The sequence below is a fragment of the Streptomyces corallincola genome, from assembly GCF_019104725.1.
Taxonomy (GTDB): domain Bacteria; phylum Actinomycetota; class Actinomycetes; order Streptomycetales; family Streptomycetaceae; genus Streptomyces; species Streptomyces corallincola.
Map to the genome: position 1 here is coordinate 168907 of NZ_JAHRXF010000001.1, position 55665 is coordinate 224571.

At 71.8% G+C, this 55665-nt stretch carries 53 protein-coding genes and 2 pseudogenes (2 of these 55 cut by a window edge); 31 read left to right on the forward strand and 24 right to left on the reverse strand.

Annotation, left to right across the window (positions count from 1 at the left end):
* Together KUM39_RS00765 and KUM39_RS00770 are read left to right on the forward strand one after the other, a co-directional pair.
* On the forward strand, positions 1-478 hold the 3' portion of the coding sequence (locus KUM39_RS00765) for a glutamate racemase (protein WP_217783331.1). 317 nt of this gene lie to the left of the window's left edge; only the last 478 of its 795 coding nucleotides appear in the window; the start codon falls outside the window, past its left edge; its stop codon occupies positions 476-478.
* Positions 479-554: 76 nt separating this feature from the next.
* Entirely contained in the window at positions 555-1100 is a 546-nt protein-coding gene (locus KUM39_RS00770) for a hypothetical protein (RefSeq protein ID WP_217783332.1), read from the forward strand.
* A gap of 278 nt (positions 1101-1378) precedes the next feature.
* Here the strand turns inward: KUM39_RS00770 and KUM39_RS00775 are convergent, their stop codons facing one another.
* Positions 1379-2320, reverse strand: a complete 942-nt coding sequence (locus tag KUM39_RS00775) for an O-antigen ligase family protein (protein ID WP_217783478.1) — start codon at positions 2318-2320, stop codon at positions 1379-1381.
* Between the two features lie 399 nt (positions 2321-2719).
* Between KUM39_RS00775 and lnt the strand changes: the two genes are divergently transcribed.
* From lnt to KUM39_RS00795, 4 genes are all read left to right on the forward strand, one after another.
* The gene (gene lnt, locus KUM39_RS00780) at positions 2720-4345 is read left to right on the forward strand and encodes an apolipoprotein N-acyltransferase (RefSeq protein ID WP_217783333.1); all 1626 of its coding nucleotides are present in this window, start codon (positions 2720-2722) and stop codon (positions 4343-4345) included.
* A gap of 138 nt (positions 4346-4483) precedes the next feature.
* Positions 4484-4963, forward strand: a complete 480-nt coding sequence (locus tag KUM39_RS00785; protein ID WP_217783334.1) for an NUDIX hydrolase — start codon at positions 4484-4486, stop codon at positions 4961-4963.
* A gap of 54 nt (positions 4964-5017) precedes the next feature.
* Complete coding sequence (locus tag KUM39_RS00790; RefSeq protein ID WP_217783335.1) at positions 5018-5839, forward strand: 3-hydroxybutyrate dehydrogenase; 822 nt, start codon at positions 5018-5020, stop codon at positions 5837-5839.
* A 212-nt stretch (positions 5840-6051) separates the two neighbouring features.
* Positions 6052-8133, forward strand: a complete 2082-nt coding sequence (locus KUM39_RS00795; RefSeq protein WP_246619364.1) for a helix-turn-helix domain-containing protein — start codon at positions 6052-6054, stop codon at positions 8131-8133.
* Positions 8134-8274: 141 nt separating this feature from the next.
* On the opposite strand, the gene KUM39_RS00800 is transcribed toward KUM39_RS00795, so the two are convergent.
* Entirely contained in the window at positions 8275-9651 is a 1377-nt protein-coding gene (locus tag KUM39_RS00800) for an MFS transporter (protein WP_217783336.1), read from the reverse strand.
* 297 nt (positions 9652-9948) lie between these two features.
* Here KUM39_RS00800 and KUM39_RS00805 point away from each other — a divergent pair, with 297 nt between their 5' ends.
* Both KUM39_RS00805 and KUM39_RS00810 read left to right on the forward strand, forming a co-directional pair.
* A complete protein-coding gene (locus KUM39_RS00805; protein WP_217783337.1) occupies positions 9949-11403 on the forward strand; it encodes an MFS transporter in 1455 nt (484 codons plus the stop codon).
* Positions 11404-11720: 317 nt separating this feature from the next.
* Complete coding sequence (locus tag KUM39_RS00810; RefSeq protein ID WP_217783338.1) at positions 11721-12227, forward strand: SRPBCC family protein; 507 nt, start codon at positions 11721-11723, stop codon at positions 12225-12227.
* Positions 12228-12257: 30 nt separating this feature from the next.
* Here the strand turns inward: KUM39_RS00810 and KUM39_RS00815 are convergent, their stop codons facing one another.
* The 6 genes from KUM39_RS00815 to KUM39_RS00840 form a co-directional block, all read right to left on the reverse strand.
* The gene (locus tag KUM39_RS00815) at positions 12258-13163 is read right to left on the reverse strand and encodes a YihY/virulence factor BrkB family protein (protein ID WP_217783339.1); all 906 of its coding nucleotides are present in this window, start codon (positions 13161-13163) and stop codon (positions 12258-12260) included.
* Positions 13153-13737, reverse strand: a complete 585-nt coding sequence (locus KUM39_RS00820) for an Asp23/Gls24 family envelope stress response protein (protein WP_217783340.1) — start codon at positions 13735-13737, stop codon at positions 13153-13155. Before KUM39_RS00820 ends, KUM39_RS00815 begins: the two co-directional genes overlap by 11 nt.
* The gene (locus tag KUM39_RS00825; RefSeq protein WP_217783341.1) at positions 13734-14822 is read right to left on the reverse strand and encodes a DUF6286 domain-containing protein; all 1089 of its coding nucleotides are present in this window, start codon (positions 14820-14822) and stop codon (positions 13734-13736) included. The genes KUM39_RS00820 and KUM39_RS00825 overlap by 4 nt, the downstream gene beginning before the upstream one ends.
* Positions 14819-15007, reverse strand: a complete 189-nt coding sequence (locus KUM39_RS00830; RefSeq protein ID WP_217783496.1) for a hypothetical protein — start codon at positions 15005-15007, stop codon at positions 14819-14821. Before KUM39_RS00830 ends, KUM39_RS00825 begins: the two co-directional genes overlap by 4 nt.
* Before the next feature lie 242 nt (positions 15008-15249).
* The gene (locus KUM39_RS00835; RefSeq protein ID WP_217783342.1) at positions 15250-15762 is read right to left on the reverse strand and encodes an Asp23/Gls24 family envelope stress response protein; all 513 of its coding nucleotides are present in this window, start codon (positions 15760-15762) and stop codon (positions 15250-15252) included.
* 562 nt (positions 15763-16324) lie between these two features.
* Positions 16325-16507, reverse strand: coding sequence for a hypothetical protein (locus tag KUM39_RS00840; protein ID WP_217783497.1), 183 nt, complete (start codon positions 16505-16507; stop codon positions 16325-16327).
* Between KUM39_RS00840 and KUM39_RS00845 the strand changes: the two genes are divergently transcribed.
* From KUM39_RS00845 to KUM39_RS00855, 3 genes are read left to right on the forward strand one after another with little or no spacing between them, the layout of a single operon-like run.
* Positions 16433-16969: an RNA polymerase sigma factor gene (locus KUM39_RS00845; protein ID WP_217783480.1), complete on the forward strand. Its 537-nt coding sequence runs from the start codon at positions 16433-16435 to the stop codon at positions 16967-16969. The two genes, KUM39_RS00840 and KUM39_RS00845, sit on opposite strands and share 75 nt — an antisense overlap.
* A complete protein-coding gene (locus KUM39_RS00850; RefSeq protein ID WP_246619365.1) occupies positions 16966-17868 on the forward strand; it encodes an Asp23/Gls24 family envelope stress response protein in 903 nt (300 codons plus the stop codon). Before KUM39_RS00845 ends, KUM39_RS00850 begins: the two co-directional genes overlap by 4 nt.
* A complete protein-coding gene (locus KUM39_RS00855) occupies positions 17865-18209 on the forward strand; it encodes an Asp23/Gls24 family envelope stress response protein (protein WP_217783343.1) in 345 nt (114 codons plus the stop codon). Before KUM39_RS00850 ends, KUM39_RS00855 begins: the two co-directional genes overlap by 4 nt.
* A gap of 64 nt (positions 18210-18273) precedes the next feature.
* Here KUM39_RS00855 and gap read toward each other — a convergent pair whose 3' ends face one another.
* From gap to KUM39_RS00870, 3 genes are all read right to left on the reverse strand, one after another.
* On the reverse strand, positions 18274-19272 hold the full coding sequence (gene gap, locus KUM39_RS00860; protein WP_217783344.1) for a type I glyceraldehyde-3-phosphate dehydrogenase: 999 nt from the start codon (positions 19270-19272) through the stop codon (positions 18274-18276).
* A gap of 283 nt (positions 19273-19555) precedes the next feature.
* On the reverse strand, positions 19556-20512 hold the full coding sequence (locus KUM39_RS00865; RefSeq protein WP_217783345.1) for a GlxA family transcriptional regulator: 957 nt from the start codon (positions 20510-20512) through the stop codon (positions 19556-19558).
* A gap of 201 nt (positions 20513-20713) precedes the next feature.
* Complete coding sequence (locus KUM39_RS00870) at positions 20714-21466, reverse strand: NPP1 family protein (RefSeq protein WP_217783481.1); 753 nt, start codon at positions 21464-21466, stop codon at positions 20714-20716.
* A 512-nt stretch (positions 21467-21978) separates the two neighbouring features.
* Here KUM39_RS00870 and KUM39_RS00875 point away from each other — a divergent pair.
* The 5 genes from KUM39_RS00875 (at position 21979) to KUM39_RS00895 (ending at position 27236) form a co-directional block, all read left to right on the forward strand.
* Complete coding sequence (locus KUM39_RS00875; protein ID WP_217783346.1) at positions 21979-23340, forward strand: beta-1,3-glucanase family protein; 1362 nt, start codon at positions 21979-21981, stop codon at positions 23338-23340.
* 178 nt (positions 23341-23518) lie between these two features.
* Positions 23519-24199 (forward strand): chloramphenicol phosphotransferase CPT family protein, encoded by a 681-nt coding sequence (locus KUM39_RS00880; RefSeq protein WP_217783347.1) that lies wholly within the window; start codon positions 23519-23521, stop codon positions 24197-24199.
* 345 nt (positions 24200-24544) lie between these two features.
* The gene (locus tag KUM39_RS00885; RefSeq protein ID WP_246619366.1) at positions 24545-26050 is read left to right on the forward strand and encodes a purine-cytosine permease family protein; all 1506 of its coding nucleotides are present in this window, start codon (positions 24545-24547) and stop codon (positions 26048-26050) included.
* Positions 26047-26604 carry a cysteine hydrolase family protein gene (locus KUM39_RS00890; protein WP_308288011.1) on the forward strand — a complete coding sequence of 186 codons (558 nt, stop codon included), beginning with the start codon at positions 26047-26049 and terminating at the stop codon, positions 26602-26604. Before KUM39_RS00885 ends, KUM39_RS00890 begins: the two co-directional genes overlap by 4 nt.
* A 233-nt stretch (positions 26605-26837) precedes the next feature.
* Complete coding sequence (locus KUM39_RS00895) at positions 26838-27236, forward strand: SseB family protein (RefSeq protein ID WP_217783348.1); 399 nt, start codon at positions 26838-26840, stop codon at positions 27234-27236.
* Between the two features lie 48 nt (positions 27237-27284).
* Here the strand turns inward: KUM39_RS00895 and KUM39_RS00900 are convergent, their stop codons facing one another.
* Together KUM39_RS00900 and KUM39_RS00905 are read right to left on the reverse strand one after the other, a co-directional pair.
* On the reverse strand, positions 27285-27710 hold the full coding sequence (locus tag KUM39_RS00900) for a MarR family transcriptional regulator (RefSeq protein WP_217783349.1): 426 nt from the start codon (positions 27708-27710) through the stop codon (positions 27285-27287).
* A gap of 266 nt (positions 27711-27976) precedes the next feature.
* Positions 27977-28327: a VOC family protein gene (locus KUM39_RS00905; RefSeq protein WP_217783350.1), complete on the reverse strand. Its 351-nt coding sequence runs from the start codon at positions 28325-28327 to the stop codon at positions 27977-27979.
* Positions 28328-28769: 442 nt separating this feature from the next.
* Here KUM39_RS00905 and KUM39_RS00910 point away from each other — a divergent pair, with 442 nt between their 5' ends.
* From KUM39_RS00910 to KUM39_RS28020, 6 genes and pseudogenes are all read left to right on the forward strand, one after another.
* Complete coding sequence (locus KUM39_RS00910; protein ID WP_217783351.1) at positions 28770-29750, forward strand: SMP-30/gluconolactonase/LRE family protein; 981 nt, start codon at positions 28770-28772, stop codon at positions 29748-29750.
* Between the two features lie 349 nt (positions 29751-30099).
* On the forward strand, positions 30100-30936 hold the full coding sequence (locus tag KUM39_RS00915) for an undecaprenyl-diphosphate phosphatase (RefSeq protein ID WP_217783352.1): 837 nt from the start codon (positions 30100-30102) through the stop codon (positions 30934-30936).
* A gap of 264 nt (positions 30937-31200) precedes the next feature.
* Positions 31201-31962 carry a FadR/GntR family transcriptional regulator gene (locus KUM39_RS00920; protein WP_217783484.1) on the forward strand — a complete coding sequence of 254 codons (762 nt, stop codon included), beginning with the start codon at positions 31201-31203 and terminating at the stop codon, positions 31960-31962.
* An 84-nt stretch (positions 31963-32046) separates the two neighbouring features.
* Positions 32047-33042 (forward strand): asparaginase, encoded by a 996-nt coding sequence (locus KUM39_RS00925; RefSeq protein ID WP_217783353.1) that lies wholly within the window; start codon positions 32047-32049, stop codon positions 33040-33042.
* Positions 33043-33409: 367 nt separating this feature from the next.
* Positions 33410-34816 (forward strand): polyprenol phosphomannose-dependent alpha 1,6 mannosyltransferase MptB, encoded by a 1407-nt coding sequence (gene mptB / locus KUM39_RS00930; protein WP_217783354.1) that lies wholly within the window; start codon positions 33410-33412, stop codon positions 34814-34816.
* 209 nt (positions 34817-35025) lie between these two features.
* Positions 35026-35907, forward strand: a pseudogene (locus KUM39_RS28020) (glycosyltransferase 87 family protein); the annotation flags it as partial.
* Between the two features lie 260 nt (positions 35908-36167).
* Here the strand turns inward: KUM39_RS28020 and KUM39_RS00935 are convergent.
* Positions 36168-37364 (reverse strand): D-alanyl-D-alanine carboxypeptidase family protein, encoded by a 1197-nt coding sequence (locus KUM39_RS00935; protein WP_217783355.1) that lies wholly within the window; start codon positions 37362-37364, stop codon positions 36168-36170.
* Between the two features lie 414 nt (positions 37365-37778).
* Positions 37779-38930: a transcription termination factor Rho gene (gene rho, locus KUM39_RS00940; protein WP_217783356.1), complete on the reverse strand. Its 1152-nt coding sequence runs from the start codon at positions 38928-38930 to the stop codon at positions 37779-37781.
* Positions 38931-39406: 476 nt separating this feature from the next.
* On the opposite strand from rho, the gene KUM39_RS00945 reads away from it, so the two are divergent.
* The gene (locus tag KUM39_RS00945) at positions 39407-40690 is read left to right on the forward strand and encodes a cytochrome P450 family protein (RefSeq protein WP_372455688.1); all 1284 of its coding nucleotides are present in this window, start codon (positions 39407-39409) and stop codon (positions 40688-40690) included.
* 145 nt (positions 40691-40835) lie between these two features.
* Positions 40836-41747: a hypothetical protein gene (locus tag KUM39_RS00950; RefSeq protein WP_246619367.1), complete on the forward strand. Its 912-nt coding sequence runs from the start codon at positions 40836-40838 to the stop codon at positions 41745-41747.
* A gap of 3 nt (positions 41748-41750) precedes the next feature.
* On the opposite strand, the gene KUM39_RS00955 is transcribed toward KUM39_RS00950, so the two are convergent.
* On the reverse strand, positions 41751-42140 hold the full coding sequence (locus KUM39_RS00955; RefSeq protein WP_217783357.1) for a nuclear transport factor 2 family protein: 390 nt from the start codon (positions 42138-42140) through the stop codon (positions 41751-41753).
* A 118-nt stretch (positions 42141-42258) separates the two neighbouring features.
* Here KUM39_RS00955 and KUM39_RS00960 point away from each other — a divergent pair, with 118 nt between their 5' ends.
* A complete protein-coding gene (locus tag KUM39_RS00960; protein ID WP_217783358.1) occupies positions 42259-43020 on the forward strand; it encodes a class I SAM-dependent methyltransferase in 762 nt (253 codons plus the stop codon).
* Here KUM39_RS00960 and KUM39_RS00965 read toward each other — a convergent pair.
* From KUM39_RS00965 to KUM39_RS00985, 5 genes are all read right to left on the reverse strand, one after another.
* The gene (locus KUM39_RS00965; RefSeq protein WP_217783359.1) at positions 42998-43795 is read right to left on the reverse strand and encodes a GntR family transcriptional regulator; all 798 of its coding nucleotides are present in this window, start codon (positions 43793-43795) and stop codon (positions 42998-43000) included. The genes KUM39_RS00960 and KUM39_RS00965 overlap by 23 nt on opposite strands.
* A 135-nt stretch (positions 43796-43930) precedes the next feature.
* The gene (locus tag KUM39_RS00970) at positions 43931-44899 is read right to left on the reverse strand and encodes an acetylxylan esterase (protein ID WP_217783360.1); all 969 of its coding nucleotides are present in this window, start codon (positions 44897-44899) and stop codon (positions 43931-43933) included.
* 156 nt (positions 44900-45055) lie between these two features.
* On the reverse strand, positions 45056-45640 hold the full coding sequence (locus KUM39_RS00975; RefSeq protein WP_217783361.1) for an Rv1733c family protein: 585 nt from the start codon (positions 45638-45640) through the stop codon (positions 45056-45058).
* A 232-nt stretch (positions 45641-45872) separates the two neighbouring features.
* Positions 45873-46592, reverse strand: a complete 720-nt coding sequence (locus tag KUM39_RS00980; protein ID WP_217783487.1) for a ferredoxin reductase — start codon at positions 46590-46592, stop codon at positions 45873-45875.
* Positions 46593-46734: 142 nt separating this feature from the next.
* Positions 46735-47340, reverse strand: a complete 606-nt coding sequence (locus KUM39_RS00985; protein ID WP_217783362.1) for a sulfite oxidase-like oxidoreductase — start codon at positions 47338-47340, stop codon at positions 46735-46737.
* A 166-nt stretch (positions 47341-47506) separates the two neighbouring features.
* Between KUM39_RS00985 and KUM39_RS00990 the strand changes: the two genes are divergently transcribed.
* Positions 47507-48433 carry an NADP-dependent oxidoreductase gene (locus KUM39_RS00990; protein WP_217783363.1) on the forward strand — a complete coding sequence of 309 codons (927 nt, stop codon included), beginning with the start codon at positions 47507-47509 and terminating at the stop codon, positions 48431-48433.
* A gap of 68 nt (positions 48434-48501) precedes the next feature.
* On the forward strand, positions 48502-49347 hold the full coding sequence (locus tag KUM39_RS00995) for a GNAT family N-acetyltransferase (RefSeq protein ID WP_246619413.1): 846 nt from the start codon (positions 48502-48504) through the stop codon (positions 49345-49347).
* A gap of 293 nt (positions 49348-49640) precedes the next feature.
* Here the strand turns inward: KUM39_RS00995 and KUM39_RS01000 are convergent, their stop codons facing one another.
* Positions 49641-49808, reverse strand: coding sequence for a hypothetical protein (locus KUM39_RS01000; protein WP_217783365.1), 168 nt, complete (start codon positions 49806-49808; stop codon positions 49641-49643).
* Between the two features lie 588 nt (positions 49809-50396).
* Between KUM39_RS01000 and KUM39_RS01005 the strand changes: the two genes are divergently transcribed.
* A complete protein-coding gene (locus tag KUM39_RS01005) occupies positions 50397-50627 on the forward strand; it encodes a hypothetical protein (RefSeq protein WP_217783366.1) in 231 nt (76 codons plus the stop codon).
* A gap of 268 nt (positions 50628-50895) precedes the next feature.
* Here KUM39_RS01005 and KUM39_RS01010 read toward each other — a convergent pair whose 3' ends face one another.
* Positions 50896-51285, reverse strand: a complete 390-nt coding sequence (locus KUM39_RS01010; RefSeq protein ID WP_217783488.1) for a MarR family winged helix-turn-helix transcriptional regulator — start codon at positions 51283-51285, stop codon at positions 50896-50898.
* 244 nt (positions 51286-51529) lie between these two features.
* On the opposite strand from KUM39_RS01010, the gene KUM39_RS01015 reads away from it, so the two are divergent.
* Positions 51530-52657, forward strand: a complete 1128-nt coding sequence (locus tag KUM39_RS01015) for a hypothetical protein (RefSeq protein WP_217783367.1) — start codon at positions 51530-51532, stop codon at positions 52655-52657.
* A gap of 395 nt (positions 52658-53052) precedes the next feature.
* Positions 53053-53946, forward strand: coding sequence for a putative protein N(5)-glutamine methyltransferase (locus KUM39_RS01020; protein WP_217783368.1), 894 nt, complete (start codon positions 53053-53055; stop codon positions 53944-53946).
* A gap of 662 nt (positions 53947-54608) precedes the next feature.
* On the opposite strand, the pseudogene istB reads toward KUM39_RS01020, so the two are convergent.
* Positions 54609-55262: pseudogene (gene istB, locus KUM39_RS01025) on the reverse strand (IS21-like element helper ATPase IstB); the annotation flags it as partial.
* 71 nt (positions 55263-55333) lie between these two features.
* Between istB and KUM39_RS01030 the strand changes: the two are divergent.
* A protein-coding gene (locus KUM39_RS01030; RefSeq protein ID WP_246619368.1) for a hypothetical protein crosses the window boundary here: on the forward strand, positions 55334-55665 show its 5' portion. It continues 214 nt past the right edge of the window; 332 of the gene's 546 nt are visible here — the first part of the coding sequence; its start codon is at positions 55334-55336; the stop codon falls past the right edge of the window.

Consider the following 55665-nt stretch of genomic DNA (forward strand, 5'->3'; position numbering starts at 1 on the left):
CCCCGTCGCCATCTGGGCCACGCCCGCCACCACCGGCAGCCCCTACCAGCGCGGACTCATCACCGACTTCGCGGGCGGCGTCACCGTCGCCGAGGTGCCCTGCTGGGGCCTCGCGGAAGCCGTGGAGCACGCCGACGAGGCGGCCATCGACGCGGCGATCACCGCCGCCGCCGCCCTCACCCCGGACGATGTAACGACCGTCGTCCTGGGCTGCACCCATTACGAACTCGTGGCGGAACGTATCCGCGCCGCCGTCCAGCGCCCCGGCGCGGCGCCCCTCGCCCTGCACGGCTCCGCAGGCGCCGTGGCTGCCCAGGCACTCCGCCGACTGGGTGAAGCGGCCCGGCCCGGCGCATCCGCCACCGGCGCCCTCACCGTCCTGCTGAGCGGCCAGGAGGGCACGCTCCCCGCCGCGGCGCTGCATTACGCCGAGGGCCGCCTGCTGCCCGCGCCGGGCCCGTTCGCGGACCGGCACTGAGCCGGGCCGGCCACCGCCCGGCGTCACCCTCAGCGATGGGCTCCCCGCGCAGCGGAATCTGAGTAACCTCGACAGCATGAGGGAGTACCGGCACGGCAAGGACGCCCCGCAGGCCGACATCTGGACCGGCCGGGCCACCAACCGCGCGCAATGGGTCCTGGCACTGGTCGGGGCCGCCTGCCTGGCGCTCGGCATCGAGCTGGCCGTCGATTCCGCCTGGAGCAACGGCATCGCCCCGCTGGTGATGTCCGTCGTCGGCTGCATCGCGGCCGGTCTCCTCGTCATCTTCGGCACCCTCGCGTTCGTCCACGTGGACCTGAGACTCGACCGGGACTGCCTGGAGATCCGCTGCGGCCACATCGGCCTGCCGCGCCGCCGCATCCCCCTCTCCGAAGTGGTCGGCGCCGACTTCTCCCCCCTCGTCACCCCCCGCCACTGGGGCGGCTGGGGCTACCGCTGGCGCCCCGAGATGGGCACCGCCGTCGTCGTACGCCGGGGCGAGGGCGTGGTGCTCAGCCTCTGGGACGGACACACGTTCACGATCACCGTGGACAACGCGGAGTCGGCGGTGCGGATGATCCGGGCCAGGCTGCGGGGGGTCACACCGGGGTCGGCGCGCTGAGGGGCGACGGCTTGGGGGAGCGGTGGGGTGTGGGCAAGGGCTGGTCGCGCGGGCAGGGGGAGCCGCACCGGTAGGAGCGCGGTGCGTGTGTGCGGTGTTCGAGTGGGCGGCGTTCCCGGCCGTAGCTGCTCCGTTCCCGCCCGCAGGTGTTCGGCGTCAGCCTCGGCTGCTGCCGTTGCCTCCGCGGCTGTCTGATGTCGGCCTCAGCCACTGTCGTCGTGTCCGCAGCTGTTCCGTGTCGGCCGTAGCTGCTGCGATGTTCGTCGCGGCTGCTTCCTTCATGGCCTCAACGGGCGGGCCGTGGCCCAGCCCACCAGCAGACCGGCGCCCGCCGTCACCACGGTGAAGCTCAGCGCGTTGCCCAGAGCGGCGATCGCCGCGAGTGCCGTCAGCGTCGCGCCCGCAGTGAGGGCGACCGGAGTGGACCGCTGCGAACGCCACAGCGCGTGCAGCGCCCAGCCGAACGCTGCCGCCAGCAGCAGTACCCCCGTCACTCCCTGCTCCGCCACCTGCTGGAGTGGCGCGGAGTGCGGGCGGGCGTCGGCCCGCGCGCCGAGACCGCTCAGCTCGCCGAGGCGGCCGGGGCCGACACCGAGGGCCCAGTGCTCGCGGGCCAGCCGGAGCGCGTCCCGCCACTCCTCGGCACGCTGCGCGGTGACCCGGCTCCGCACGGCGTCCGCGAGACCGCCCGGCAGGGCTCCGGCCGCGACCGCCCACACCCCCGCGGCCGTCACGGCCACCGCGACGGCCAGCCCCACGACGCCGACGCCCCGCTGCGGCATCGAACCGGCGGCCAGCGAGCACAGCAGGACGACGGCACCGGCCGCGCAGCCCGCCACCGAACCCGCCGACGCGGCCGTCAGGACCACCCCCAGCGCGGCCAGCCGCAGCCCGGCCCGCACCGCCGCGACGGGCGCCGACCAGGCAGCGCAGCACAGCGCCCCGGTGGCCAGGGCGAACAGAGCGGCGGTCGCCCCGGTGTGCCCGAGCGGAATGGCCGTACCGGGACCGAACGGGAAATCGGGCAGCAGCACCGCCGGTACGAGCGCGGCGGCGGCCCCCACGACCGGCGCGGCCACCGGCATCAGCGCCCCCGATATCCGCCCCACCGCGCAGCCCGCCGTCACCGCGAGCACCGCGAGCAGCACCCCCTCGGGCCGCCCGCCGCCCGCCGCGGCCGTGATCAGCGACCAAGCGGCACAGGCGCCGAGCAGCACCATCCCCGCGCCGTCCGAAACGTTTCGCTCCACGTCGTGGTTCTGCGCGCCGTTCGTACCGGCAGCAGCCCTCGACTCGGTCCCCGTTGACCCCACCCGTTGCCCCTCGCACCCGGTCCCCCGACCTGTGGCAGCCCCGGCCACGCGGGGCCGTCTACGGCCGTACCGCCGGGACTGGGGTCACCGTAACGGCTGATGACCGACTTGTGTACGAGTTGTGCGGGAAGCGGGGGGCCGGGCGTACACGTGAGCGAGGACCGCGCTCGGTGCGACCGGGACGGCGGGGCGGGTGCCGGGAGCCCGCGAGGACCGGGGAGACACTCTCCGTGCGGGCCATCGGCGCCGGTCACCCGCGTGGGCCGTCCGCCCGGTGGCACAGCGGGCCGCCGTACACTCACCGGCGTGACCGTCACCGCAAACTCCGTGGACCGCTCCGGCCGGCTCCAGCCCTCCGCGTCCTCGTCGCGGGGCCGCCGCCTGCTGCGTCTGGTCCCGGCAGTCCCCGCCGCCCTGTGCGGGGTGCTGCTCTACGCCAGCTTCCCGCCCCGGCCGTTGTGGTGGCTCGCGCTGCCCGCCTTCGCCGGATTCGGGTGGGTGCTGCGCGGACGGAGCTGGAAGGCGGCGCTCGGGCTCGGTTACCTGTTCGGGCTCGGCTTCCTGCTGCCGCTGCTGGTGTGGACGGGCGTGGAGGTCGGACCGGGTCCCTGGCTCGCCCTGGTGGCCGTCGAGGCGGTCTTCGTTGCCCTGGTCGGCGTGGGGGTCGCAGCCGTCTCCCGGCTGCCCGTGTGGCCGCTGTGGGCCGCCGCCCTGTGGGTCGCGGGTGAGGCGGTGCGCGCCCGCGTGCCGTTCAGCGGGTTCCCGTGGGGCAAGGTCGCCTTCGGCCAGGCGGGCGGGGTCTTCCTGCCGCTCGCGGCCGTGGGCGGCACTCCGGTGCTCGGCTTCGGGGTGGTGCTGTGCGGGTTCGGGCTCTACGAGGCCGTACGGCTGGTGCTGGAACGGCGCCGGGGCGGCGAGCTGCGGCGCGGAGCCGCCGTGGCCGCGCTGCTGAGCGTGGCCGTACCCCTGGTGGGGGCGGTCGCCGCCCGCGCGCTGGTCAGCGACAAGGCCGAGGCGGGGACGGCCACCGTCGCCGTCATCCAGGGCAACGTGCCGCGCGCGGGCCTGGAGTTCAACGCCCAGCGGCAGGCCGTGCTCGACTACCACGTGCGCGAAACCCTGAAGCTGGCCGCCGACGTCAAGGCGGGCAAGGTCGCCAGGCCGGACTTCGTGCTGTGGCCCGAGAACTCCTCCGACGTGGACCCCTTCGAGGACCCCGGCGCGGCCACCGTCATCGACCGGGCGGCCACCGCTGTCGGCGTGCCCATCTCGGTCGGCGGTGTCGTGGAGCGCGACGGCAAGCTGTACAACGAGCAGATCCTGTGGGACCCGAGGAAGGGGCCGACGCAGACCTACGACAAGCGGCAGATCCAGCCGTTCGGCGAGTACCTGCCGCTGCGCTCCCTGATCGGCGCGATCAACAAGAACTGGACCGGCATGATCCGGCAGGACTTCAGCCGGGGCACCGAACCGGGTGTTTTCGACATGGACGGCACCCGCGTCGGCCTCGCCACCTGCTACGAAGCCGCCTTCGACTGGGCCGTGCGCGACACCGTCACCCACGGCGCCGAGATGATCTCCGTACCGAGCAACAACGCGACCTTCGACCGCAGCGAGATGACCTACCAGCAGCTCGCCATGTCCCGCATCCGTGCCGTCGAGCACAGCCGTGCGGTCACCGTGCCGGTCACCAGTGGGGTCAGTGCGATCATCATGCCGGACGGCACGGTCACCCAGAAGACGGGCATGTTCGTCCCCGCCTATCTGGTGCAGCGCATTCCGCTCCGCACGTCCGAGACGCCCGCGACACGGATGGGGATTCTGCCGGAGATGCTGCTCGTCGCCGTGGCGGCGGGCGGGCTCGGCTGGGCTGTCGCCGCCGGGGTACGGGGGCGGCGCCGGGCCGGTGCGGACGAGGTGTCCGGGGACTGAGATCTGGCGGGGGTGCCGGGGTGCGGGGGTGCGCGGCACCGGGATGGGCACGGGCGTTCGGTAACGGGCTTGGGCCGTCCGGCGTACGCGCTCTGAACAGGCACGGGGCTCCGGGCCGCGGCCGTTAGGGTCGAGGGCATGGCTATTCCCGAATACATCAGCGCCCTCCGCGCGTCCGCCGGTCGTCAACTGCTGTGGCTGCCCGGTGTGACCGCCATCGTCTTCGACGACCGGGGACGGGTCCTGCTGAACCGGCGTACCGACACCCGCGAGTGGGCGGTGCTCGGCGGCATCCCCGACCCCGGTGAGCAGCCCGCGGCCTGCGCCGTGCGCGAGGTGTACGAGGAGACCGGCGTCCACTGCGTCCCGGAGCGGGTGGTGCTGGTGCAGGGGCTGGAGCCGGTCACCTACGAGAACGGCGACATCTGCCAGTACATGGACATCACCATGCGCTGCCGTGCAGTGGGCGGGGAGGCCCGCGTCAACGACGACGAGTCGCTGGAGGTGGCCTGGTTCGCGGTGGACGCCCTGCCCGACCTCAACGAGTTCGGGCGGTTCCGGATCAAGCAGGCCCTGGCCGACGCACCCACATGGTTCGACCCCATGAGTTCCGACTGAAGTATGGATGGCGGCCACATGTGGTGACGCATGGGTTCCGCTTAGGGTCGGAATATGACCTCGTCCAGCCCGCCGCCGTCCCTGTCTCCCAGCGCCGTGTCGCATCCGCTCGATCTCGGCGGCCGTGTCGCTCTCGTCACCGGTGCCGCCAGCGGTATCGGCCGCGCCTGTGCCCTGCGGCTCGCCGCCGCCGGGGCCGAGGTACGGGCTGTGGACCGGGACGCGGCGGGCCTCGGTGAACTCGTGGAGCGGGCCGACCGGACCGGGGACCTGGCGGGGCGGATCGTCCCGCGCGTACTGGACCTCACCGACCTCGACGCCGCCGAGGCAGCCGCCGCCGGGACCGATGTCCTTGTGAACAACGCCGGACTGCAACTCGTACGGCCGCTGGAGGAGTTCCCGCCCGACGTCTTCCACACCGTGCTGACGGTGATGCTGGAGGCGCCGTTCCGCCTGATCAGGGGCGCACTGCCGCACATGTACGAGCAGGGGTGGGGCCGGATCGTCAATGTGTCCTCCGTCCACGGTCTGCGCGCCTCGGCCTTCAAGTCCGCGTATGTGGCCGCGAAACATGGCCTCGAAGGTCTGTCGAAGACGGCCGCGCTGGAGGGCGCACCCCACGGTGTGACCTCGAACTGTGTGAACCCCGCCTATGTGCGCACCCCTCTGGTCGAGAAGCAGATCGCTGACCAGGCCGCCGCGCACGGCATCCCGGAGGACCGTGTGGTCTCCGAGGTCTTCCTCAAGGACAGCGCCGTGCGGCGGCTCATCGAGCCGGAGGAGGTCGCGGAGGCGGTCGCCTATCTGTGCGCTCCGCAGGCGTCGTTCGTCACCGGCACCTCGTTGGTGCTGGACGGCGGCTGGACCGCGCACTGAGACCGCGTGCCGAGTGGGGGAGGAGAGGCCGGGTGCGCCGGTGGGAGACGTACGGGCGGGTCGTGACGGCCCACGCCGGGGCGGGTGTCGAAGGGCGGTCGGTGGTGGTCGGCGGTGATTGACGGGCGGTGGAACAGGGCGCCCGAACCGGGTTGCGGGGGAGTTATCCACAGGTCTGACGGGCCGGTCGCCGGATACGCGATCCTGTGGTCATGTCCCTCGACCGCGAAGCTGTGAGCAGCCCCTCCGACGGCTCGTTGAACGGCCTTTCCGGCCCGCACCGGGTGCCCGTCGTGTCCGCCGAGTCCGCCGTACCGGCGGTGCGCGCCGTGCCCGAGCAGGTGCGGCCCGCCGACAGCGGCATAGACGCGCTCCGCGACGGCGAGGGCGCCACCGATGCCGGTGACAGCGGCGTGGAGGCACCGTACCTTCGGCTGCTGGCCCGCAGAGCCTCGGCCGAGGCGTACGACCAGCCGGTGCTGCTGGCCCGCGCCGAGGGGGCACCGGCCGAACGGATCGACGCGCTGGAAAGGGCCAAGCCGCTCGCGCTGCGGGTGCGTGCGGAACTGGAGGGGAGGCGGCGCCGCGAGGCGGAGCTGTCCGCCCTGTTCGAGACCGCCCACGATCTGGCGGGCCTGCGCGACGTGGACGCGGTCCTCCAGGCGATCGTCCAGCGCGCCCGCTCCCTGCTCGGCACGGACGTCGCCTATCTCAGCCTCAACGACCCGGTGCGGGGCGACACCCACATGCGGGTGACCGAGGGCTCGGTCTCCGCCCGCTTCCAGCAGCTCCGCCTCGGTATGGGCGAGGGCCTCGGCGGACTCGTCGCGCAGACCGCCCGCCCCTATGTCACCGACGACTACTTCAAGGACGCCCGCTTCCAGCACACCCTGCCCATCGACGGCGGCGTGCGCGACGAGGGCCTGGTCGCCATCCTGGGCGTACCGCTGATGCTCGGCCCGCACGTCATCGGCGTCCTGTACGCCGCCGACCGGCGCTCCCGCGTCTTCGAGCGCGAACAGATCGCCCTGCTCGGCTCCTTCGCCGCGCTCGCCGCGTCCGCCATCGACACCGCCAACCTGCTGACCGAGACCCGCTCCGCACTCGGCCGCCTGGAACGGGCCAACGAGATCATCCGGGACCGCAGCGGCGTCATCGAACGCGCCTCGGACGTGCACGACCGCCTCGCGGAACTCGTCCTGCGCGGCGGCGGCGTCCACGACGTGGCCGCCGCGGTGTCCGAAGTCCTGGACGGCACGGTCGAGTTCAAGGAGGCGGACCGGGCATCCGCCGCGCCCCTCGAACGCTCCCGCGCCGACGGCCACGCCGTACGGCACGGCAGCGACTGGATCGCCGCCGTCACCGCGGGCGGCGAACTCCTCGGCGCCCTGGAACTACGCGGACAGCCCGCCCTCGACCCGGTGGACCAGCGCACCCTGGAACGCGCGGCGATGGTCACCTCGCTGCTCCTTCTAGCCCGCCGTTCCGCCGCCGAGGCGGAGCAGCGCGTGCGCGGTGAACTCCTGGACGACCTCCTCGACGCCCGCGACCGCGACCCCCGCCTCCTGCGGCACCGGGCCGTCCGGCTGCACGCCGACCCGGACGCCACTTACGTACTCCTCGCCGCCCGCCTGGACGGCCCGGCGGCCGACGCCGAGGAGGAGGCGGCGGCCCGGCGGCGCCTGTGGTCGGCGGCCTCCCACCTCGCCGCCACCCGGCACGGCCTCGCGGCGGCGCGGGACGGCGGTACGGTCCTGCTGCTGCCCCTGGCCGACGGCGACACCGCGACCGGCCTGGCCGGCAGAACGGCGCGCCATCTCGGCACCGCCGTCCACCAGCCGGTCACCGTGGGCGCCTCGGCCCCCGTCACCGCGCTCGTCTCCGCCCCCGACACGGTCGCCGCCGCCTACGCGGAGAGCCGCCGCTGCCTGGACGCGCTCCTCCTGCTGGGCCGGGCCGGGGACGGCGCGGCGGCCGAGGACTTCGGCTTCCTCGGCCTCCTCCTCGCCGGTGAACGCGACATCGGGGCCTTCGTGGACCGCACCATCGGTCCCGTCGTCGCCTACGACGAACGCCGGGGCACCGAACTCCTCAGCACCCTGGACGCCTACTTCGCCTGCGGCGCCAGCCCCGTCCGTACGAGGGAGGCGCTGCACGTCCACGTCAACACGGTCGCCCAGCGCCTCGAACGCGTTGGCCGCCTGCTCGGCGAGGACTGGCAGACCCCGGCCCGCACCCTGGAGATCCAACTGGCCCTGAGACTGCACCGGTTGGCGGCGCCGGGCCAGCGATGATGCGATGACGCGATGGCCGCGTCCGCCGGGCCGTGAGGAGCACGGCCCGGCGGCCCGCGTAGGGCGCACCTGTGTGGCCGGTGCCGGGAAGCGGCACCGGCCACCTCGCCGGACGGCCGTCCCTCGTCGCGGCGGACTCGATCAGGCGCTCGGGGCACCGGCCGTGCTGCTCGCCGGTTTCCGGTCGGTGTCGCCCGGCTCCACCTGGCTGAGGTCGCGGTGGCGGGTCTCCTTGGCGACGCCGACCGCGATCAGGGTGAGGACGACCGCGCCGATGACGTAGAGGGCGATGGGGGTCGCGCTCCCGTAGTCGGCGAGGAGCGCGGTGGCGATGAGCGGAGCGGGGGCGCCCGCCGCGACCGAGGAGAACTGGGCACCGATCGAAGCGCCCGAGTACCGCATCCGGGTGGCGAACATCTCCGCGAAGAACGCCGCCTGCGGTGCGTACATGGCGCCGTGCAGCACGAGTCCCACGGTCACCGCGAGCACCAGATAACCGAAGGAACCGGTGTCGATGAGCGAGAAGAACGGGAAGATCCACAAGCCGATGCCGACGGCACCGAACAGGTAGACCGGCCGCCGCCCGATCCGGTCCGAGAGAGCGCCCCAGGCGGGGATCACCGCGAAGTGCACGGCCGAGGCGATGAGGACGGAGTTCAGCGCGCTCTGCTTGGAGACACCGGCCGAGGTGGTGGCGTAGACGAGGATGAAGGCCGTGATGACGTAGTAGCTGATGTTCTCCGCCATCCGGGCGCCCATCGCCACGAGCACGTCCCGCCAGTGGTCACGGAGTACGGCGACGAGCGGCGGCTTCTCCGGTTCCGCCGCGCGCCGGGACTCGGCGCGGGCCAACGCCTCCTTGAACACCGGGGATTCGTCCACGGAGAGCCGTATCCACAGGCCGACCATCACCAGCAGGCCGGACAGCAGGAAGGGGATGCGCCAGCCCCAGGTGCCGAAGGCGCTGTCGGAGAGGACGGCGGTCAGCAGCGAGAGCACACCGGTGGCCAGGAGTTGCCCGGCCGGGGCGCCGGTCTGCGGCCAGGACGCCCAGAAGCCCCGGCGTCGCGCGTCACCGTGCTCGGAGACGAGCAGCACCGCACCGCCCCACTCGCCACCGAGCGCGAAGCCCTGTACCAGCCGAAGAATGGTCAGCAGCACGGGCGCGGCGGTGCCGACGGTGGCGTGAGTGGGCAGCAGCCCGATGGCGAAGGTCGCGCCGCCCATCAGCAGCAGGCTCAGCACCAGCAGCTTCTTGCGCCCCAGCCGGTCGCCGTAGTGCCCGAACACCAGCGCGCCGAGCGGGCGGGCCGCGAATCCCACGGCATACGTGAGGAACGACAGCAGCGTCCCGACCAGTGGATCGGAGTCCGGGAAGAACAGCTTGTTGAACACCAGCGCGGCCGCGGAACCGTACAGGAAGAAGTCGTACCACTCGATGGTGGTCCCGATGAGGCTGGCGGCGACGATGCGGGGGAGGTTGTTCCGGGGTGGGGGAGCGGTGGTCGGGGATGCCATGTGCGCCACTTCCTCGTGTGCGGTGGGGACGGTGTGTCGGGACACCGTAGGAACACGCAGGTCAGAGGCGTATGTGGTGGGACACCATAGTTCTGGCTCTGGAAGTGCGTGCGGCCACCATGTGGGGCGGGCACAGACGAAGGTCGGACGGTGGCGCCAACAGCCCTTCGCGGGCCCGTGAACCGACCGTCACCGCACCCCGGCATCCTGGCTGTTCGCGGCCAACGGGGTGCGCCGCCGCCGTGTGGCGTGGCTGGTTGATCCGGTGTGCGGGTTCGCGTTCACTCCGGTCATGTGGTGACAAACAGTGAGACGCGTGCGCCCGTGTCGTTGGCCGAGGCGATGGACCGGTCGGCCATCTCGCCGCTGCACCGGCGCTTCTGGCTGGTGGCGGCGCTCGGGGTACTGCTGGACGGGTTCGACTTCTTCATCATCGGTGTGGCCAACCCGCTCATCGCCAAGGACTTCGGCGGCAGTCCGGCGGAACGGGGGCTGTTGTCGGCGGCGGCCATCGTGGGCGCCGTCTTCGGCGCCGCGCTGCTGGGACCGCTGGGCGACCGCGTCGGCCGTAGCCGGATCTTCAAGGTCGATCTCTGGCTGTTCGTGGTGTTCTCGCTGGCCTGCGCGTTCGCCTGGGACCTGTGGTCGCTGATCGCGTTCCGCTTCCTGCTCGGCATCGCGGTCGGTCTGGACTACCCCATCGCCGCCAGCTACCTCGCGGAGATCCTGCCGTCCCGCAATCGGGGCCGCTGGCTCGTCGGTGCGTTCAGCCTCCAGGCGGTCGGCATCATGATCGGCGCCGTCATCGGGGTCGTGATTCTCACGGTGTGGCCCGACTTCAGGTCCTGGCGGATCATGCTCGGTTTCGGACTGATCCCCGCACTGATCATCATCTGGCTGCGCCGCAACGTCCCCGAGAGCCCGCGCTGGCTCGCCCGGCACCACCGGGACGCCGAGGCCGTCGGCATCGCGGAGGTGATGACCCACACGCCGTGCCGGGTCACCGACCAGGACCGCGCCCACATCCTGATCCCGAACGAGGGCTGGAGGACGTTCGTCCAACCGTGGCTGTTCAAGCCGCCGTTGCTGCGGCGCACCCTGTTCACGGCCGTCCCCTGGTTCCTGATGGACATCGCCACCTACGGCGTCGGCATCTTCACCCCGACCCTGCTCGCCGGTCTCGCGCTCGCCGGTCCCGACGCCACGTTCCTCGCCGACGACATCGCCTCCACCGAGGGCACCGCGTTCCTCGACCTCTTCCTCGTCGTCGGTTTCCTGCTGGCGATCCTCTTCGTGGAGCGGGTCGGCCGGGTCCGGCTGCAACTCCTCGGCTTCGCCGTGATGACCGTCGCACTCTGCCTGCTGGCCGTCGCGGACCAGCTGCCCGGCGGGGGCAACGGCCATCTGCCGCTGGTCCTCATCGGGTTCGGACTGTTCAACACGTTCATGAACATGGGGCCGAACGCCACGACGTTCGCGCTGCCCGCCGAGGTCTTCCCGTCCGAGGTGCGCGCCTCGGGACACGGCTTCGCGGCCGGACTCGGCAAGCTCGGCGCCGCCCTCGGCACCTTCCTCTTCCCCATCGTCCTGGACTCCACCGGCCCGGCCCCACTGCTCTACGGCGTCGCCGTCACCAGCGCCCTCGCCTTCCTGGTGACCTGGCTGTTCCGGATCGAGACGCGGGGGCGGTCGCTTGAGGAACTTTCCGGGGCGGAGGCGGCGAGTCTGTCGGCGCGGATCACGCCGCCGTAGGTGCTGGGCGGAGTGCGTGTGGCTGGGGTGCGTTGCGCTGGGGGACGGTGTGGTGCGGTGCGCCGGGGTGGGGTGCGGTGGTTGGAATGCTGGGGATGGGGCCGTGGCGGATGGGACCGTGGCGGATGTGCGCTGGTGATGCGATCGGCGGCTGGTTGTGTGGTGGGCCCACATGTGGCCGGTGCCCATGTTCGCCCCACTTGGAGTGGGGGCGGGGTGGGGGCCTGGGCCGACCGCCGTCCGAGGGGGCGGACGGCGCCCGTGCCATGATGACTACTCGCCAGTAGCCATCAGTCGTGCCTTGGGAGGCCCTCCTCGTGACGCGTGTTCTCTCCGTGACCCGCACCATCATCGTGGATGTTCCGCCGGACGCCGTCTACCGGGCGGTCAGCCGACCCGAGGACATGGGGCGGTGGAGTCCGGAGAACCTCGGCACGGCGGGTGAGGCGCCCGCCGGGGAGATCGAGCGGGGCACGACGTTCTGGGGCCGGAACAAGCGGGGCGCGTTCCGCTGGGTGACGCGATGCACCGTGACCGCCGCCGAGCCGGGCAGTCGGTTCGCCTTCCGCGTGCATGCCATCGGGGTCAAGCGGCCGACGCTGCGCGGGCCGATCGCCACCTGGGAGTACCGTCTCGCACCGGAGGGGACCGGCACGCGGATCTCCGAGACCTGGACCGACGACCGGCGTGCCTGGCCGGACTTCGTCGCCAACGCCTTCGACCGGTTCGCCACCGGCGGCAGGACGTTCGCGCAGTTCCAGGTCCGCAACATCGACGCGACGCTGCGGAACCTCAAGCGGGAACTGGAGGCGGACGCCGCCTGACGCGGGCGGGCGTCCGCGTCCGCCGGGACCTCACGCTTCCCGCGTTTCCTCGCCCGTGTCACTCTTGTGCAGCTCCGCCGTGAACTGGGCGCCCGCCAGCAGCGAGAGGTTCGACAGCCACAGCCAGATCAGGAAGACGACCACACCGGCCAGCGAGCCGTACAGCCGACTGTAGGTGCCCAGAACCGAGGTGTAGAGCGCGAACCCGGCGGAAGCCGCCAGCCACAGGACGGCCGCCAGCGCTCCCCCCGGCAGGCTGTACCGGCGTCGGCGCGCTGGTGCCGGTCCGGTGTGGAAGACGACCACCACCAGCAGCGCCACCAGGAAGCCGAGCAACGGCCAGCGGGCCACGCTCCAGACCAGCGGCACCGCGCGGTCCAGGTGCATCAGACGGCCCAGGTACTCGGCCACCGGCCCGGTGAGCATCAGCATCAGGGCACTGACGACGAGCAGCGCGAGCAGCAGCAGCGCCGTGAGGACGATCCGGTGCGCGCGCCGGAACGGGGAGCGGCTGTCGGGGATGCGGTGCATGCCGTGCAGCGCCCGCCGGAAGACGGCCAGGTAACTGCACGCCGACCACAGGGCGCTCGCCGCACCGGCCGCCAGCAGGGTCCAGGCGGCGGAGTGCCGACTGAGCATCCGGGCGAGCACGTCGTGCAGTTCCGTCCCGGACTGGCCGGGCGCGTAGTGCGTGACGTGCGCGATGAACCCCTCGGCGGTGCCCGGACTGATCAGCTCGAACGCCAGCACGGTGACCAGCAGCGACGGCAGCACCGTGAGGATGGCGTAATACGTGAGGGCCGCCGCGTAGTCGGTGATGTCGTCGTTCCACATGGTCACCGGGGTACGGCGCAGGGCCGGCCACCATGTGCGCAGCGGGGTGGTGAGGACACCGGCGGTCTCGCGCGGTCGGAGCGGCTTCAGATCAGCGGACATGCGGCATCCGATGGGTGCGGTGGCTGAAACGCACATGTGTGTCCAGCACATAGGGAGCGGCGGATCGTTGGGCCTCGGCGGTGATGGCCGTCAGGGCGTCGAGCACGTGACCGGGCGGGGTGTCCGCGTCCAGCCACACGTGCAGACGCAGCAGCAGACGCCGACGGCGCGGATGGATACGGGCGCGGGTCCGGGCGACACCGTCCACGCCCGCCGCGCGGGAGGCGAGCGCCGCTTCCAGGGCCTGGGTGCGCAAGGCGCTGCCCGGTGCGGCCAACCGCAGCCGGGACCGCGACCGTACGTACACCTGGGCGACGAACCACCGCGCCAGGAGCAGCGAGACCACGGCGCCCACGGCGATGACGACCGGCGTCCACCACTCCCGAGCACGCAGATCGCTCAGCACCTCGCGGTCGAACAGCGGATGGTAGAGGGAGGGGGACGGCCACCACGTGGGGCGGCGGACCGCCAGTCCGGGGGCGGTCGTGAACAGCACTACGCCGCCCACGAGCAGGGCGAATCCGGTGAGGGCGAGCACCGCGCGGTTGACGGCGGTGCGGGGCTGGGTCGTCAACGGACGCCTCCGGCCTGCGGGGTGGGTACGGAGTTCGGCTGAGGTGTGTCCGGAACCTCTGGTACGGCAGGCGCAGGTGTGGGCGGGCGCCATGTGGGCTCGGTGACCACCCGGACCCGGAGCCGGGGTACCCGTCGCAGGCGGCACTCGTCCAGCGTCCGCCGTGCGGCCGTGGTCACCTGCTCGCGGGCCCGGTCCCGGTCACCGAAGGCGAGTCCTGCCCGCACCGCGACACCCCGGCGGCCCGCTCGTACCCGTACGGTCTCCACGCCCTCCACGCCGCCGACCGTATCCCGGACCAGCGCGGCCAGCGTGGAGCGGTCCAGCGCGGCGTTCCAGTCGGACGCGGCCACGGTGAGCTGTCCGCGCCGACCGGGCGTCAACGCCAGTACGACAAGCCAGAGCCCCAGCACGGCCAGCACCGCACCCCCGATGACGACCGCCGGGTCACCGGGCCCCTGCTCGTACAGCCGGGCGAGGCCTCCGGTCCGCCAGTCGGCCACCTGGAGGTGCGCCACATGGACGCGGACCACATCGACCGTCACCGCCGTACAGGCCGTGGCGGCGAGCAGGACGAGGACGGCCACAGGGACCCGCCGCGCCGACCACCAGCGCCGGGCGGGGTGGTGAACGGGGGAGGGAACTGCCTCATCGGCGAGCCCGCCTCCCTCCAACTCGGCTGTCCCAGAGGCCCGTTCCGCTGTCGGAGCCAGACGGGACACGGTCAGCCGAGGCGTTGCGACGTCCAGACCGGTCAGGGCGCTTGTACGCTCCGCCGTGTGAGCCTGGACCCGCCGGGCCGTGTCGGACAGCGGCGCCGGATAGGGCAGCGTGACGCGCAGGGCCACATTCGCCCGCCGCCCGTTGACCGTCGCGGAACCACCGGCCGAGCCGCGTACGAACGGACCGCCGCCCGTTTGCCCCCCGCCGGTGCCGGTGCCGGTGTCGGAGTCGGAGTCGGCGGTGATGCTGGTCGGGGTCGGGGTCGGGGTCGCGGTCAGCGCTTCGTCCGCCGCGCGTTCCGCGATCTTCCGTACCGCCTTCGCGCCCACCGTGGTCCGACCCCGCTGGGCGGGGGCCGTCATCGACGGCCCCGGTCGAACATCTCCCGCAGGTCGTGCGTGTCGCCGCCCCGGTCCAGCCAGGCCCCGACGCCGTACCCGACCGCGCCGAGCACGGCCACCAGCAGGAAGGCGACGAACCCACCGAAGTACCCGGCGAACGCCAGCGCCATGCCCGCGAACATCCCGACCGTCGCTCTGCTCAACATTCCTCACTCCGCCTCTCCGGCCGGGCCCCGTCCTCGGGGCTCTCCGCGCCGTGCCGGTCCGGGTCGCACGATCTCCGCGACCCGTTCCGCCGTAATGATCCCGTCGTGCCGATCCGTCGTACCGATCCGGCTGTGCCGGTCCGGGCCCCGCTCTCGTGGTGCCCGGACCGGCCGCTCCGCATCCGCCTCACGCATCCACGTCCCGCATGCCCGCTTCCGCGGACCTCGTACGACGCGGCTGATCACTCCACGCGGGACTCGGCCGGGTTGCCGCCGTCGGTGTCCTCGTCCGGAAGGTGGACGTCGTTGACGGCGATATTGACCTCCACGACCTCCAGCCCGGTGATGCGCTCCACGGCCGAGATGACGTTCTCGCGCACGTCGGAGGCGACGTCGGTGATGGACACGCCGTACTCCACGACGAGGTCCAGGTCGATAGCGGTCTGCCGCTCGCCGACCTCGACCTTGACGCCCCGGCCGACGTTGGGACGGCCGCCGGGCACCCGGTCGCGGACCGCGCCGAAGGTACGGGACAGGCCGCCGCCCATGTCGTACACGCCGGGGATCTCGCGGGCCGCGATACCCGCGATCTTCACGACGACCACGTCCGCGATGGAGGTCCGGCCGCGAGTGTCGGCCGGCTGGTCGGCGCCGGACTTGCCGAGGGCGACGTCCGTGGTGCCGGTGGGCGCCGAGCCGGCCGAACGGGGGCCGGACACGGCCGGGGACACCGGGGTGGTCTGCTGCGTGGTCATGATGCGCGTCCTCTTCTCTGGGGTCGGCGCCTGCCGACGGTTGCCGCGAACTGCTCTCACAGGGATGGACACCGGCGAGCGGCGGCTGTGACGCGCATGCCCGGAAAAACTTCGATCAGTCGGTGGGTGGCCCCGCTGTGGCAGGGTGACCAGCGCCGCTTGCCCACGTCGAGATGGCGGGTCGGACGGATTTCCCCGTTCGGGCGCGTCACAGAACGGTGGGTGGCGTTGTCCAACCCCGTAGGACGACGAAAGGAGCCGCCCCGTGTCGGGGGAGCGCAGACCGACCGGCCCGCCCGAACCAGGCGGCGGCCCGCCGCACGCCGGAACATGGACCACCGCGCCACAGGTGTCCGGAACCCCGGTGCCGGGGCCACATGGATTCGGAGCACATGTGGCCGGGCCACATGGAGCTGAGCCACATGGATCCGAGGCACCTGTGCCCGGACCACAGGCGTCCGGGTCGGAGCCCGGTGGCCGGCCACATGGAGCCTCACCTCCGCCACGCAGTGCGCCGCCACATGGCACGTCGCCACGCGGTACGGCCCCCCACAGCGCCCCGTCACATGGTGGGCCCCCACATGGTGCCGCCCCCCACACCGGCCAGCCCTCCACCCCGCCCCATCCGTCCGAGCCGACACCCGACGACACCGGTCTCCGCGACGCCGACCTGGACGACACCCTGCTGACCGTCCGCGCGGCCGAGGGCGACGAGGAGGCGTTCGCCGTCCTGGTGCGTCGGCACGCCCCCGCGCTCGTGCGGATGGCGACCCGCCTGGTCGGCAACCGCAGCGAGGCGGAGGACGCCGTCCAGGACGCCTTCATCAGCGCCTGGCGGAAGTTGCCCGAGTTCCGCGGTGGGTCCGCCTTCGGCACCTGGCTGTACCGCATCGTCACCAACCGGTGCCTGAACCTCCTGCGCGCCCGCAAATCCGAGGCGCCCCTCGAAGCGGCCCGATACCTGGCCGCACCCGAACACTCCGTAGGCCCCGAGCGCATCACCGAGTCCCGCGCCGCCATGCGCGACCTGCAACGGGCGCTCGCCGTGCTCTCCGCCGAGCAGCGCGCCTGCTGGGTGCTGCGGGAACTGGACGGCCAGTCCTACGAGTTCATCGCGGACGCCGTCGGCATCACCCAACAGGCCGTACGCGCACGTGTGTTCCGCGCCCGACGCCATCTGACCGCAACCCTGGGAGCCTGGCGATGACGACCCGCATCCACCCGCCCGAATCCCCGCACCCCGACGACGAGCAACTACCGTGCGGGCGGCTGCTGTCAGTGGTGTGGACGGAGTGGGAAGAGGGCACCGCCGACGGCCACACCGCCACCTGCGCCCACTGCCTGCGGGCCACGGCGGAACTGGAGGACCTGGAAGCAGCGGTACGACAGGTCCGCGACGAAACCGACGACCTCGCCGCCTACGACGCCACCCCGCTCACCCGGCGTGTCATGGACGTGGTCGGCCTGGAACTGCGCCCCGGCCGCCCGCTGCCGCTGGGGGAACCGGACGAGGACCTGTGGGTCATGGAGTCGGTGGCCGCCCGCACTCTGCGTGCCGCCGCCGACCAGATGCCCGGTGTCCGCGCGGGCTCCTGCCGCATCAGCCCCGCCGAGCCGACCGGCCCGGACCGTTCCGCACTCCCGCTCGCGGCGCCGCAGGCGGTACCCCGTGTCGTGCGGGACAGCGACCGCATCGCCGTTCAGCTCGACATCCGTGCTCCGCTCACCACTCCCGATCTGCCCGCACTGGCCGACGAGGTCCGGGAACGCGTGCGACTGGCCGCCGACGGCCGACTCGGCCTGAACGTCGTGTCGATCGACATCCGCATCACGGATCTGACCGACCCGCCCGACGACATGGACCCCCAGCACATGGACCCCCAGCACATGGACCCCCAGCACATGGGCGCCCAGCACACGGACCCCCAGCACATGGGTCCCGACCACATGGGTCCCGACCATATGGGCCCGCACCACATCGGCCCTCCCGGCATCGGCGACCACCACATGGGCTCCCAGCACATGGACCCCCACCCCACAGAGCCCCCCAGCGGCCCCGCCCCCACGAACACCCCCCACGGCAGCGGAGAAGGAACAGGTCCATGACCCAGCCCGCCCCCCTCGACCACACCCCTATTCTGGGCGAAGCCATCGCCACCGCCGTACGCGGCGTACCCGGTGTCGCCTTTCTCAGCCCGGGTCTGACCGGGCGGCTGAGGTCGGTGCTGCCCGGTGCCACCCCCGACCGGGCGTCGTCCGCCGGGCTGCGGATCAACCGTCCGACAGATGACGGGCCGTGGCGTATCGACGTACGGATCGTCGCCCGAGCCGACGCCCGTGTGCTCGACGTCGGCCGGGCCACCCGCAGCGCCGTCACGGAGTGCGTAGCGGTCGCCGACCCGGCCAGGAGCGCGGAGGTGAGCGTGACAGTCACCGGGATCGTGTGACCCGCTCGCGCGGCACGCGATACCCAGCCGCCCCGGTGACCCCGTAAGTACCGTGCCCGGCGGCTCAGTTGGCCGCCAGCAGCTCCAGCGTGTCGATCACCCGGTGCGAGAACCCCCACTCGTTGTCGTACCAGGCGACGACCTTGACATGGCGGCCGTCCACACGGGTCAGGGCCGAGTCGAAGACGGCGGAAGCCGGGTTGCCCGTGATGTCGGAGGACACCAGCGGGTCCTCCGAGAACTCCAGGATGCCGACCAGAGGTCCTTCCGCCGCCGTGCGGTAGGCCGCCAGCACCTCGTCGCGGGTCACGTCACGCCCGACCGTCGTGTTCAGCTCCACGAGGGAACCGACCGGTACGGGCACCCGGATCGAGTCGCCGGACAACTTGCCGTCCAGGTTCGGCAGTACGAGGCCGATGGCCTTCGCGGCGCCGGTGGTGGTCGGCACGATGTTGACGGCGGCGGCGCGGGCACGGCGGGGGTCGCGGTGCGGGCCGTCCTGGAGGTTCTGCTCCTGGGTGTAGGCGTGCACGGTGGTCATGAACCCGTGCTCGATCCCGGCCAGGTCGTCCAGCACCGAGGCCAGCGGGGCGAGCGCGTTGGTGGTGCAGGAGGCGTTGGAGACGACGGTGTGGACGCCGGGGTCGTAGGCGTCGGTGTTGACGCCGAACGCGAGGGTGACATCGGCACCGTCCGACGGGGCGCTGACCAGCACCTTCCGTGCCCCTGCCGTCAGATGGGCCCCGGCGGCCCCGGCCGAGGTGAAGCGGCCGGTGGACTCCAGGGCGATGTCCACGCCCAGTTCGGCCCAGGGCAGCCGCGCCGGTTCGCGCTCGGCGAGGACGCGGACACGACGGCCGTCCACGACGAGGGTGTCCCCGTCCACGGTCACGGGGCGGCCGAGTCGGCCCGCCGTCGTGTCGTAGGCGAGCAGCCGCGCGAGCGTCGCGGGCTCGGTCAGGTCGTTGACGGCGACTACCTCCAGGTCGCTGTCCCGCTCCAGCAGCGCGCGGAGCACATTGCGTCCGATGCGGCCGAATCCGTTGATGGCGATGCGCGTCATGGTGATGGCTGTCCTCTCGATCCGTCATCCGGTGCGTGACCAGCGTCGCCGCCGGTACGCATCCCGGACAGCGGCGGGATCGCCAGGCATCGCAAGGATCGTGCCAGCCGTGTGCGGTGTGGTGTGCCGTGTGCCGCATGGCGCGTCTGCGATATGCCTTGTGCCGCGCGCAAACAGCAACCGAGCACTGAGCACCGCGAACCGGGCGCCGAACACCAGGCCGCGCCCAGCACCGGCCACCGAGCACCAGACACCCAGCACCCGCCGCCCCCCGCCCCGCTCCCTACTCCCCCCGCGTGAACGTCCGCCGATACTCACTCGGCGTCGTCCCCAGAATCCGCTGGAAATGCAGCCGCAGGTTGGCCCCCGTGCCGAGCCCGACCTCGGTGGCGATCCGCTCGATACCGTGATCGGAGCGTTCCAGCAGCTCACGAGCCAGGTCGATACGTGCCCGCATGATCCACTGCATCGGCGTGCAGCCGGTGTCCTCGGCGAAGCGGCGCGAGAAGGTGCGCGGGGACACCGCCGCGTGCCGGGCCAGGCTCTCCAGGGTGAGTGGCCGGTCCAGCCGCCGTACCGCCCACTCCCGCGTCGCGGCGAACCGTTCGCCCAGTGGCTCGGGCAGGCTGCGCGGCACGTACTGCGCCTGGCCCCCGCTGCGATAGGGGGCTGCTACCAGGCGCCGGGCGGCATGGTTGGAGGCGGACACCCCGAGGTCGCCGCGCAGGATGTGCAGGCACAGGTCGATGCCGGAGGCGGCGCCTGCCGAGGTGAGTACGGTGCCCTCGTCCACGAACAGCACGTTCTCGTCCACCCGTACAGCGGGGTGTTTGGTGGCGAGGGCGCGTGTGTAGTGCCAGTGGGTGGTGGCCCGGCGGCCGTCCAGCAGGCCGGTGGCGGCGAGCGCGAACGCGCCGGTGGAGATCGCGGCGAGCCGCGCACCCCGCTCGTGCGCCCCGGTCAGCGCGTCGAGCACCGGCTTCGCGGGCGCCTCCCGGTCCGGGAAGCGATAGCCCGGTACGAACACGATGTCCGCCCAGACCAGCGCCTCCAGACCGTGCGCCGCGTGGTACGACAACCCGTCGCCGCCGGTCACCAGACCCGGGCGCGCGGCACACACCCGCACCTCGTACGGCATGCTCGCGCGTGTCGTGAACACCTGCGCCGGGATACCCACGTCGAGCGGCTTGGCCCCGTCCAGGACGAGAACGGCGACACGGCGCAGCGGGGTGACGGACACGGGAGGCAGCGTACGTGCCCGCCCCCTCGCGCAGGCGAACGGCGCCCCCGGCGTGGGAGCCGAACTGTCGGCATGGGAGTCGAACTCCCGGATTCGGAGCGGAACCCGCTCCGGCCGGAGCGGGAGCTGAGCAGATGACCGATGCAAGTCGGCCTGCTTCACACCCACTTCAGCCCGACCGGAACGGATGCCCCCGACCGATCAGCCGTTCGGGTTGAACGGAATGCCCGAGGGCATCGAGTGCGCCAGCGCGTACTCGAAGTCGCCGTCCTTGATCTTGATGGTGGCGGAGCCGAAGTTCGCGCTCATCAACTTGTCCCGGAAGCCGTCCGGGTAGCCGTTCCAGCCGACCAGGCGCGGGTAGAACCAGCCGCCGGTGGAGTTCTCCGGGGGGTCGTCGTTGTTGTTGGCGAAGCGGAAGCAGTGCGTCGAGACGCCGTCCTTGTGGTAGACGATCTTGGGGTGCGAGCCCTCGAAGCGGACCGAGGAACGCGCGGCCACCTGGTAGCCGCTGTGCTGCGACACCGAGACGTACTGCACCTCGTTGTCGTGGATCCACACCACGACGTGCTCCCAGTCGTGGGTGTGCCCGATGGCCAGCGGACCCAGCGTCGCCTGGTCCTTCTCGAAGTAGCTGGCGTACATCACGGCGCACCAGTCGTTGTTGCACTTCTCGCGCGAGTAGGTGTTGGCGTTGGCGAGCTGCGCCGGGTCGTGGCAGTGCCCGTTGACGTCGCCGCCGAGCTTCAGGCCGGGGTTGAGGGTGCCGTCCGCGCCGATGGCGGCCGTGGCGTAGCAGCCGTCGCCGTCGTAGTCGTAGGCGGGGGAGAAGGACTGTTCCAGACCGTCCGCGTTCTGCGGGAGCAGTTGCAGCACGGAGGCGTCGGCCTGGGCGGGCAGGCCGACGACGAGTGCCAGCGCGCCGAGGGCCGCGACGAGGGCGGAGCGGCGGATTCGGCGCGGGCGGCGTGTGCGGCCCGGCGTGGGGGCCGGGGTGTCCTGAAGTCCGGTGGGGGAGGGCGAGTTGAGCACGTGTGCTCCAGAGGGCCGCAGGGGTGGGGGGTGCCCGGACCGCACGCGGTGCGCGGCCCCGGCATGCTCTCGGGTGGTGCTGCCTAGCGGGATCTACGCCGTACGATCCGCGAAACTAAAGGTCCGGACCACCCCCGTCAAGAACGCGAACGGGCTGTGAAAAGGCGAGTTGATGAACGCTCGGCTCTCCCGCCGTGCCTCTTCACGGGTCAAGAGGTGAACGCGCCGATCCGGCCCGGCCGGGTGCCGTCTCTCGGAGCCGAAGCGACGGATCGGTCAACGTGGCTCCAGGAAAGCCGAGTTGTTCAACTCACGCTGTTCTGTGTTCAGTTGTTGACCGCAATGCCTTCGGGGAGTACAACCCCGGATAGAGCGCTCTCAAGCACCCGCAGTCCTCACCCCCCGCCCGGCCGCCACGGCTTTGGAGACCCCCCATGCGGACTCACCCCAGCGCAGCCATACCCAGACCACCTGCCTCAACGGCACGTTCCCGTACGGCACTTCTGCTCATCCTCGCTCTGCTCGCCACCTGCTTCGTCGCCATGTCGCAGTCCCCGGCGCGGGCCGCCGACAGTCTGCTGTCGCGTGGACGTCCCGCCACCGCGTCCTCCTCGGAGAACGCGACCTTCGCGGCGGGTGCCGCCGTGGACGGCAACACCGGCACCCGCTGGTCGTCGGCATTCTCCGACCCGCAGTGGCTCCAGGTGGATCTGGGCTCGGTCAGGCAGATCACCAGCGTGACCCTCAACTGGGAGGCCGCGTACGCGCGTTCCTTCCAGATCCAGACGTCCACCGACGGCTCCCGCTGGACCAACGTCTACTCCACCACCAACGGCACCGGCGGCGTCCAGAACCTCAACGTCTCCGGCAGCGGACGCTATGTGCGGATGAATGGCACGGTCCGCGCGACTTCGTACGGCTACTCCCTCTGGGAGTTCGAGGTGTACGGCCCCGGCGGCGGCACCTCCAACCCCGGTGACGACTTCTGGGGCAGCACGAGCGACATCCCGCCCGCGCGCAACGCCGTCGAGGTGAAGATCCTCAACCGCACTAACGGCAAGTACCCGGACAGCCAGGTCTACTGGAGCTTCAACGGCCAGACGCACTCCATCGCGGAGCAGCCGTACCTCGACATGCCGGCCAACTCGGCGGGCCGCATGTACTTCTACCTCGGCTCCCCGAACGGCCAGTACTTCGACTTCATCGAGTTCACCGTCGGCAACAACGTCTTCAACGGGAACACCACCCGCGTGGACGCGTTCGGGCTGAAGCTCGCCATGCGCCTGCACAGCAAGGACGGTTACGACACCGAGGTCGGCGAGAACCGGCAGACCTTCGCCGAGGACCGCGCGACCACCTTCCAGCGGTTCACCGACGCCGTACCCGGCCCGTTCAAGGTGCTGGCCCAGACCCAGGGCCCGTTCCGTATCATCGCGCCCGGCAGCGACCCCAGTTTCCGCGCGGGCGGCGCCAACGCCAACTACTTCACCTCGTACGCCCAGTCGGTCGGCGTCAACGCGGCCACCTCGGACATCTTCGGCTGCGCCGGTTCGCTCGCCGCCAACCCCGACATGTGCGCGGGGCTCAACCGCCATGTGGCGACGCTCCCCGCGTCCCAGCAGTCGGACCCGGCCCAGTACTACAAGGCCGCGCCCGGCAACTACTACGCCAAGTTCTGGCACGACAACGCGATCAACAACCTGGCCTACGGCTTCCCCTACGACGACGTCGCCGGTCAGTCCTCCTTCATCTCCCACGGTGACCCCCAGTGGCTCCTGGTGGCGGTGGGCTGGTGACACCACCCCCTCCTCCGGCCACGCATCCGTCCGTCTGAACCGGGCCGGACCTCGGGAGTGACCGCGCCGCCGGGCCGGGTCCACAGGAAGTGGGCCAGGCCCGGCGGCTCTCGCCTTCCGTACGATGATCGAGTACGGCCGGTCCGGCCGTCGTCGCCGTGGACGCGAGGAGTGGACGATGAAGCCCCGGAACCCTTCGCGGGAAACGGAGTCGGCCGCGGAGCGCATCCCCGAGACCTCGGCCCGCGGCGCAGTCGTCCTGCTCAACGGGACGTCGTCCTCGGGCAAGTCGAGCATCGCGCGGGCGCTGCTCCCGATGCTGCCGGGGAGTTGGTTCCACCTGCCGGTGGACGCCTTCCACCGGATGCGCGGCGGTTCACCCGTCGCGGCGGACGACCTCCCCGCCGAGATCGACCGCACGGTCAAGGGGTTCCACCGAGCCGTCGCCGGGATGGCCGCGGCAGGCAACAACGTCCTCGTGGACCACCCGCTCAGCCGCAGGTGGCGCCTGCTGGATCTGCTCGGCCTGCTCGTGCCCGAGGACACGGTCCTGGTCGCGGTGCGGTGCCCGCTGCCGGAGCTGGAACGCCGCGAACGCGAGCGGGGCGACCGGCAACCCGGTCTGGCCGCGCTCCAGTACACGCAGGTGCACGCCCACGGCGTCCACGACCTCGATGTGGACACCGGTGTGCTCGACGCCGACGAGTGCGCCCGCCGTATCCGCGATCTCCTCGCCGTACGCCCCCGTCCCCGGCCCACGGCCTTCGAACGGCTGCTGGCGAGCGAGGCACGCGTGGGGGCGCCGCACGTAGGGCCGCCGCACATGGACGCGCAACACATGGACGCGCCCCGTTCGTAGGCGCTCCACACATAGGCGTTCCGTACACGGGTGGGGCGGGCACGGGCGGCCCGCACTCGGGTGGCCTGCACGTGGAGGCGGAGGCGTCACACCTGGACGCATCGCACATGTGCGCGCCGCCTATGTGCGCGCCCCACATAGGCGTGTGCCCCACGAAGGCGTGCGCGCCTCATATGGGCAAGTCACATGGGAGCGAGCCACACATGAGCCGGCCCCCCTCAACGCCCCGCCTTCTCCTCGCCCCGACCTCCCGGCGCGACAACAACGCGTGATCTTCTTCGTTGACGGTGTTCCAGCACGCGCCTAGCCTCGGACGCACACGTCCGGACAGGTGGTAGGTCGAGGATGACGCATTCGCAGGACGCAGGGTCCGGCAGATCCGACGCGCGGCCGATGCAGGTCGAGACGCACGGTCTGGACGTGATCGGGGACGCGGAGCGCAAGGGCACTCCACGCACGCTGTTCTGGCCGTGGTTCGGGGCGAACGTCTCCGTTCTCGGGCTCAGCTACGGCGCCTTCGCGCTGGGCTTCGGCGTCTCCTTCTGGCAGGCGCTCACCGCCGGGATCGTCGGCATCATCGCCTCCTTCCTCCTCTGCGGCTTCATCGCCGTCGCCGGAAAACGCGGCTCCGCGCCCACGATGGTGCTCAGCCGCGCCGCCTACGGGGTGCGGGGCAACCGGCTGCCATCAGCCATTTCCTGGGTGCTCACGGTGGGCTGGGAGACCGTCCTCATCTCACTGGCCACCCTCGCCACCGCGACCGTCTTCGACCGGCTCGGCTGGGGCGGCGGCACCGAGACCAAGGTCGTCGGTCTCATGGTCGTGGCGGCGCTGACCGTCGTCGGCGGGGTCATGGGCTTCGACCTGATCATGCGGCTGCAGACCGCCATCACCGTGATCACCGGCGTCCTGACCCTGGTCTACATCGGTCTGGTCGCCGACCACATCCACTGGAGCACGGTCGCCGCCATCCCGGCCGGGTCGCCCGAGGAGTTCATCGGCGCCCTCGTCTTCGTCATCACCGGTTTCGGGCTCGGCTGGGTCAACGCCGCCGCCGACTACTCCCGCTATCTGCCCCGCACCTCCTCCAGCCGGGGTGTCATCGGCTGGACCACGGCGGGCGGCTCGGTCGCCCCGTTGCTCCTGCTGGTGTTCGGCCTTCTGCTGGCGGGTTCGTCCGAGGACCTGAGCAAGGCCATCGCCGCCGACCCCATCGGCGCCCTCACCACCATCCTGCCGACGTGGTTCCTCGTACCGTTCGCCGTCGTCGCCGTCCTCGGACTGGTCGGCGGCGCCATCCTCGACATCTACTCCTCCGGCCTCGCCCTGCTCTCGGCCGGGCTGCGCGTACCGCGCTACCTCGCCGCCCTCCTCGACGGCGTCCTGATGATCGCCGGGTCCGTGTACATCGTGTTCTTCGCCGACAACTTCCTCGGCCAGTTCATGGGCTTCCTCACCACCCTCGGCGTCCCCATCGCCGCCTGGTGCGGCATCATGCTCGCCGACCTCGCGCGCCGCCGCCGCGACTACGACGACGGCGACCTCTTCCGGCCGCACGGCCGCTACGGCGACGTGCAGCCCGCACCGCTGCTGCTCACCCTCGGCGCCACCGCCGTCGGCTGGGGCCTGGTGACCAACACCGCCGCCGACTGGCTGACCTGGCAGGGCTACCTCCTCGGCCCGGTCGGGCTCGGCGGCCGTACCGGCGACTGGGCATACGCGAACCTCGGCGTCCTCGTCGCCCTCGCGCTCGCCTTCCTCGGCACCTGGCTGCTGAACAAGGGCCGCGTCCGCGCACAGGAGAGCCTCGCCCCCAGCCCCGTACCGAACGACGGGGCGTACACCGCGTGACCGCCGGGCCCGCGCCCGGCGACCTGCTCGCCGTGATCGACATGCAGCGCGTGTTCGCGGACCCCGGGAGCCCCTGGCGCACGCCCCGGTACGCCGAGGCCGCCGCCGGGATCGTACGACTGCTGCCCGCCTTCGGAGACCGTGTCGTCTACACCCGCTTCGTCGCCCCGGCGGAACCGGCCGGGGCCTGGCGCGCCTACTACGACGCCTGGCCCTTCGCGCTCCGGCCGCCGGACGCCCCGCTCTGGGACCTGACCGACCAGTTCGCCGATCGCCCCGGACACATGGTGGACGCCACCACCTTCGGGAAGTGGACCCCTCGGCTCGCCACACTCCTCGGCGGCCCGGACGCCCGCCTCGTTCTCACCGGCGTCAGCACCGACTGCTGCGTCCTGTCCACCGCGCTCGCCGCCGCCGACGCGGGAGTTGAGGTCGTCGTGGTCGCGGACGCCTGCGCGGGCGCGGACGATGCGGCGCATGAACGGGCCCTGCGGGTGATGGAGCCGTACGGCCCGCTGATCCGCGTGATCACCGTGGACGAGCTGCTCGCGTAGCGGCTGGGGGCACGCCCTCGACCGATCCGGCGGGCGGGTGCTGTGCCCCGTAGGACTGCCGAGCGGTGCGCCGACCGGTCCGGCGGTCGCTGTCGCGGGCCCTGCGGAAGCTCACGCTCCGGTCTGACGGCCGCTGACGCATGGCCCCCGCTGCACCGGGTACGCGTGCCGAAAGCACGCCCGGGTGTCAGCCCGTGCGTGACCGTAATGCCGCCGCTACCTGGGGATCTGTGATGGAAACTCCCGCACACGACGACCTTCCGACGCCCGCCCAGCAGGCGCTCGACGCGCTGGCCGTGAACGCCGAGGACCAGGGAGCCCTGGACACCCTCGCCCACAGCGATGTGCTCGTGCCCGTCCCGGACGACGCCGTGGACAGCGAGGGCGCGGGGTCCGCGACGATCGCTCTGCCGGTGCTGGAACAGGCCGAGGGCGATTCGGTCGTGCCCGTGTTCACCTCCGAAGGAACGATGGCCGAGCTGCTGCCGTTCGTCTCCCGCTACCGCCTGGTGCCGCTTGGCGCCCTCGCCTCCCAGTGGCCCGCCGACGATCTGTCGCTCGCCATCGACGGCAACTCCGAGCACGGCCTCACCCTGACCTCCCAGGGCGTACGCACCCTGCTCGTCAGGTAATCCGTCCGGCGAGAGGGTGCCCGTCTCGCGCGGGACCGCCGACGGGCCTCAACCGGCCCCGGCGGTCCCGCGCAGCATGCGGGCAAGTACACGCCGTTGGAGCGGCAGCACCTCGGCGTGCAGCTCACGGCCCCGGCGGGTCAGTACGACCGCGACGCCCCGGCGGTCCTCCGTGCAGGCCGACCGCTCCACCAGTCCGTCCCGCTCCAGCCTGCTGATCAGACGGGACAACGCACTCTGGCTGAGATGCACCCGGCCGACCAGGTCCTGCACCCGATATATCCGGCAGGTATCGGCAGAGGTGGCGGTGGGCGGCGGGTCCGAGGCGAGTACGTCCAGCACCTCGAAGTCGCTCGCCCCGAGGCCGTGCGGACGCAGAACGCGGTCCACTTCGCACATTGTCCGCGCGTGCACGGCGAGGATGCCCCGCCAGCGCTCCTCCAGCCGGTCGTCAGCCGGCGTGTCGGCTGCCATACGGGCACGGTAGCACTGGCCCGGTCAGTGGTTGAGCGTGCAACTGGTTTGGTGTTGTGGCTGTTGGGGCTGCTGGGTGAGTGTGTGCGGGGCATGGGCGCTGCGTCTGTGTGTCCCGCGCCTGTGTGGTGCGCCGGGACGTGTGTGCCGAGCACATGTGTGCCCGGCACATGTGCTGTGCTCGTGTGCTGTGTTGTTCGACGGCGGCCGGGTGATACGCCGGTACGAGACGGCCGTACGAGGCGGCCGAGCGAGGGCTACGAGGCTCAGGCCTCTGGGTCCTGGAGCAGGCCGACGAGGTTGCCGTCGGCGTCCTTCACCGAGGCGATGATCCGACCGCCGCCCACGTCCTGGGCGTCCTGAAGCAGCTCCGCACCCGCCTCACGCAGTGCCGCGAGCCGTTCCTTCAGGTTCGTCACATGCCAGTACGGCACTGGGCCGGTCATGCCCTTCGCGTGGCCGTTCGGGTCGAGCCCGATGTCCTGCCCGGCGGCCTTGAAACCGACGTAGTACGGCTCGTCCACGTACGGCTCGACGCCGAGCAGCGCTGTGAACAGGGACTTCGCGCTGTCCTTGTCGTGGACGGGGTAGATGATCGTCTGTACTCCGGCGGTCATGGGACCACTCCTCTCGGGATGTCCGGTCCGGCGGAGGCGGGGTGCTCGGCGCCGGTGCTTCTGCGTTCCACGCTAGGGCGGGGGGCGGGGTGGGCGCTTCTCCGATCCTGACCGGTGTCAGTGTCAGTGTCAGTGTCAGTGCGGGTGCGGGTGCGGGTGCGGGTGCGGGTGCTGGTGCTGGTGCTGGTGTGGCCGTTCGCCTTCCGTCCCCGTACCGCCGCCCGTGTAGCTCCGGCGCCTGTGTCGCTATGGGGGCCGACGCCACTGCGGGCCCGGTGTTGGTGGGGTGCCGACCTATGTGGCCTCGGAGGTGCTTCCGGAGTGCCTGTTGGTCCGTACGACGCGGAATCCCCGGCCCCGTGAGGATTTCGCCGGGGTGTATCCGGCAAGACATCCCGCACCGGCCGGTACCGGTCCGGCGGGGTCCGTGAAGGAGGCACGCATGACCAGGGCGCTTGTTCCGCTCCACAATCTGCGCCTTGGTGGTGTGGGCCCCGAGGATGTGGTCGTGGACGCCGAGGGGCGGGTTCTCGCCGGACTCGCGGACGGCCGTGTCGTGCGTGTCCACAACGTGGAGGACCCCGATCTCGCCCGTGTCGAGGACTTCGCCTCCACCGGGGGCCGTCCCCTCGGCCTCGAACCCCTCCCGGACGGCGATCTGTTGGTGTGCGACGCCGAACGCGGTCTGCTGCGTGTGTCGCCCGGCGGTGCGGTGAAGGTGCTCGCGGACTCGGCGGCGGGGGAGCCGCTGCGGTTCTGCAGCAACGTCGTCTCCCTGCGCGACGGCACCGTCTACTTCACCGTCTCCAGTCGCCGCTACCCCCTGCACTCCTGGCTGGGCGACATCGTGGAGCACATCGGCACCGGACGCCTGCTGCGGCTCGCACCCGGCAGTTCCGTACCCGAAGTCGTGCTGGAGGGGCTTCAGTTCGCCAACGGGCTCGCGGCGAGCGCCGACGAGTCCTTCCTCGTTCTCGCCGAGACCAACGCCTGCCGCCTGCTCAGGTTCCCGCTCACCGGCCCGCGCGCGGGTCACGTCGAACACTTCGCCGACCTGCCCGGCATGCCGGACAACCTGTGGCGGGACGGCGCCGACGGTCCGATCTGGGTTGCGCTCCCGCTGCCGCGCCTACGGGTGCTGGACGGGCTGCACCGGACTCCGTTCGCCGTGCGCCGCGCCGTCGCGGGGGCCGCGCTGCGGGTGCCGTTCCGCCCCAGCGGCTCGGTCGGGGTGGCCGCGGTGGACGACCGAGGTGCCGTCGTGCACCATCTCGCCCGCCACCACTCCGGGTTCCGCATGGTCACCAGTGTGTGCAGGGTCGGGCGGCGACTGGTCCTCGGGAGCGTCTCGGAGCCGGGGCTCGCGGTGTGCGCCCTGCCGCAGAGCGTCGGAGTGCCGGTCGGCGTGATGACCGGCCGTTAAGAACTCGTTGTGAAGGGGCGGCTTCCCGGCCGGTGCGTCCCGGTGGAGGCGGGGCCCCGATACCGGCCGCCCAGCGGTCTCCTGCGGGTGCGCACACTCGTGCTCGTACGGTAAGCGCCGCACGTCACCGCCCGTGGGGTCGCTAGCGTGTCGCCGTACTCGCCGCGGTCCTGCCGTGCTGCTTCATGGTGCCCCGCACCATGTGGTCCTGCGCCATGCCCAGTCCCGGCCGCACAGGGGGGAGCGCCATGTGGGCCACAGAGGGTGGGGCGCTTGGCGTGGGACCGGGCTCCGTGAGTAGTGTCTACAGCACTGTCGTCGCCCGATACTCTCCCCAGAACTGGAATCCATGAGCGCCATCTCCGTCGGTCAAGCCGTCGTCCTCGGAGTCGTCGAGGGGGTGACCGAGTTCCTCCCCGTGTCCTCCACGGGCCATCTGAAGATCGCCGAGGGGCTCATGCACATCCCCGTCGATGACGCGTCCGTCGTCGGTTTCTCGGCCGTCATCCAGGTCGGCGCCATCGCCGCCGTGCTCGTGTACTTCTTCAAGGACATCAAGCGGATCGTCTCCGCCTGGTTCCGAGGTCTCGGCAACCGTGAGGAGCGGTACCACCACGACTACAAGTTCGCCTGGTGGGTCATCGCCTCCACCATCCCGATCGTGATCGTGGGCCTGGCCGCCAAGCCGCTGATCGACGGCCCGCTCGCCTCGCTCTGGGTGGTGGCCGGTTCGCTCATCGTCGGGTCCGGTGTGATGTGGGTCGCGGACCAGATGGGCCGCCACAAGCGCGGTGAGGACGACACCTCGTTCAAGGACGCCATGCTGGTCGGCTGCTCCCAGATCCTCGCCCTGCTCTTCCCCGGGTTCTCGCGTTCCGGTGCCACCATGTCCACCGCGCTCATCCTCGACCTGGACCGCGTCGCCGCCACCCGGCTGTCCTTCTTCCTCGGCATCCCCGCTCTCACCGGCGCCGGTATCTACGAGCTGAAGGACGCCCTCGGCGCGGGTGTGGGCGCTGCCCCGCTCGCGGTCGGCACCCTCGTGTCGTTCATCGTGGCCTACGCCTCCATCGCCTGGCTGCTGAAGTTCGTCGCCAAGCACTCCTTCAACGCCTTCGTGATCTACCGGCTCGTCATCGGCGCCGCCCTCCTGGGGCTCCTCGCCACCGGCACCCTGGCCGGCTGAACCGGACCCGACACGCCCACGGGGCGCGGCACCCACACCGGGACGCCGCGCCCCGTAGTCGTAGCCGCCCCTATGTGTGCTTCGCCCATGTGGGCCTCACCCATGCGGGTCCAGGTGGCGGCCCACCTGTCCACATGTGCGCTCACCGCGCGGCCTTGACACCCGCCTTGACACGGACGCCCCGGCCGCCGCACCATCGCACCCGTGAACCCCGACCTGTCAGACAGCCTGACAGGTGGCTCGGCACCCCGGCGCGTGAGCGCGATGGAGGCCGTTCTCGGCCACCTGCGCGGCGCCATCGAACGCGGCGAGTACGCCGTGGGCGACAAGCTCCCTTCCGAGGCCGAGCTGTGCCGCACCCTCGAAGTGTCCCGTCCCGTGCTCCGCGAGGCGTTGCGCGCGCTCCAGACCGTCGGCCTCACCGTGTCCCGCACCGGCAGCGGCACGTTCGTCGTCGCCAACGCCGTCCAGGACCCCACCTTCGGTGACTACGCGGCCGGTGACCTGCTCGAAGTCCGGCGCCATGTGGAGATCCCGGTCGCCGGATACGCGGCCGTCCGCCGTACCCCGGAGGATCTCGACCGCCTCGTCGGCCTCCTGGAGCGGATGGAACGCGAGACCGACACCACCGTGTGGGTCGCCCTGGACACCTTGTTCCACCTGACCGTGGCCGAGGCCGCTCACAACCCCGTCTTCCGCCGGGTCATCGAGGAGATCCGCGACGCGCTGGCCCGCCAGTCCGCCTTCCTCAACGAACTGGGCGGCCGACGCGAGCAGTCCGAGCGCGAACACCGGGCCGTCGTCGATGCCCTCACCGCCGGGTCCGCGCCCGACGCGACGCGGGCCATGAGCCATCATCTCGACCGCGTCGGCAGCAGCCTCAGCGACATCGTCCGGGCGGGCACGAGCAGCGTCCCGGCCCGGCCCGGCACCGTACCGGCGGCCGGTTTACTCCCCGTGGCAGATCCGGACGCGGCGCCCGGCCATGTCCCGGCAGCCGCGCCCGCCGCCACGGCCGACGCATGACTCCCGTACCCGCCGCCACGGCCGACGCGTGACCCGCGTACCGGCCGCATCCCCATCCACCCTCCCCGGCAGTCTCAGGCAGTGATGAACACCAAGCTCCGCGCGGACGCCCCCGCGATCCGCGAACCCCAGCACGCCCCCGTCGCCCGCCTAATACGGGACGGCATGACCGAGGGCGTCCACTACGGCTCCGTCGTCGTGCTCGACCCCGACGGCCGGGTGTCCTTCCGGCTGGGCGACATCGACGCCGCGTTCTACCCGCGCTCCGCAGTCAAGCCGCTGCAGGCCGTCGCCATGCTCCGCGCCGGGCTCCCGCTCGACGGCGAACTCCTCTCCCTGGCCGCCGCCAGCCACTCCGGCGAGGAACGCCACCTCGACGGCACCCGCCGCATCCTGGCCCGCGCCGGACTCACGGAACAGGACCTGCGCAACGTCCCCGACCTGCCCTTCGACCCTGCCGTCCGGGACGAATGGGTGCGCACCGGCCGACTGCCCTCGCGGCTCGCGCAGAACTGCTCCGGCAAGCACGCGGCCATGCTGTGGACCGCCCGTCTCAACGGCTGGACCCTCCCCGACTACCTCGACCCCGCCCACCCCCTCCAGCGGGCCATCGCGGACACCGTCGAGGAACTGACCGGGCAGCACATCGCGCGGGTCAGCACCGACGGCTGCGGTGCCTCCCTGTTCGCCGTCTCCCTGCTCGGGCTCGCCCGTGCCGCCGCCCGCCTCACCACCGCCGCACCCGGCACCCCCGAGGCCCGCGTGGCCGACGCGATGCGCGAGCACGCCGAGATGGCCTCGGGTGCCAAACGGGATGTCGCCGCGCTGATGCGGGCGGTCCCCGGACTGCTCGCCAAGGACGGCTTCGAGGGCGTCCAGGTGGCCGCGCTCCCGGACGGCCGCGCCGTCGCCGTCAAGATCTCCGACGGTGCCGACCGCGCCCGCGTCCCGGTCACCGCGGCGGCTCTCGCCCACGCGGGCGTGGACCCCACCCTGCTCACCGACTTCGCCGGGCAGGCGCTGCTCGGCGGCGGGCGCCCGGTGGGGAGCGTACGGCCGGTGGAGGCGCTGAGCCGCTGAAAGGCTGAGCCGGGGAGCGCGCCCGGAGTCCGAGACACGGCGGCTGCCACATGGGCGGAGCACACATGGTTGCCTCCGCGCACATGGTGATCGACCACATGGGTGCCCCGCACATCAACAGGCAGGCCGCCGCCCGCACAGGGTGGCCGCGTGCAAACCCACATGTGGCCTCCGCACACGCACCCCGGCCAACCATGTTCGCCCCCCACATACACACCCGCCGATCATGTTCAGCCCCCACATAGCCCGGCCCCACGCAACCCAGCCCCTCACCCCCAACCCCCTCGCACGTTCCGGTCATGTGGGAGTCGTCCGGCAGGGGAGACCGCGTCGCCTTCCGGCCACTCGCCGTTGACACGCTGCCCCAGTGTTGGCCACGGCTTTTCCCTTCGATCTGCGCCGCTGCCAGGTGCTCGGCCTGACCGGTACCGCCTTCCTCGCCCTGGGCGGCGAGACAGCGGGCGCGCTGCCCGTCCGGGGCCTCTTCGCCCCGGCCTCCGCGCAGGCGGCGCTGGGCCTGGTCGGCGTCTACTTCGGCATCGTCCTGCTGATGGCGGCCTGGCTGCTGCTGGGCCGCCTGGTACACGGCCCCCGGCCACCCTCGCCACGCCAACTCGTGCTGGTCCTCGCCGTATGGGCGACCCCGCTGCTGCTCGCACCACCGCTGTTCAGCCGCGACGTCTACAGCTACCTCGCCCAGGGCGCGATGGTAGACGCCCACATGGACGTCTACACCTACGGCCCCGCCCACCTCGGCGGCCCGCTCGCCGACGAGGTCGCCCCCATGTGGCAGCACACCGCCGCCCCGTACGGCCCCGCCTTCCTCACCGTGGCCTCCGCGCTGTCCGCACTCACCCGCGGCGAACTCCCCGCCGGACTGCTCGGCATGCGCCTGGTCGCCCTGCTCGGGGTGGCCCTGATGGCGGCGGCCCTGCCCCGCCTCGCCCGTCACAGCGGTGCCGAGCCGTCCGCCGCGCTCTGGCTCGGCGCTCTCAACCCACTGGTCCTGCTCCACCTGATCGCCGGTGCCCACAACGACGCGATCATGCTCGGACTGCTCGGCCTCGGCCTGGCCGCCGCCTTCGGCCGCCGCCACCTGCTCGGCGCGGTACTGATCACCCTGGCCGCGCTGGTCAAGGCACCGGCGGCCCTCGGCCTGCTCGCCGTCGTCACCCTCCGGAGCAGATCCGGCCGTCACCCGGTCGCCGCCGTGGTCGCCACGGGCGCCGCAGCCGTGGCGACCACGGCCGCCGCGACCGCCGTCGCCGGGACCGGATACGGCTGGCTGCGCGTCCTCGACACCCCCGTCTCCGCCCGCAACTGGGCGCTCACCACCCTCCTCGGCCGCGCGACCGGTGCCCTCCTCGACCGGCTCGGCAGCGGCCTCGCACCGCTCGCCCTGCCCGCCTGGCACCTGCTCGGCCTCGCCGCCACCGTCCTTGCCACCGCCCTGATATGGCACCGCCTGCGCCCACGCCCCGTCTACGCCCTCGGCCTGAGCCTGCTCGCGGTGGCCGTACTCGGCCCGGCGATCCGCCCCTGGTATGTGCTGTGGGGGCTGTTCCTGGTCGCCGCTGCCGCGCCGAGCACGCCGGTACGGCACCGGGTGACCGTCCTCGCCGGGGTGGCGGCCCTCGCCGTACTGCCCAGCGGAGACCCCGCCGACCCCGGACAACTCGTCCTCGCCCTCTGCGGCGGCGTCCTCGGCGTGGTCGTGCTCTGGCAGGCCCACCTCAGCGCCGCGCAGGCACCGGCCACCGGACACACCGTATGACCGGCGCCCCGGGCCTCGGAGGCCCAGGTCACACGGCCGCGTCCGCCACCACACCCGAAACCGCCCACACCCCGGCGCCCGACACATGTGCCGCCGACCCACACCAACCCCGCGACTCACGTGCGTCCCACCCATGTACGACCAGCTTCGCCCCCGGCACCGGGACCGCAGATGGCCCGTACCCCGTCCGCACCCACCCACTGAGGGCCATGACACCGACACCGCCACGCACCGACCGCGGGCGCGTGCCGCGCGTACTCGCCCTGGCCGCCGCCGTCACCGTGTTCACCGCGACCGTGCCCCTGCTGCGGGACTTCTTCGACCTGCGCGTCTACTACGGCACCGTCCACACCTGGATCGGCCACGGCGCCCGGATCTACGACTACCGGGTGCCGGGAACCCCGTACGGCTTCACGTACCCGCCGTTCGCCGCGCTGCTGATGCTGCCGCTCGTGACGGTCGGCCGGGGCACGGCCGTCGTCGGCTCCGTGCTCGTCAACCTGGCCGCGCTCGCGTTCGTGCTGAGGGTGCTGGCCGGACCCCGGTGGCGGCGGATCGGCTGGTACCGCTGGTCGCTGGCACTATGTGCGCTCGCCCTGTTCGAACCGCTGCGGGACACCGTCAGCTTCGGGCAGGTGAACCTCGTCCTGCTCGCCCTCGTCCTCGCGGACTGCCTGCTGCTGCGGAGCGGCCGGGGCCGCTGGGCGGGCGCGGGCATCGGGATCGCGGCGGCGGTGAAACTGACTCCCGCGCTGTTCGTCGTCCTGCTGCTGCTCGCGGGCAGGCGCCGCGCCGCCGCGCTGGCCACCGCCGTCATGCTCGCCGCGACCGCGCTCGCCGCCCTCGTGGACCCGGCCGCGTCCCGCTACTACTGGACGCGCGCCCTGTGGGACACCGACCGCGTCGGCCGCCTCGCCTACGTCTCCAACCAGTCGCTGCAAGGGGTCCTCGCCCGTCTCGGCACCCAGGACCGCGTCCTGTGGGCGGTCGCCACACTGCTGGTGCTGTCCCTGTGGGCGTGGCGCACACGGCGTGCGGTGGCCGCCGGTGACTGGACCGCGGCCTTCGCGCTCACCGGGGCGGCGGCCTGCCTGGTCAGCCCGGTCACCTGGGTGCACCATCTGGTGTGGCTGCTGCCGTGCTTCGCGGTCCTGCTGCGCGCCGGGCACCCGCGCGTGGCGGGCGCCCTGTACGGCGTGCTGTGCACCAGTGTGGTGTGGCTCTGGTCGGACGACGCCTCGGGTGTCGGCGGCTTCCTCGGCTCCAACATCTATACGTGGATCACGCTCGGCCTGCTGTTCGGGTTGCCGGTGGGACGGCCGGTCGCACTGCCGTTGGAGTTGCGGCCGGGTCAGGCCGGATCGCTCCGGTCGGCCCGCTCCCCGCGTTCGGCCCGGTTGCCCTTGGCCCGCAGTGTGAGCGCGACCGCCCCGGCACCGAGTACGGCGAACCCGGCGACGGCGGCGGGGGACCAGCCTGAGTCCTCCGGCGGCGAGGTGGCGGCGGCGACCGGCGCGGCCGACGCGGTCGGCTTCGGCGCGGCCGGTCGCAGCGCGTCCAGCGAGCCCACCGGATCGACCTGACCCGCTGCGGCGAACCCCCAGTCCAGCAGCGCCCGCGCCTCCTCGTACACGGCGAGCCCGCCGCCCTCCTGAGGGTTCATCACGGTGGCGACGAGGGTACGGCCGCCCCGGTGCGCGGCCACGACGAGGGTGTTGCCCGCGTTGCTGGTGTAGCCGTTCTTGATGCCGATGAGGCCCGGATACCTGGCCACCCCGTCCTCACCGGTGAGCAGCCGGTTGGTGTTCTCGATGGCGAACGGCCAGCCGTCGCCGGGAAACTCCGCCTGCGCGGTGGCGCAGTACCGCGCGAAGTCCGCGTTATGCAGTCCGGCCCGGCCGAACACGGCCAGGTCGAACGCGGAGGACACCTGGCCCGGCGTGTCGTACCCGTCGGGGGAGACGACATGGGTGTCGAAGGCGCCGAGCGAACGCGCCTCGGTCTGCATCCGGGAGGCGGTCGCGTCCCAGCCGCCGTTGAGTGAGGCGAGCACATGGACCGCGTCGTTGCCGGAGCTGAGGAACACCCCGCGCCACAGGTCGGAGACGCTGTAGGTGTGGCCTTCCTCCACCCCGACCAGGCTGCTGCCCTCGGGTACGTCCGCCAGCTCCTCGTAGCGCACGGTGTGCTGCTGGGTGGCGGCGAGCTTCGGGAGCACGGTCAGCGCGAACAAGGTCTTCAGGGTGCTGGCGGGGGCCAGTCTGCGGTGGGCCTCGCTGGCGGCGAGCACGTTGCCGCTGGAGGCGTCGGCCACCAGCCAGGACAGCGCCGTCAGCGACGGGACCTCGGGCGCGCCGGGGTGCGGTCGGACCTGGGTGCCCTCGCCGTACAGCAGAGCGGGCTGGGGGACGGCCGCCCTCGGTGCGGGGGGCGCGGGTTCCCCCGCGCGGTGGGTGGCGGCGCCTGCGGCCGGCGCCAGGGCCAGCGTCCCCGCGACACACAGGGCGCAGGCCGTGGACACCGTCCGTCTGGAGAATCCGGTGATCATACGATCAACCTAGGAAGGTGTTCGCCGTGCTGCGCGGTGTCCGGGCCGGACGGTCTACGGGAGCAACCCGGATGACGCACCGGGGGAGCGGCGGCGAGGGTATGTGGCGTCAGCCTGTGTGGGGTGAACCGCAGTAAGGGGCTGCATGTCCCGATGTGATGTGGTGGCGGGCCATGTGCTGGAGCGCTGTGTGCGGGGCTGCTGTGCGCGAGGTGGCCTGCGTGCCCAGCTTTCGTGTGCGAGGTCATCATGTGCTGGGCGCCCATGTGCCGGGCCGCTATATGTCAGGACTCCAGACACCACGACCTCACACAGCGGCACCCCACATAGCGGTCCCTCACACAGCGGCCCCTCACATGGCGCCACCCCACACAGCGCCACCTCACATAGGCGCACCCCACATACCCCACCCCCTCACCCCACCGGCAAAGTAGGCCGCACCCGCCGCAGGAACGCCGCGTTGTCAGGGGTCTCCCGCATCCGCTCCAGCAGGGTCTCCAGTGCGGCCGGACCCCCGTCCCGAGAGCGGAGAACTCGCCGCAGCCCACGGCTGACCGCCAACTCCGCGGTGTCGAGCAGGAGTTCCTCGCGCCGGGTGCCGGAGCCGTCGAGATCGACGGCCGGGAAGATGCGGCGACCTGCGAGTTCGCGGTCCAGGCGGAGTTCCATGTTGCCGGTGCTCTTGAGTTCCTCGAAGAAGTAGCCGTCGGCGCGGGAGCCGGTGCCCACCAGCACGGTGGCGAGGATGGTCAGCGAGCCGCCCTCCTCCGCCTGCCGGGCGGCGCCGAAGAACCGCTTCGGGCCGATCAGCGCACCCGCGTCCACACCACCGCTCAGCGTGCGGCCACCCGAGGCCGAGGCGTTGTTGTGCGCCCTGCACAGCCGGGTCAGCGAGTCCAGCAGTATCACGACGTCCTCACCGGCCTCGACCAGCCGTTTCGCCCGCTCCACCACCAGTTCGGCGAGTGCGATGTGGTCCGTGGCCGGGCGGTCGAAGGTGGAGGCGTACACCTCGCCGCGCACCGACCGGCGCATCTCGGTGACCTCCTCGGGGCGTTCGTCCAGCAGCACGACCATCAGTCGGCTCTCCGGATGGTTCCCGGCGACGGCGGCGGCCAACTGCTGGAGCAGTACGGTCTTGCCGGTCTTCGGCGGTGCGACGATGAGCCCGCGCTGCCCCTTGCCGACCGGGGCGAGGAGGTCGGTGACCCGGCCCGCGAGACCGGACGCGGGGTGCTCCAGGCGGAGCCTGCGGTGGGGGTGGAGCGGGGTGAGATCGCGGAAGTGGCGACGGCCGCGAGTGGCGCCCGGCTCGCGGCCCTCGATCAGGGTGATGTCCGCCAGCGCGCGCTGGGCACCGCGTACGCCCTCGATCAGATCGCCCCCACGCAGGCCGTACCGGCGGATGAGCGCGGGCGGAACCTCCAGGTCACCGGGGGTGGGCAGGCAGTCGGGGCGTCGCAGACGTCCCTTCCCCCGCGCGTCGATGTCCAGCACGCCGACGAGGGTTCGGACTGCTTCGGGCCTCTGCTCGCGGAGATGGGGTGGTTCGAGTGTGGTGGTCATGGTGGTGGTCCTTTCGCGGACGGTCGCGCGGAAGCGGACGGTCGTACGGACGAGAGAGGAGAGGGGGAGGGAGCCGCGGACCGGGAGGGCCTGTATGCCTCGGCGCGGCGGGAACGACGGCACCTCGACACAAGGAGGTGGCGCGGGGAGACCGACGGGTCCGGGTCACGGGAGGACACGGGCGTCACGCGTCGGTTCGGAGGGGATCAGCACCGGCGCCCGAACGAAGGGGCGTACACAAGTGCTGCTCGCACCGTACCACTCATCGGTGCGGCGCGGCCACGGACGTGTCGAACGCGGCCACCGACCTGTCAACGGAACACGGCCGCCCGCTATTCCCACCAGCCCGGCGGCTCCCGTCACGTCACCTCCGCACCGGATTGCGTGCCGATTCCGTCGAGTACGGTGCCGCACGGTGGTCGGGCCCCTACGCTCGGGCTCGTCCTCCTCGTCCCACGGCCGTCAGGGAGAGCCCGGTGGAGTCCACCCCCGCCAGCGCGACGCACCGCACGGCACACCCCGGCGGCTGCCCGTACATCCCGCCCGTCAAGGGTGCCCCGACCGTCCCGGATGCCGCCGACGCCCGCCTGGAGACGCACGGCAGCGTCACGCCCGTCCTCCTGCCCGGCGGGATCGAGGGGATGGCCGTACTCGGGTACGAGGCGTTGCGAGAGTTTCTCCAGCATCCCGAAGTCGCCAAGAACGCACGCCACTTCGCCGCATTACGAGAAGGCCGGGTGCCCTCCGGGTGGCCCCTGCTGACCTTCGCCACGGTGCCGGGCATGACGACCGCCGACGGCGCTGACCACCGACGGCTGCGGTCGCTGGTCAGCCGGACGTTCACGCCTCGCCGTGTCGAGGAACTACGTCCGCGCATCGAGGAGTTGACGACAACTCTCCTCGACGGACTGGCGGACGCCGCCGAGGCGGGAGGTGGCACGGTGGATCTGCGGGCCCACTACGCGCTCCCTCTGCCGATGGCCGTCATCTGTGAACTCCTGGGCGTGGACGAGGAGTTCAGGAGCCGTCTGCACCAGCTGTCGAATCAGGTCGTCGCCACCGGTATCCCGCCGGAGCAGGTGATCGCCGCCAACCGTGAACTCGTCGCCGTTCTCGCCGAGGTGACCGCCCGGCGTGTCGAGCGCCCCGGCGACGACCTCACGAGTGCCCTGATCGCCGCGCGGGACGAGGGCGGCGACCGGCTCGGCGCCGAGGAGCTGACCGGCACCCTGACCCTGATGATCATCGCCGGGCACGAGACCACGCTGAACCTCGTCACCAACGCCGTACGCGCCCTGTGCGGCCACCCCGACCAGCTCGAACTGGTACGCGACGGCCGGGCCGACTGGGGTGATGTGGTCGAGGAGACCCTGCGCCTGCACTCCCCGGTGCGCCTCTTCCCGTTCCGCTACCCAGTGCGCGACCTCACCGTGGACGGCACCCGGATACCGGCCGGGACGCCCGTCCTCGCCGGATACCTGGCCGCCGGACGCGACCCGGCCGCACACGGCCCGGACGCCGACCGCTTCGACGTCACCCGGCCCGCACGCCCCGGCGCCGTACGGCATCTCTCCCTGGGGCACGGCTCCCACTACTGTCCGGGCGGACCGCTCGCCCGGCTGGAGGCCACCGTCGCCCTGGAACGGCTGTTCGCCCGCTTCCCCGATCTGGAGCTCGCCGTACCCGACGCCCAACTCCCCTGGCACGAAGGGTTCGTGGGAAACAGCGTGGACAAACTCCCCGTTCGGCTCGGCGGCTGAACATGCCCGGCCGCCCGGCTCGCTGATTCCTCAACGTCGTTGGGAACCGGAGCGGAAGGACACCCTCCTGTCCCCGGCGTCCCCACCCCGTAACGATGCCGGATCTGGGGGGACTTGACCCGTCGGGGTGCACTATCGTCCCCTCATGGCCACGCCTCCCCAGCCCCCGCAGCCGGCCGACCGGCCCGCACCGCCGCCCGGACAGCCCGCACCGCAGGCGGGGATTCCGCCGCAGCCCTCGGCCTACCCCTATCCGCACCCGCAGTCCCCGCCGCCGGGGAACATCCACGCCACCCCCACCCTGGTGGGCCGGCCGGGTCCGCCGCCGCCCGGATTCCCCGGCAACCCCTACGCGCAGCAGCCCCCGTACGGCGCCTATCCCGGTGGCCCGCAGCCCGGTGCGGGCGGCGGAGCAGGAGCGGCGGGGCGCGCGGTGCTGTGGGTGGCTCTCGGCGCCGTCGTGGCCTCCGCCGCCTGGGCCGCCGGTGTCTTCCTGTTCGGCGCGGGCCCAGGCACCGCCGCCGAACTGCGCGGCTACGCGGCCCCGTCCGACATGTGCACCCGTTCGGACTACGCCTCCTTCAAGGACGAGTACCCGCAGGCCGACTCCTCCCCGACGCACACCACCCTCAAGGACCCGGCGCTGGACGAGAGTTACTGCAGCATGGGCATGAAGAAATCAGGCTCCACCTACAGCGACGCCTATCTGTCCCTCCAGCTCGATCTTCACCGGAAGACCGACCCCGGACCGGAGTTCACCGCCACCTGGAAGAACTACGGTGACAGCCATGACGGTTACGACGTCAGCCCGGTGAGCGGCATCGGCGACGAGGCGTACCTCGTCAGCCAGGACACCACCGCTGGTTCCAGCGGCGGTTCGACCAGCGGTTCCCGCTACGCCACCCTCGCCGTGCGCGACGGCTGGGTGACGTACACGATGAGCTACAGCGCGTACCTCAGCACGTACTCGCAGGACAAGGCCCCGCCCGCGCTCGCGGACGTGTCCGACTGGCTGAAGGCGGACAGCAGGGCGACCCTGGCCCGGCTCAGGGACTGACGCTCAGGCTCCGGCGTGGCGCGCGATGTTCTCGAACCGCGCGCCCATCGCCCGGGCGAGCGCCTGCGCGGCCGACAGCGGGCGGACCATGACCATGAAGTCCTCGATCAGTCCGTCCTCGTTCAGCCGCAGGAAGTCGCAGCCGGTCAGCTCGCGGCCGTCCACCCGCGCGGTGAACACCAGTGCGTGGTCGCGGCCGTCCGGGGAGCCGATCTCGCGTACGTACCTGAAGTCCTCGAAGACCTGCGCCACTTCACGCAGGACGGCACCGGTGACGGCCTTGCCCGCGTAGGGCTTGAAGGCCACCGGACTGGTGAAGACCACGTCCTCGGCCAGCAGCGCCACGGCGGCGTCCATGTCTCCCGCTTCCACCGCGTCGCGGAACGCGCGCACCGGATCACCTCGTCTGTTCTGGTCAGGGGGCCGACCGTCCGGCCCGGACTCGGACGCCGACGAGCGTAGTGAGCCATGATCCGCCTGTCCACGGCCACCCAGCGCCTACGCTGGCCGAATGTTCAGCCCCGAAGGCCCCACGTTGCGCGAACTCGCCGTGCAGGCACTGTCGTCCGTCGAACGCGGCTACGACCTGCTCGCCCCGAAGTTCGACCACACCCCCTTCCGCACCCCCGACGCGGTACTGGACGCGGTCGCCGGGGCACTGGCGCCGCTCGGTCCCTTCGAGGACGGCCTCGACCTGTGCTGCGGCACCGGCGCCGGTACCCGCGTACTCGCCGGACTGTGCCAACGGAGCGTCACCGGCGTGGACTTCAGCGCCGGGATGCTCGACGTGGCCGCCGCCCGGAGCCGGGACGCGGTGGTGGCCGCCGGGCCACGTCTCTCCTGGGTGCGGGCCGACGCGCGGGCGCTGCCGTTCCGCGACGCCTTCGATCTCGTGGCCAGCTTCGGCGCGCTCGGACACTTCCTGCCCGGCGAACTCCCCGGCCTATTCGCGGGGTTGCACACCGCGCTGCGCCCCGGTGGCCGGTTCGTCCTCCCCGTCCTCGCACCGCCGCGCCCGACGAGCCCCGCGTTCTGGACGCTGCTCGGCTTCGACGCCGTCATGCGGGTGCGCAACGCCCTGTGGCGTCCGTCGTTCGTCATGTACTACCGCGCCTTCCGGCTCGGTGACGTGCTCGCGGATCTGCGCGGCGCGGGCTTCGACGTGGAGTTGACGGCCCTGCCCGGCTTCGGGAACCGGGACGACGGCAGCCCGCGCGCCCGGCTGGTCACGGCCGTGCGTCCCGGTACGCCTACACCGCCGCCGGGAGTGTGAACTCGTAGACCAGCGCGTCCCGTTCGGCGTTGACCACCAGATCGGTGATCTCCAGCGGACGCGCGTGCTGGTCGTGCACCCGCCGGGTCACGCGGACCGAGGAGGCCGCGCCGATCTGGGTGATCGCGTCCCGGTGGTGCAGGGTCAGTCCGGCCCGCCGCATCCAGTCGTAGGCGCGGCGCAGTTGGGCGGGCGTCGCCCCGTCGGCACGGTCCCGGTAGCGGCCCAGCTCGGCCACCTCCGCCAGCGCCACTGCCGAGAACGACGTCACCGCCGTACGCAGCGACCGGCCGTCCGGCGTGGCCGACCGGTAGCGGTGCACCAGCGTCGGGCTGCGCGGGGCGAGATCGAGGGCCGCCGCGTGCTCGGGCGGTGGCTCCTCCCAGGCGACCGTGGCCCGGTCCACCGCGCCCAGCTCCGCGGATCGCGCGCCCACCGGGAACGTCAGCGACACCGGGTCCTCCAATGGGGCGCCGGACAGCGTGACATGGCTGCCCCGCCGGTCGGTGGCGACCAGCCCGCCGCGCCGCAGGACGTCCAGCGCCTGCCGGACGGTCTCCCGGCTCACCGCGTAGCGCCGTGCCAAGTCCCGCTCTCCGGGCAGGCGTTCACCGGGTGGGACGGCACCGGCCCGTACCTCGTCCAGGAGGAGCGAGGCGACGCGCCGGTACAGCGGCGTCTCCAGCGGACCGTGCGGATCGTACGGCACGGGGTGGGCGGGGAGGTGGTGCGGGGTGGTGCGGGCCGGACTGTTTCGCGGGGTGGTGCGGGCCATGCCGCCCTCTCTTCGATGACGAGGTGTAGCCGCGCGGGCTCGGTGCGCCACCAGATCTACACTGGTCTACACCACGTGGGAAGAGTGGCCCGACGGTTCGGCCGAAACCGGCCCGCACCTCGCCGGGGGACGTGCTCAGAGATACGACCGCAGCCAGCGCAGCTGACGCTCCTGCTGGTAAGGGCCGCCGCCCTCATGGTCGTTGAAGTCGTACACCTCGATCTCCTTCTCCGGGCCCGCCCACGCGTTGAACGCCGCGAACACCGTCGAGGGCGGGCACACCTCGTCCTCCAGGGCCGTCGAGAACAGCGCCGGTGCCCGGCCGCGGGCTGCGAAATGGACGCCGTCGAAGTACGACAGTGTGCGCAGGACGTCGGCCGTGCGACCCCGGTGCGTCTTGAGGAACAGGCCGATCTCACGGTACGGATGACGGTTCGTCAGAGAGATCGCGCGCGGGAAGTCGCACAGGAACGGTACGTCCGGTGCCACCGCCACCAGGTCCGGAACCAGCGCCCCGACCGCGACGGAGATGCCGCCGCCCTGGCTCGCCCCGAGCACCGCCGTGCGCGACGCGTCCGTCAGCGGGTGCGAACGGGCTGCCTCGACCGCGCGCACCGCGTCCGTGAACACCCGCCGGTAGTAGTAGTTCTCCGGAGCGTCGATGCCTCGCGTCATGTATCCGGGATGCGCGGGCCCCGCACCCACGGGGTCGGCCGTCGCGCCCCCGCCGCCCCACACGCTGCCCTGCCCGCGCGTGTCCATCACGAAGTGCGCACGGCCCGTTGACGCCCACAGCAGGTTCTCGTGTGCCAGGCCGCGCCCGCCGCCGTAGCCGATGAACTCCACGACCAGCGGCAGAGGTTCGGTCGCGCCCGCCGGTACGCGCAGCCAGCCCCGCACCGGGTGACCGCCGTACCCCGCGAACGTCACGTCGTACACGTCGATCGTGGCCAGCCCCGCGTCCACCGGTGCGAATCGTGCGTCCAGCGGCAACGCCCTCGCGTCCTTGAGTGTGGTGTCCCAGAACTCCTCGAAGTCGTCCGGGGCGCTGGAGTCGCTGCGGTACGTGCGCAGTTGGGCGAGGGGCAGATCGAACAGGGCCATCGGGGACCGCCTTCGGGGTGGTGAGCTGTGTGTCTGTCCGCGGGTGCTCACCGTATGCGAGGGGCCGATCGTGGCCGGAAAGGTGATGCGGAGTGGTTGCGGGTGGTGCGTGCACCGCCGGTCGCGGTGCCGTCGCGGAGGCCGTGCGCGGCGTGTTCACGTCTTCGGGCGGGTCCACTCCGGGCCGGTGCGGGCCCACTCCTGCTCCCATTCGGCGAGCCGGTGGCGGAGGGCCACCCGGCGCCGGAGAGCGTGGCCGAGGAGAACGACGCCCGCGGTGGCGGCGGACGCGCACACGCCGAGGGTGAGGGTGTGCTGCCACACCGCGGTGTCGCTCGGCGGCGGCGCGACGGCGCGGCCCAGGCGGTCGCGCCACACGGTGACCGTGTCACCGGGACCGGTTCCCACAGGGACCGCCACGGTGGCGGTGCGTACCGCACCACGCGGTTCGGTCCAGCGGACCTCTGCGCGGGACGGGCGGCGCTGCTCGCCTTCGACGTGGGTGGGTCGGCCGGGCGGGTCGGCCACCACCACGGCCCGCGTCGGGTGCAGGTCGGCGCGCTGCCGCTCCGCGAGCGCCCGCGCGCTGTCATGGGCGAGCAGCCCGGCGATCACCCCGGCCAGCGGGACGGCCACGGTCAGCAGGACGGCGACGACCAGCACGGCCCAGGCGTCGATGACATCGGAACGGCGCCGCAGGGGATTGCGCCGCCAGCGCCAGCCGTGGATACGGGTGCGCATACCCCACCTCCTCGCCGTGGGGACGCCGGAGGCGGGGCGGGGGAGAGAACCGGTGTGGTCGCGGCACACATCCGTCCGTCCGCCGTGCGGGGCGTCCACCACCTCTCGTACCCCGTACGAAGCGCCTCGCGCACGGCCGACGGTCCTCACTTCCGGCCCGTTCTACGGCGGAGCTACGAGGCGGAACGCCAGGTGGGGCGGGAGATACGGTGGTGGCGGGTGTTGCTGGTGATCAGCCGAAGCGTTCGATGCGGATGCGATCAACCGGCTGTCCGGCGGCGACCAAGAGTCGGGAGGCGTGTTCGGCGAACCCGTTGGAGCCGCACACATAGGCTTCCCACCCACCCGCGGGCTGTTCCGCCAGGAGGGGCGCCACATGTGCGGCCGTCATACGGCCCACCGGCACACCGTGTGGTGCTCCACGGGTGTAGACGACCGTCGTCTCGTCGCCCAGCTCGTCCGCGTAGATCAGCTCCTCGGGACGGCGCGCCGACACCACCATGCGCAGCGGCACGTCCAGGCGCCGTGCGCGGTGGTGGCGGACCATCGACATCAGCGGGACGACGCCCGAACCGGCCCCGAGCAGCAGGGCGGGCCGGTCGCCCGGCCAGGCGAAGAAGCCGCTCAGCGGGCCGCGTACCTCGATCGTGTCACCGGGCCGCGCCACCGTGTGGAACCAGCCCGAGACCTCGCCGTCCGGCACCGCGTCCAGGGTGAGCTCGATGTGCCCCGAGTCGTCCGGCGGGGACGCGATCGAATAGTGGCGCTGGGCCACATAGCCGTCCTCGGCGGTCAGCCGGAGCATCAGATGCTGTCCCGGCAGATGCCCGGCCCACTCCGGCACCGCGAGCCGGAAGGTGGCCGCGTGCGGCGTCTCCCGCCGTACCCCGGCCAGCGTGGCGGTCTGCCAGGTGGACGCCGTGTCCTCGCCCACCGCGATACGGCCGGGCACGGCGAAACGGGTACGGGGCACGGCGGAGACGGCGGCACGGGTGCTGCCCGGCCCGGCCGGTCCGGTACCGCCGGTGTCCGTCCCGGCGGCCGATCGGCTCTCGGCCGGGGTCGTCCCGGCCTCTCTCACGGACGTCGTGCTGTCAGTCACCGGAGTACCGCTGTTCCTTCCACGGGTTGCCCCGCGCGTGATAGCCGTTCTGCTCCCAGAAACCCGGCTCGTCGTGGTCGAGGAGGGTGATGCCCGCGATCCACTTGGTGCTCTTCCAGAAGTACAGGTGGGGCACCACCAGCCGGGCCGGACCGCCGTGTTCGGCGGGCAGTGGCTTGCCGCCGTACTCCCAGACGATCCAGGCCCGGCCGCCGGTGAGGTCCGCGAGCGGCAGGCTGGAGGTGTAGCCGGTGTGCGAGTAGGCAACGGCATGGGTGGCGGACCCATGTGGCCGGACCACACTGAAGAACGCGTCCAGGGAGACCCCGCCGAACTCCACCCCGAACTTCGACCAGCCCGTCACACAGTGGATGTCGCCCGCGTAGGCGGAGGCGGGCAGCGCCCGTGCCTCGTCCCAGTCCCAGGTGCGGGTCCGCTCCACCAGACCGTCCACGCGGAAGGTCCAGTCGGCCGGTGACAGGTCCGGCGTGACCTCGGCGGACAGCACGGGCCACTCGTCGCGCGCGTCGTACTGACCCGGCGGCAGCCCCGGATCCGCCGCGCGCGGGCGGCCCGCGAAACCTCGGGTGACGTTCATGCCTCCACGGTACGTGGTCGGAACACATGCTCCGGCCCAGGTCGGGCCGCAGGTCGTCGCGGCCGTACGAACTCCGCGGGCGCCGGGAATAGTGGCCCGCCCCATGTGCTTGCCGCACAGTGTCGGCGGCCGAGCGGCGCCGGTACGACGGAAGCGAGGAACGAGGATGCCCAAGGCGTACGTCTACACGCGCCACGGCGGTCCGGAGACCGAGGCGCTGACCGAGGTGGACCGTCCGGTGCCGGGACCCGGCCAACTCCTGATCGCCGTGCGGGCGGCGGGAGTGAACCCCATCGACTGGAAACTGCGCTCCGGTTACCGCCGTCCCGGCGAGGACGAGCGGACCTTCCCGGCGGGCATCGGCAGCGAGGCCGCCGGTGTGGTGGTGGAGACCGGCGAGGGGGTGACCGGCTTCGGGCCCGGCGACGAGGTGTTCGGCAACACCGTGGACGGCGGGTACGCCGAGTTCGCCCTGCTCCCGGTGACCGTGGCCGCCCACAAGCCCGCCGCGCTGTCCTTCACGGACGCCGCCACCCTCCCGGTCGCCGCGGCCACCGCCTACGACGGAGTGCACCAGCTCGCCCTGCCCGCCGGGGCGACTCTGCTGGTCACGGGCGCGGGCGGCGGAGTCGGCGCGGCCGCCGCGCAGATCGCGCACGCCCTCGGCATCCGGGTGGTGGGCGTGGCGAGCGAGCCCAAGAAGGACTTCGTCGAGTCGCTGGGCGCCGTGCACGTCCCCTCGGGACCCGACCTCGCCACACGGGTGCGCGCCGCCGTGCCGGGTGGAGTGGACGGCGTGTTCGATCTGGTGGGCGGTGACACGCTCACCGAGGCCGCCGGACTGCTCGCGGACCCCGCCCGCCTGATCACCGCGGCGGCCTCGCCGGACACCGTCGCCGCGCTGGGCGGCGCGCGGGTGGCGCGCGCCAGGACCGCCGCCGTCCTGGACGCGGTGGCCGACCTCGTCGTGCGGGGCGTACTGAACCCGTACGTCACCGAAACCGTCCCACTGGACCGCGCGGGCGAGGCACTGCGCGCCGTCGAGAACGGGCACACGCGGGGCAAGATCGTGATCGAGGTGACCTCCGCATGACCGCGACGGACACGCCGACGGGCATGCCGCCCACCACTGATGCCTGCGCCGGTGTGGGTGCCGAGCACATGTGGCCCGACCACACACACGTGCTCGACCGACCGGCCCTCGCCGCACTGACCGGCCCGCACGCCCGCTTCGCCGAGCGGCGCGGCCGGGTGCTGCGCTATCCGCCGGACGTCACGCCCTGGCAGGCGCTGCCCGAGCAGCCGGACGCGGACGACTGGGCCGATGCCGTCGTGCTCGCCGGACCAGGCGCCGAGGTACCGCTGCTCGGCTTCCACGGGGAGGTGCCGGACGGCTGGGACATCACCTTCCGGGTCGAGGGCGTCCAGCTCGTGGACGACGGACTCGTCACCGCGCCCGACCCTGAGGCGGTGCCGCTCGGCCCGGCCGACGTGCCCGAGATCCTGGACCTCGTGGCTCGCACCCAGCCGGGTCCGTTCTTGCCGCGCACGATCGAACTCGGCACCTACCTGGGCATCCGCCGTGACGGCGCCCTCATCGCGATGGCGGGGGAGCGGCTCCACCCGCCGGGCTGGACCGAGATCAGCGCCGTCTGCACCGATCCGGCCCACCGGGGCGAGGGCCTCGCCTCCCGGCTCGTCCTTGCTGTCGCCCACGGCATCCGGGAACGCGGCGAGACCCCGTTCCTGCACACCGGTGCCGGTAATACCCACGCCATCCGGCTCTACGAGGCGCTCGGTTTCCGGTTGCGCCGAAAGACGGTGTTCATGGGCGCACGACCCTCTGCGGCATATGTGCGCCGGGCACATGTGCCCGGGGCACATGGGGGAGCCGCTATCGGTGGTGCGGGTGCGGGTGCGGGTGCGGATGTGGGTGCGACGGACGCCGGACCGGTCGGTGATTCGGCCGCTCCGCCGCACGACGGGGAGCCGTTGCCGGTGACCTGACCTGACCTGACCTGACCTGACCAGCGGCGTCCGGCCGACGATCACCGGGTCACGCCATGCGGTCCTGTCGCTCTGCGGGACACCGACGAATCGGTGTTCTGAGCAGTGACGGAACGGTCCTCATCGTGATCGCGGTGGGGGCCGTTCCTCTTTGCTGCCGTGGTTGGGGCAGGGACGGTGTCCCGGGTGCGTGCTTGATCGGCCCGAGGGGCTCTGGGGCGCCGGGTGGACTGGACTGTCGGCTGTGTAATTTCTCTACCGGTTACCGGTGAGAGGTCTATCCCACTGGCTGGTCAGGTGGCCTGCGGGATTCCAGATGCCGATGGGTCTGATCGGTCGGTGGTGGGTTGGGTGTCCGTGGGGTTGGTGACCACCGGGCGGATGGCCGCGAGCCGGCGGTCGATCTTGCGTCGGTTGGCGTGGGTGAGTTCGAAGGCCAGCAGGAGGGTCTGGGCTGCCATACCGCCGTTTGCGGAGGGTGCCGGGCTGTTCGATCGCTTCCTGAAGTGGGCCTTTGGCGAAGCCGTTGAAGCCTTCGACGCTATTGCTGAGGCGGAACCAGACGCGCTGCCAGTCTTCGCTGCCACAGGGTAGGGCTTGGTGGGGTTGGTCTCCAGCCTCGGGCAGGATGGTGATCGACCGCTGGGCGGGGACCTTCGCTGGTCCGGCGGGGCTCGGCTCCGGGTCGGTCAGGGGCAGGAAATCTCTGGTCACTGGCCTCCATCGGTTCCTCATCCCGAACGAATAGCAAGGACATCCCGAACGAATAGCAAGGAAAGGTAATGGCACCCTGTCAATGGTCTGAAGGGTGTCCCGGTCGCGGCCCGGCATTCCGATTGTGTGAGGCTGCGCCGCCTGTGCAGGTCCGGTGACAGAGAGCCGGAAGGCCTCGACCGATCCAGGACCCGAGCCGCATATTGCTCATCATGCAGCCTTCGAACACGGCCTCACAGAAGCGGAAGCCGCCTCCTCCGGTCATCGTCATGATCGCCTGGGTGGGGCTGTTCGCCATTGGCCTAGGCATAACCGGAATTGTGCTCGCGATCGGCATGGGCGACCCGCGCGCACTGTTACTAGTGCTCTGCGCTCTTTTCCCTGGTGCCACGGTCCTCGGGCTTTGGCAGGGCAACAGCGGGGCCCGCTTCGTGGCGACCGCCTTCTTCGGGGTGATACCCGGCCTGCTGCTCCTCGCCCTCCCCAGGTCGTCCCGAGCCTGGTTCAACCCCCTCTTCTACGACGTCCCGGACGACCTCGACGACCTCGATGACAAGGTCACATAGCGCTCAGGACAAACCGGAACGAAGCACAGGTGACGGAGGCCGCCTACCTCCTCGCCGTGTTCTGCCTGCTCCGTTTCCCGGCATGGAGACCGATGGACGCAGCAGGGCTCGGGCACCGGAAAATGATCACAGCAAGCGTGGGAACACCCTTGCCAGCCCGGACATCACGACTGCTCGGCGAGTTCCGTCGGCGCCGTTCTGCCGTCCTGCCGGAGCCGATTCGGTTCGGGCAGTGCGGCAGGAGGGCTCGGGTGGGCTCCGGCAGGGCTCAGGAGCTGGAGGCCCCCGCGTTGTACCGCTCCAGGTACGCGGCGAAGCGGACCAGATCCGCTTCGGGCCAGTCCGCGAGGCGCTCACGGAAGGCGGACCGGCGGCTTCGGGTGACCTGGGCGAGGATCTCGTCGCCCGCCGGGGTGAGGTGCAGTAGCTGCACCCGGTGGTCGTCCGGTGCGAGCCGACGTTCGATCAGGCCCGACCGTTCCAGCGCGCTCACCTGGCGGCTCACGGTGGACTTGTCCAGCCCGTAGTGCGACGCCAGGTCCGTGGCACGGCAACCGCCGCTCTCCTCCAGATGCCCGAGCAGCGTGTACGACACCAGGGACAGCTCGGGATGCATCCGCCCCGCAGTGGACCGCGCCCGGCGGGCGAAGGCCGTCATCTCCCGCTGGATCGTTTCCACCGCGTTCTCGGCCACCGTCTCGGCCACGGCTTCCGTCTCCGCGGCTTCCTTCGTCTCCGCGGTTCGCGCCGCCGCGCGTGTCGTCACCTTTGCGGCGGACCTCTCCGCGCTCACCGGACCACCCTCATCGACCCCATCGGAATACCTCCTCGCACCACTTGGTTGTATAGTACAACTTGTGTATGGAGTTGTATAAGCCAACCATTGGAGGTTCGAGCACGCGATGAGGTCACCCGCACTGCGCCATGTGCTGACGCACCTGATCACCCCGCTGTTGATGTGCCTCGGTATGGGGCTGGCGTACATGGGGGCTTTCGTGACCCCGGAGCCGCACCACATGCCGGTGGCCGTCGTGGGCGAGGCGCCCCAAGCCAAGGTGTTCGCGCAGACCGTCAAGGACCAGGCCGGGGACAAGCTCGACGTCCGGACCGTGGACACCCGCGCCGAGGCCGTCCACCTGCTGAAGTCGCGGGATGTGACCGGCGCCTATGTGCCGAACGCGAAGGCGCCCGAACTGCTCGTTGCCACGGCCGCCTCCGACATGGGGGCCACCGCCGTGGAGAAGGTCTTCACCCCGGTCGCGGCGCAGGAAGGCGTGCCGCTCAAGGTCACCGACGTGGCCGCGCCCGTGGCCGACGACCCCACCGGGCAGGGCCTGTTCTTCCTGCTGATCGCGGTCAGCATCGGCTCGTACGCCTCCGTCGCCGCTCTCGGTACGGCCGGTGCGGCGCTCGCCCTGCGGATACGAGCCCTGCTCGCGGTCGGCGTGGCGGCCGTGGTCGGCGGCATCGGCGTCCTGCTCGCCGGACCGGTGTTCCATCTCGCGCACCACGGCCTCGCCGCCGTCTGGGGCATGGCCTGGCTGTACTCGGCGGGCATCCTGCTCATCGGCGTCGGCCTGCACACCTTCCTGAAGCGCTGGACCACGCTGGCCATGATGGTGCTGTTCGTGATGCTGAACTTCACCAGCTCCGGCGGACTGTTCCGGCCGGAACTGCAGAACGGTTTCTTCGGCACCCTGCACGCCTTCTGGAACGGCGCCGGGTTCGTCGAGGGCGTCCGTAGCCTGCTGTACTTCGGCAGCGACGGTCTTGGCCGTCAGATGTGGACGCTCGCCGTATGGCTGCTCGTCGGCCTCGCCATGACCGCGCTCGCCGGTGCCTGGGAACGGACCCGGAAGACGGACGACACCGGCGCGGGCGACCCGCAGACCGATCTGGCGCCGAACTTCCCGCACCGTTCCCACCAGGCCAGGCACGCTCGCCCGGAAGCCCGCACCGAGGAGGCCAGGGACGAGGAAGTCAGGGTGGCCGAAGAGGAGGAAGAGGCCGAGGAAGCGGTCGGAGTCTGACACCAAGCTCCCGCCAGCCCGCCAGCCCGCCAGCCCGCCAGCCCGCCAGCCCGCCAGCCCGCCAGCCCGGCACCGGCCACCATCCACCGGCACCGGCGCGTCACACGTGGTGCGTGCCCACATGTGGTGAGCCCACACCCCAGCACCCGTCACGGCCCCGAGCCTCGGCGGGTGCTGCGATAGGGTGGCGTCCGCCCGCGTGAGGTGCGCGGGCGGTGCGACCGAGGAGGTGAGACCCATTACCGCTGTGTCGGCCGGGGTGCTCTCTCCTCGTGACGGGTCCAGGTGACCCTGCCCGGACACGCGCGCCGGACTCTGTGAGAACACGGAGGCCCGGTGTCGGTGGCCGCGAGAGCGCCCTGTGGCTCCCGTCCACCGAAAGGCATACGCCTCCCATGTCCTCTTCGTCCGAGTCCCGTTTCTCCGCTCCCGTTTCCGCTTCCACCTCTGCTGCGCGACCTCCGTCTTCCGAGGCCCCGCTCACCCCGTCCGCCGTCGTCTCCGTACTGCGGGCCGCGGGCTGCGTCTTCGCGGAGGACGAGGCCCGTCTCATCCTCGCCGCCGCGCACGACGAGCAGGATCTCGCTGCCAAGGTCGCGCGACGCGTCGCCGGGCATCCGCTCGAACAGGTCGTCGGCTGGGCCGAGTTCCACGGGCTGCGCATCAGCGTCGAGCCCGGAGTCTTCGTCCCCCGCAGACGCACCGAGTTCCTGATCGACCAGGCCCTGGCCCACGCATCGCTCGCAGCGCACTCTCCCAGCGCCCCGGGCACCCCGGTGGTGGTCGATCTCTGCTGCGGCTCCGGCGCCCTCGGCGCGGCCCTCGCCGCCGAACTCGGCACCGCCGAGGTCCATGTCGAAGTCCACGCCGCCGACATCGACCCCGTCGCCGTCCGCTGCGCCCGCCGCAATCTCGCGCCCTATGGCGGGCACGCCCACGAGGGCGACCTGTTCGCCGCACTCCCCGCCGACCTGCGGGGCCGTATCGGCATCCTCACCGCCAACGTGCCGTATGTGCCCACCCGCGAGGTGCCGTTGCTTCCCACCGAGGCCCGCGACCACGAACCGGCCACCGCGCTGGACGGCGGCGCCGACGGCCTCGACGTCCTGCGCCGTGTCGCGGCCGAAGCGCCCGCCTGGCTGGCCCCCGGTGGCTGCCTCCTCTCCGAGACCAGCGAACGCCAGGCCCGCGCGGCAGCCGACGCGTTCGCGGCGGCCGGCCTCACCGCGCACGTCGCCGTGGCCGAGGAGGAGTACGCACATGTGGTGATCGGGGTCCAGGAGCGCTGAGTCGCGGGACGACCATGTGGGCCGACCCCATAGGCGCGGACACCGGGTCGGCCCATCACCACCCGTCCCCAGTCCCAGCCCCAGCCCCAGCCGCATCCCCGCCGCATCCGCAGCGCATCCGCGGCCGTCCCAGTCGCAGCCGGAACGAGGACCCCGACCCCCTATGGCTTCGTTCACTTCAAGCGGCAGCGTTTGTCTGCCGGTTTGAGCAGCAGTTGGCGATCTTGAGGCTCGTGGGTGTTCACGAGAAATGACGTCACTGCCGGAGCGCGTGGTGACCGACAGAGTTGCCCGGCCGCGATCGGAGACTGCTCGATGCGCTGCCCTATCCTTCTGCCGTGGCGAACAGGCTACGGAATTGGGCAGGAGGGGGTTGGGATGTCACGAGACCCGAGGGGCGGTTTCCTTGACGGCCCGGCTTGGATGCTTTTGAGCATTCTGTTCTTCGGTTGGACGGCGGCTAGTAGTGGTACCGCGCCCTGGGTGAGGATCGCCGCGACGCTGATGCTGGTGACCTGGGTGGTGTGGCTGGCGAGGTATCTTCTGCGACGTGCCCGCGACCGTGGGTCTTCGGAGTCGGATGGATCGGCATCCTGAAAGACGCCGAGGTCGGGGCCGGTCGGCCGTGAGGCGGCCGACCGGCGGGTTGCGACCGGCAGAGATCAGCTGGCCTTGGCGGGTTCCTCGGCTCGGGCTCGGGTGCCGGCGAGGCGGTAGGAGTCGGTGCCGGTTTCGATGATGGTGCCGTTGAAGGTGAGGCAGGCGACGATGGCCGCGCAGAGTCGGGGGTCGGTGAGGGTCTTGGTCCAGCCGCCGAAGGACTCGTTGGAGGCGATGGCGACGCTGTGCTTCTCCTCGCGCTCGGTCAGGATCTGGAAGAGAAGTTCGGCGCCGTGGCGGTTGAGTTCCATGTAGCCGAGTTCGTCGATGCAGAGCAGGTTGACGCGGCCGTGGCGGGCGATGGTCTTGTTCAGCTCTTCTCGTCCGCGGCCTCGACCAGCTCGTTCACGAGCTTGGTGGCGAGGGTGTAGCGGACGCGGTAGCCCTTCATCGCAGTCTCGGTTCCCAGAGCGATGAGCATGTGGGACTTGCCGGTGCCGGAGTCGCCGATCAGGCAGAGGGGCTGGCTCTTCAATCCATTCGCAGCTGGCGAGGGTGTGGATGGTGGCCGGGTCGATGTTCGGGTTGGCGTCGGAGTCGAATGCCTGCAGGGACTTCTCCCGGGGGAAACCTGCTGCCTTGATCCGCCTCTCCGAGCGGCGCCGTGCGCGGTCGTCGCACTCGGCCATCAGCAGCTCGGCGAGGAAGCCGCGGTAGACACCTCAGGTACATAAGTCGTCAAGCCAGGCCGGTCATCATTCGAATGGACGTCGATAGCATCATGGACATGCCTGACGTATGGATTGGCTTCAACTCTGATGACCGCCAGAGAGCTTGGTGGCAGAACGGTCTCGTGACGCTGGCCCTCACTGCTGCGATGGTGGTGATGATCCTGACCAACGAATCGAACAAATGGTGGTTCGTGAGTGGCCTTGGAGTCGTCGCTGTGGTCGCGTTCGTCGGAACGGTCAATCTGATCTATGGCAGGGTCCTCCTGACCGCAAGGGGACTGGAGTTCCGGACTTTCGTCAGCAGGCGGGTCATCCCTTGGAGCGAGGTCGCCGGGATCGAGACGCGGCGGCGGGTGGTCCGGAGCAGAGTTCTGTGTGATCTGCGAGT

Bases quoted from the DNA above. Each gene is read 5' to 3' on its own strand.
- KUM39_RS00825 (WP_217783341.1), bottom strand. From the start codon at position 14,822: ATGACGGCCCCCGCCCAGCGGGGTCGGACCACGGTGGGCGCGAAGGCG.
- rho (WP_217783356.1), bottom strand. From the start codon at position 38,930: ATGACCACCACACTCGAACCACCCCATCTCCGCGAGCAGAGGCCCGAA.
- gap (WP_217783344.1), bottom strand. From the start codon at position 19,272: ATGACGCGCATCGCCATCAACGGATTCGGCCGCATCGGACGCAATGTG.
- KUM39_RS00795 (WP_246619364.1), top strand. From the start codon at position 6,052: ATGTCCCTCGACCGCGAAGCTGTGAGCAGCCCCTCCGACGGCTCGTTG.
- KUM39_RS00785 (WP_217783334.1), top strand. From the start codon at position 4,484: ATGGCTATTCCCGAATACATCAGCGCCCTCCGCGCGTCCGCCGGTCGT.
- KUM39_RS00775 (WP_217783478.1), bottom strand. From the start codon at position 2,320: ATGGTGCTGCTCGGCGCCTGTGCCGCTTGGTCGCTGATCACGGCCGCG.
- KUM39_RS00855 (WP_217783343.1), top strand. From the start codon at position 17,865: ATGACCCAGCCCGCCCCCCTCGACCACACCCCTATTCTGGGCGAAGCC.
- KUM39_RS01015 (WP_217783367.1), top strand. From the start codon at position 51,530: ATGAGGTCACCCGCACTGCGCCATGTGCTGACGCACCTGATCACCCCG.
- KUM39_RS00970 (WP_217783360.1), bottom strand. From the start codon at position 44,899: ATGGCCCTGTTCGATCTGCCCCTCGCCCAACTGCGCACGTACCGCAGC.
- KUM39_RS00985 (WP_217783362.1), bottom strand. From the start codon at position 47,340: ATGAACGTCACCCGAGGTTTCGCGGGCCGCCCGCGCGCGGCGGATCCG.
- KUM39_RS00905 (WP_217783350.1), bottom strand. From the start codon at position 28,327: ATGACCGCCGGAGTACAGACGATCATCTACCCCGTCCACGACAAGGAC.
- KUM39_RS01005 (WP_217783366.1), top strand. From the start codon at position 50,397: ATGGGCGACCCGCGCGCACTGTTACTAGTGCTCTGCGCTCTTTTCCCT.
- KUM39_RS00935 (WP_217783355.1), bottom strand. From the start codon at position 37,364: ATGATCACCGGATTCTCCAGACGGACGGTGTCCACGGCCTGCGCCCTG.
- KUM39_RS01020 (WP_217783368.1), top strand. From the start codon at position 53,053: ATGTCCTCTTCGTCCGAGTCCCGTTTCTCCGCTCCCGTTTCCGCTTCC.
- KUM39_RS00880 (WP_217783347.1), top strand. From the start codon at position 23,519: ATGAAGCCCCGGAACCCTTCGCGGGAAACGGAGTCGGCCGCGGAGCGC.
- KUM39_RS00895 (WP_217783348.1), top strand. From the start codon at position 26,838: ATGGAAACTCCCGCACACGACGACCTTCCGACGCCCGCCCAGCAGGCG.
- KUM39_RS00995 (WP_246619413.1), top strand. From the start codon at position 48,502: ATGTGGCCCGACCACACACACGTGCTCGACCGACCGGCCCTCGCCGCA.
- KUM39_RS00875 (WP_217783346.1), top strand. From the start codon at position 21,979: ATGCGGACTCACCCCAGCGCAGCCATACCCAGACCACCTGCCTCAACG.
- KUM39_RS00850 (WP_246619365.1), top strand. From the start codon at position 16,966: ATGACGACCCGCATCCACCCGCCCGAATCCCCGCACCCCGACGACGAG.
- KUM39_RS00835 (WP_217783342.1), bottom strand. From the start codon at position 15,762: ATGACCACGCAGCAGACCACCCCGGTGTCCCCGGCCGTGTCCGGCCCC.
- KUM39_RS00885 (WP_246619366.1), top strand. From the start codon at position 24,545: ATGACGCATTCGCAGGACGCAGGGTCCGGCAGATCCGACGCGCGGCCG.
- KUM39_RS00830 (WP_217783496.1), bottom strand. From the start codon at position 15,007: ATGTTGAGCAGAGCGACGGTCGGGATGTTCGCGGGCATGGCGCTGGCG.
- KUM39_RS00950 (WP_246619367.1), top strand. From the start codon at position 40,836: ATGGCCACGCCTCCCCAGCCCCCGCAGCCGGCCGACCGGCCCGCACCG.
- KUM39_RS00910 (WP_217783351.1), top strand. From the start codon at position 28,770: ATGACCAGGGCGCTTGTTCCGCTCCACAATCTGCGCCTTGGTGGTGTG.
- KUM39_RS00990 (WP_217783363.1), top strand. From the start codon at position 47,507: ATGCCCAAGGCGTACGTCTACACGCGCCACGGCGGTCCGGAGACCGAG.
- KUM39_RS00800 (WP_217783336.1), bottom strand. From the start codon at position 9,651: ATGGCATCCCCGACCACCGCTCCCCCACCCCGGAACAACCTCCCCCGC.
- KUM39_RS01010 (WP_217783488.1), bottom strand. From the start codon at position 51,285: ATGACGGCCTTCGCCCGCCGGGCGCGGTCCACTGCGGGGCGGATGCAT.
- KUM39_RS00900 (WP_217783349.1), bottom strand. From the start codon at position 27,710: ATGGCAGCCGACACGCCGGCTGACGACCGGCTGGAGGAGCGCTGGCGG.
- KUM39_RS00960 (WP_217783358.1), top strand. From the start codon at position 42,259: ATGTTCAGCCCCGAAGGCCCCACGTTGCGCGAACTCGCCGTGCAGGCA.
- KUM39_RS00920 (WP_217783484.1), top strand. From the start codon at position 31,201: ATGGAGGCCGTTCTCGGCCACCTGCGCGGCGCCATCGAACGCGGCGAG.
- KUM39_RS00770 (WP_217783332.1), top strand. From the start codon at position 555: ATGAGGGAGTACCGGCACGGCAAGGACGCCCCGCAGGCCGACATCTGG.
- KUM39_RS00790 (WP_217783335.1), top strand. From the start codon at position 5,018: ATGACCTCGTCCAGCCCGCCGCCGTCCCTGTCTCCCAGCGCCGTGTCG.
- KUM39_RS00915 (WP_217783352.1), top strand. From the start codon at position 30,100: ATGAGCGCCATCTCCGTCGGTCAAGCCGTCGTCCTCGGAGTCGTCGAG.
- KUM39_RS00965 (WP_217783359.1), bottom strand. From the start codon at position 43,795: ATGGCCCGCACCACCCCGCGAAACAGTCCGGCCCGCACCACCCCGCAC.
- KUM39_RS00975 (WP_217783361.1), bottom strand. From the start codon at position 45,640: ATGCGCACCCGTATCCACGGCTGGCGCTGGCGGCGCAATCCCCTGCGG.
- KUM39_RS01000 (WP_217783365.1), bottom strand. From the start codon at position 49,808: ATGGCAGCCCAGACCCTCCTGCTGGCCTTCGAACTCACCCACGCCAAC.
- KUM39_RS00925 (WP_217783353.1), top strand. From the start codon at position 32,047: ATGAACACCAAGCTCCGCGCGGACGCCCCCGCGATCCGCGAACCCCAG.
- KUM39_RS00815 (WP_217783339.1), bottom strand. From the start codon at position 13,163: ATGTCCGCTGATCTGAAGCCGCTCCGACCGCGCGAGACCGCCGGTGTC.